Raw genomic sequence first — 54,877 nt, forward strand, 5'->3', positions numbered from 1 at the left:
GCTGGAAGACGCGCAGGACAACAGCACCCCGTGATCAGTGGACCGCCCAGCCTGCGCCGGCGCCTGCTCGCCTTCCTGGCGCTGCCGATGCTGGGCCTGCTCACCTTCAACACGATCCTGGCCTACTACGTTGCGCTGGACTATTCCAACCGCATCCACGACCGCAACCTGATCGACGACACGCATTCGTTCGCGCAGATGCTGAGCACCATGCCGGTGACCAGCGACCTGTCGCCGCAGGCGCGCTTCCTGATCGAGTACGACCCCGACGGCCATCGCTACTTCAACGTCGACAGCAGCCGCATGGGGACGCTCAGCGGCAATGCCGACTTCAGCCCGTATGCCCCTTCGCAGGACTGCACCGGCGTGCATCCGGCGCTGTACGACGGCAACCTCAATGGCCAGCAGGTGCGCATGGCCACGGTCTGCACGCAGGCGATGAACGATCCGCAGGACCAGCTGGCGGTGACCGTGGCCGAGAGCATGGCCGACCGCCGACAGCGCGCGCGCGAGATCCTGATGATCATCATCCCGCTGATGACCATGCTGGCGCTGGGCACCGCAGCGCTGGTCTGGTTCGGCGTGACCTACGGCCTGCGCATCCTCACGCCGCTGAGGACCCGCCTGGCGCAGCGCCGTGGCGAACTGGCACCGATCTCCGACGCCGACGTACCGGAGGAGATCCAGCCACTGATCAGCACCATCGACGATCTGTTTGCCCGCCAGGCGGAAATGATCACCCTGCAGAACCGCTTCATCGCCGATGCCGCGCACCAGCTGCGTTCGCCGCTGGCGGGCATGGCCCTGCACGTGGACCAGGCGCTGGCACACGGTGACCCCGATACGGTGCGCGAGGCGCTGCAGCACATCCGCCGGCTCAACCAGCGCACTGCCCGGGTCAGCACCCAGCTGCTGGCGCTGAGCCGGGCGCAGACCGTGCCCGATACCGTGGAAGCACTGGACCTGTGCGAGCTGGTGCCGCAGTGGGTTGGCATGCGCGTGCCGGAGGCGATCCGCGATGGCATCGACCTCGGCTACCGCGGCAGCCCCCATCCGCTGCGTGTGCTCGGCAACGGCGCCATGCTGCAGGAGGCGCTGGACAACCTGATCGACAACGCCCTGCGTTATGCCGGCCGCAATGCCACCGTCACGGTGGGCGTGCACGCGCTGGACGACAATGATGTCGAACTCTATGTGGAAGACAACGGCCCCGGCGTGCCCGACGACGTGATGCCACGGCTGGGCGAGCGCTTCTTCCGGGCGCCGGGCACCGCTGCCAGCGGCACCGGCCTCGGCCTGGCCATCGCGCACGAGGCGGTAGAGCACTTCGGCGGCCGCCTGAGCTTCCTCAACCGCCCGGGCGGGGGGCTCAAGGTCGCCATCACGCTGCCGCTGCTGAAGGCCCCCTGACCCGGCCCGGCGCGCTGAAAGGCTGGTGAAAATCGCGCTTGCGATCCTGCCATCCCCACTGCCGTCCCGGAGCCGCCAGGTGACCGAATCGCACGACTTCTTCCTCCCCGGTGGCCCCCAGGGCGTGCTGCTGGTCCATGGCCTGACCGGCACCCCGGCGGAAATGCGCATGCTGGGCAAGGGCTTGAACAATGCCGGCTTCACGGTGCACGGCGTGCAGCTGCCCGGCCATTGCGGCACCGTGGATGACCTGCTGGCGACCACCTGGGAACAGTGGTACCAGGGCGTGGAAGATGCGGCGGCCGCCCTGCGCGGCAAGGTCGACCAGCTGTTCGTGGGTGGACTGTCGATGGGCGCGGTACTTTCGCTGGCGTTGGCGGCACGTCGCCCGGAGTGGGTGTCCGGCGTGGGCGTGTACGGCGCCACTTTCCGTTACGACGGCTGGAACATTCCCGCCGTGGCCCGCTTCTCGTTCCTGCTGCCGTGGTTCAAGCGCTTCAACATCGGCCGCGACCGCATGTTCATGGAAGAACCGCCGTACGGCCTGCGCGACGAGCGCCTGCGCGCGCAGGTCAGCGCCGCCATGCTGTCCGGCGACAGCGCCGCCGCCGGCCTGCCGGGCAATCCCTGGCATGCGCTGGCCGAGATGCGTGCGCTGAGCAACTGGACCCGCCGCCACCTGCACCAGGTCACCGCACCGTGCCTGGTGATGCACGCCCGCGAAGACGATGTGGCCAGCATGGGCAACGCTGAGCTGGTGATGTCGCGGGTCAGCGGCCCGAAGGAACTGGTGGTGCTGGAAGACAGCTACCACATGATCACCATCGATCGCGAACGCCGCGATGTGATCCGTCGCAGCGCGCGCTTTTTCACCGAGATCGGTGAACGCACGGGCGTGCTCAAGGCGGTGGCCTGAGATGGGGGCACTCGCCACCCTGCTGTGGCTGGCCAATGTGGTACTCGATACCGGTGGCCAGCTCGCCTTCAAGGCCGCCGCCAGCGATCCGCAGGAAGGCGAAGGACTGCAACGCTGGAAACACATGCTCAGCCGCCCTTGGCTGTGGATCGGCATCGCCTGCTACGTGCTCGAGTTCGTGGCCTGGATTGCGTTCCTGTCGCTGGTGCCGCTGTCCAAGGGCGTGCTGCTGGGCTCGATCAACATCGTTGCGTTGATGATCGCCGGTCGTTTCCTGTTCCGCGAGAAGCTCACGCCGCTGCGGGTGACTGGCATGCTGCTGGTCACCGCAGGCGTGGCGATGGTGGGGGCCGGCTCATGAGGCGCCTGTATGTGATCGGTTTCCCGCTGCTGATGGCCTTCGACACGCTGGCCCAGCTGTGCTTCAAGTACGCCGGTGACGCCGCGCTGCCGGTCGAGGCCAACACCGCCTGGCTGCTGCGCGTGCTGTCGCAGCCGTGGGTGTATGGCGCCATCCTCGGCTACGTGGGCGCGTTCTTCACCTGGATGAGCCTGCTGCGCCATGCGCCGATCGGCCCGGCGTTCGCTGCCTCGCACCTGGAAGTGATCAGCGTGCTGCTGCTGTCGGCGTGGCTGTTGAACGAGCCACTGACCCTGCACCATCTGCTCGGTGCGGTACTGATCGTGGCCGGCATCGTCTGCCTCGGCCGCGCTGAAGCGGACGACCCGCACAGTCCCGCCGAAAGCGCGTCGTGAGCGGGCTGCGATGAGCCTGTTCGCGCGCGAACTGCCACCTACCGCTGGCCTGCCGATTCAGGCCAGCGATTTCCTGCCCGGAGGTGGCGACCTGCGCGAAGTCCTGGCCAGCCAGCTCGGCACACCGCCACTGCAGCTGACCTGTTCCGGCACGCATGCACTGCTGATCGCGCTGCGTACGCTGCGCAAGCGCGCGCCAAGGCGCGACACCGTGATCATGCCGGCCTATACCTGCCCGCTGGTGCCGATCGCGGTGCACAGCCTGGGCCTGCGCGTGCAACTGTGCGATACCCGTCGTGGCCACTTCGACTTTGATCCCGGCCAGCTCAGGCGTCTGGCCGATGCGCGCACGCTGGCGATCCTGCCGACCCACCTGGGCGGGCGCATCGCCGATGTCGAACTGGCCTGCGAAGTCGCCCGCAACGCCGGCGCCTGGGTGATCGAGGACGCCGCACAGGCACTCGGCGCACGGGTCGGCAACAGCAGTGTCGGCCTGCGTGGCGATATCGGATTCTTCAGCCTGGCTGCTGGCAAGGGCCTGAGCCTGCATGAAGGCGGCCTGCTGGTCAGCCGTGACGACGAACTGCGTGCCGCGCTGGCCGGACATGCCGTCCAGCACGTTCGCTCCAGCCTGCGCTGGGAGCTGCTGCGCAGCGTGCAGTTGATCGGCCTTGCTGCCTGCTATCGCCCTTCGCTGCTGTCGCTGGTGTATGGCAATCCATTGCGCAGTGCGCTTCAACGCGACGATCTGGAAGAAGCGGTCGGTGACATTTTCCCGCTTGACATACCGCAGCACCGGGTCAGCCACTGGCGGCAGAACATCGGTGCACATGCCGCGCGGCGCCTGCCTGCCTTCCTGCAGGCCGGTCGCCTGCGCGCATTGCAGCTGCGCGTGCAGCTGGCACAGCTGCCAGCCGTTGAGGTGGTCGATGGGCTGGCCGGTACCGGCGGCACCTGGCCACTGCTGATGCTGCTGCTGCCCAGCCAGCGCGCCCGCGATGCCGTGCTGAAAGACCTGTGGCCACGTGGTCTCGGCGCCAGCCGCATGTTCATCCATGCCCTGCCCGGCTACGCGTACCTGCGCGGCATCGTGCCGCAGGACGACATGCCCAATGCACGCGACTTCGCCGCACGCATGCTGACCCTTGGCAACAGCGCCTGGCAGACCCGCGAAGAGACTGCCGAAATACTGCAGGTCCTGGCCCGCGCCTGACCCGAACGTGCACGCGTGGCCTGCCCTCCGCGCATTCATCCGTGCACCTTCCTGAACGTTTTCCCAGTCTGTCAGAAGAGCCTTTCAACAGGAAAGGAACGAGAAAGGCGGCCTGCCTACATTGAGCCTGCCCCGGCATCGGGCCGGGCGTTTCTTTCATCGACGGACCTGCCCATGCACTGGAGCATCCTGTGTGACTTCGACGGCACCATCAGCCTCGAAGATGTCATCGACTCGCTGCTGGAAAAGTACGGCCAGCCGGGCTGGCAGGAACTGGAAGACCAGTGGAAAGCGGGAAAGATCGGCTCGCGTGAATGCATGCAGGGCCAGGTGCGGCTGCTGAAACTGGACCCGGCCACGCTCGACGCCCATCTGGACCAGGTACAGATCGATCCGGGCTTCGCCGCCTTTGTCAGCCGTGCCGAACAGCTGGGCCTGCCGCTGCGCATCGTTAGTGACGGCCTGGACTATGCGATCCACCGCATCCTGGCCAACCACGGCCTGTCGCAGCTGCCGGTGGTGGCCAACCACCTGCGCTGGTGCGAAGACCATTGGGAACTGGAGTCGCCCTACCAGGCCGAAGGCTGCCGCAGTGGCACCTGCAAGTGCACCTGCGCCGCGCAGGCGCGCGCCAACGAAGCACCGCGCGTGCTGATGATCGGTGACGGCAGCTCGGATTTCTGCGTGTCCGAAGACGCCGACTTCGTGTTCGCCAAGCGCCGCCTGATTACCCATTGCACGAATGCCGGCATCGAGCATGCCGCCATCGACACCTTCCACGATGCAGTCGCACTGTTGCCGCGCCTGCTCGATGGCAGCCTGCTGCAGCCACGTCGCATCGACGCCCGCCCGCAGCCCGCCGCACTGCCCCCGCTGCTGGCCACCGCCTGAGCACTCCCTCCAAGCACGCTCCCCCGTCGCCCCTTTCGAACGTCCTTCACGGAACCGAACTGCATGAACATTTTTGACAAGAACGCCGACGCCGCTGCCTCCGACGCGCAGCTGCTGGCCGACGAAGCCCGCTACAGCTCCTTCGGCGATACCGTCCACTACGTCGACCCGCCGAAGATCTTCCAGCGCGGCGAAGGCAGCTACATGTTCGACGGTGCGGGCGTGCCCTACCTCGATCTGCAGATGTGGTACTCGGCCTGCAACTTCGGCTACAGCAACAAGCGCCTGAATGACGCGCTGAAGGACCAGATCGACACCCTGCCGCAGGTCGCCAGCCAATACCTGCATCCGACCCGCGTGCAGCTGGCCAAGACCATTGCCGTGGACATGCACGAAAAGTTCGGCCTCGACGGTCGCGTGCATTTCAATGTCGGTGGCGCGCAGGCCATTGAAGACTCGTTGAAGATCGTGCGCAACGCGCGCGGCGGCAAGAGCCTGATGTTCGCCTTCGAAGGCGGCTACCACGGCCGCACCCTGGGTGCCTCGTCGATCACCTCCAGCTACCGCTACCGCCGCCGCTACGGCCACTTCGGCGAGCGCGCGATGTTCATCCCGTTCCCGTACCCCTTCCGTCGCCCGAAGGGCATGACCCCGGACGAGTATTCCGACCACTGCGTGTGGCAGTTCGAGCGCCTGTTCGAAAGCGAGTACAACGGCGTGTGGGATCCCAAGGTCGGCCAGGCCGAGTACGCCGCGTTCTACGTCGAGCCGATCCAGGGCACCGGCGGCTACGTCATTCCGCCGCGCAACTTCTTCACCGGCCTCAAGCGCGTGTTGGACAAGTACGGCATCCTGATGGTGGTCGATGAAATCCAGATGGGCTTCTGGCGTACCGGCAAGCTGTGGTCGATCGAGCATTTCGGCGTGACCCCGGACGTGCTGGTGTTCGGCAAGGCGCTGACCAACGGCCTGAACCCGCTGTCGGGCCTGTGGGCACGGGAAGAGCTGATCAACCCGACCGTGTTCCCGCCGGGTTCCACCCACTCCACCTTCAACTCCAACCCGCTGGGCACCCGCCTGGGCCTGGAAGTGTTGAAGCTGGGCAAGGAAATGGACTACGAGCGCACCGTGCCGGAAAAGGGCGCATACTTCCTCGAAGGCCTGCGTGGCCTGCAGAAGCGCCACCCGGAAATCGGCGACGTCGACGGCCTGGGCCTGGCCCTGCGCGCCGAAATCTGTCAGGCCGACGGCTACACCCCGAACAAGGAACTGCTGGACCGCATGGTCGACATCGGCCTGGCCGGTGACCTCCTGCACGACGGCAAGCGCATGGGCCTCGTGCTCGACGTGGGTGGCTGGTACAAGAACGTGATCACCTTCGCGCCGTCGCTGGACATCAGCTACGAAGAGATCGACCTGGCGATCACCCTGCTCGACCAGGCGCTGACCAAGGCCAAGGGCTGAGGCTGGATGCGCTGCCGGTTCCCGTGCCGATGGAGATGACGTCACGCGCATCCAGCACCGCGCTGGAACCGGCCGCGCTGCTGGAGGGCTTCCTGGCCCACCCGCCGCTCGGATTCGAGGCAGGCCGCCTTCCCAGCGGCCTGCCGACCTTCCGTGCGCCGCTGGACCTGACCACCACGATGGACGACGCGCTGCGCAGCAAGCTGCTCGGCCTGCCGCTGTCGCGCCTGTGGCGGCCTTGGATCACCTGGAAGACCCGCTTCGTCGGTGCCACCAGCACCGAGTACACCCCGCTGCCGGCGCACGTGGCGCCGGAGGCGCTGGCCGAGGACGTGACGCGTCACGCGATCGGCGATACCCGGCTGCTGGTGGTCAAGGACCTGGCCATCGATTCACCGCTGCTGGACGACGCGGCCAATGCGCACAGCGCGGCGTTCCTGCAGGCCTTGCTGGCGCGCGGCTTCGTTGAACTGGAAGGCATGCCGCTTGCCTGGGTGGCGATCGATTTCGATTCGCTCGATGGCTACCTCGGCCGCCTGTCGCCCTCGCGCCGCAAGAACATCCGGCGCAAGCTCCGTTCGCGTGATGACCTGCAGATCGACTGCATCGCCACAGGTGATCCGGTCCTCGCCGACCCGCAGCTGCAGGCCGAACTGTATGCGCTGTACCTGGGCGTGTATGCGCAGAGCGCGGTGCATTTCGACCAGCTCGACCTGCCCTACTTCCAGCATCTGCTGGCCGACAACCAGGGCCAGGGACGGATGTTCCTGTATCGCCACCAAGGGCAGCTGATCGGCTGGAACCTGTGCTACATCCACACCGGAAAGCTGGTGGACAAGTACATCGGGCTGGCCTATCCGCAGTCGCGCGAGCACAACCTGTACGCGGTCAGCTGGATGCACAACCTTGAGTACGCGCTGCAGCACGGCCTGAGCCACTATGTGGCCGGCTGGACCGACTCGCGGATCAAAGCCGAGCTGGGCGCCCGCTTCACCTCCACCCGGCACGCGATCCACGCCCGTTCCCCGCTGCTGCGCGCTGCCCTGCGCAAGCTGGCGCCGCATCTGCAGGGCGAACCTGATGGAGGCGGCTGAGCGATGCCGTTGCGTTCTCCGTTGATCCTCGACCTGGACGGTGGCGTGCTGCCGCTGCCCCAGGCGCAGACCCTGGCCCTGCCGCAGTGGCACGACCCTCTGCGCTTCGCCTGCAGCAATGCCACCCTGCACCGTTTCGCCGCCGAAGTGCTGGCGCCGCTGCCCGCGCAGCTCGGCACCGTGATGCTGGGCAGTGGCGACTTCCATCATCTCAGCCTGCCGCTGTTGCGCCGCATGCGCACACAGGCGCCGTTCCAATTGGTAGTGCTGGACAACCATCCGGACAACATGCGTTTTCCGTTCGGCATGCATTGCGGCTCATGGGTGAATGCCGCCAGCAAGCTGCCGCAGATCTCGCACACCCATGTGCTCGGCATCACCTCCAGCGACATCGGCCTCGGCCATGCCTGGGAGAACCACTGGCGCCCGCTGCTGGGCGGTCGCTTGACGTACTGGTGCATGGACGTGGATGTCAGCTGGGGCCATCGCCTCGGCATGGGCCACGCGTTCCGCCGCTTCGAGCACCCCGAAGCGCTGGTGGCCGCGTTCGCTGCCGAACAGGCCAAGTCGCCGCAGCCGGCCTACCTGTCGATCGACAAGGACGTGTTCGCCGAGGACGTCGCGCGCAGCAACTGGGACCAGGGCCGATTCCAGCTGGAAGACGCACTGGTGGTGATCGAGGCGCTGCGTGCCGGCGGCCTGGTCGGCAGTGACATCACCGGGGAAGTGTCGCTGGCCAACTACCAGAGTCGCTTCAAGCGCTGGTTGTCGTCGCTGGATGGCCAACCGGACATCAGCGCCGAAGATCTTCCTGCCTGGCAGGCGCGTCACCAGCAGGTGAACCGCGAACTGCTGGCGGCAATCGCCGCCGTACCAACGGCCTGCTGATCGCGCCGGTCGTGCCAGCCGCTGGCCGGCATGGCTTCGGTAGTGCCAGCCGTTGGCCGGCATGGCTTCGGTAGTGCCGGCCGCTGGCCGGCAATGCCAACCAAGGTTGGCATCTACCGGACCAATGCCGGCCAGCGGCCGGCACTACACTGGACTCCCGTCCCGGAGCCCTCGTCATGCCCCAGACCGTCATTCCGCAGCTGCGCATGCGCCACGCCGACACCACCCTGCCGTTCTACGTGCAGGGGCTGGGCTTCGTGGTCGACTGGGAACACCGCTTCGAACCCGGCTTCCCGCTGTTCGCCCAGCTCACCCGCGACGGCCAGACGATCTTCCTTACCGAACACAGCGGCGACTGCGAGGTCGGCGGCGCGGTGTACTTCATCGTTGACGACGTCGACAGCCTGCACCGCGCCTTCGGTGCCGCCAACGTCCCAATCGAGCAGCCCCCGCATGACACCGAATGGGGCAGCCGGGAAATGCTGCTGCGCGACCCGGATGGCAACCGGCTGCGCTTCGCCACCCACACCGACTGAATGACGTTGGCTTGAGATGGATATACGAAACATATACGCTTCGTATATTCATACTTCGAGGCCATCCATGGGCATCGTCAACATCGATGACACCCTGCACGACCAGCTGCGCCGTGCCTGCACCGTCTCCAGCCGCTCGATCAATGCCCAGGCCAACTTCTGGATCCGGGTCGGCATGCTCTGCGAGCTGAACCCCACGCTGAGCTTCCAGGACATCGTCGCCAGCGAGCTGCGCGCGGCCGGTGTGCAGCCGCCGCTGCTGCCCCCGGGCCAGGTCTGAGCCGATGGGCATCATCAAGCGCCCCGACGAGATCGCGCTGATGGCCGAATCGGGTCGCCTGCTGGCGCAGGTGTTCGCCGCACTCGACCAGCTGCCGCTGCAGGGCCGCAGCACGATGGAGGTCAACGATTTCGTCGAACGCATGATCGTCGATGAACTGCAGGCGCGGCCGGCCAGCAAGGGCCAGTACGGCTTTCCCTACGTGCTCAATACCTCGATCGACAACGTGATCTGCCACGGCGTTCCCAGCACCACCGACGTGCTGCGCAACGGCCAGATCGTCAACCTCGACATCACCCTGGAGAAGAACGGCTACATCGCCGACTCCAGCACCACCTACCTGGTCGGTGAGGTCGACTACGCCGCGCGCAGGCTGGTGCAGGCCGCCTACCAGGCGATGTGGAAAGGCATCGCCGCGGTGCGCCCGGGCGCACGCCTGGGTGACATCGGCCACGCCATCGCCCGCCACGCGCGCAGCCACGGCTACAGCGTGGTGAAGGAATACTGCGGCCACGGCATCGGCCAGGAAATGCACGAGGAACCGCAGATCCTGCACTACGGCCACCCCAACACCGGCATGGTGCTGGAAGAAGGCATGGTGTTCACCATCGAGCCGATGCTCAACCAGGGCAAGCCGGCCATCCGCCAGCAGCCGGACGAATGGCCTGTCTACACCCGCGACGGCAAGCTGTCGGCGCAGTTCGAACACACCGTGGCGGTCACCGGCAGCGGCGTGCGCGTGCTGACCCTGCGCCCGGGCGAAACACCGTTGTGCGCGGTGGATGCCGCCTAGAGCGGGCGCAACAGCAACAGCATGGCAAGGCAGAGCATGAACATCGCCACGCCTGCATCCAGCACCCGCCACGCAGACGGCCTGCGGAATACCGGCTGCAGCAGCCGCGCGCCATAGCCCAGTGCACAGAACCAGATCACGCTGGCTGCGCAGGCGCCGGCTGCAAACGCCCAGCGCAGATCGCCCGGGTAGCGCGTGGACAGGCTGCCCAGCAGCACCACCGTATCCAGGTAAACGTGCGGATTGAGCAGAGTGAAGGCCAGACAGGTCAGCAGCACCTGCCGTCGATCGCCACCGTCCACGTCACCCGCCGCCAGTGCACTGCCACCGCGCCACGCACGCATCCCGGCCTGCAGGCCATACCAGAGCAGGAAGACCGCACCACCGATGCGCAGCACCTGCAGCAGCAACGGCCACTGCAGCACCAGCGCGCCCATGCCGCCCACGCCGGCCAGGATCAACGCGATATCCGCGCCGGCGCAGGCCAGCACCACCCTGCCCACATGACGTTGTTGCAGGCCCTGGCGCAGCACGAAGGCATTCTGTGCGCCGATGGCGATGATCAGGCCGGCGCCCGCGAAGAGGCCGGCGACGGTAGCGGCAATCCACATCGGGACAGGCCAGGCAGCGAGGGGACGCGCAGGGTGCGGCCAACAGCCTTGTTTAGACAAACTGATTTTTCTTTATCCTGTGCAGGAAAACTGAAGAGGCACCGGCATGGACCTGGTACACCCGCAACTGGCCGCGTTTGCCGCGGTGCTGGAGGAAGGCAGCTTCGAGGCTGCGGCACGCCGCCTGTCGATCAGCCCATCAGCACTGTCGCAGCGGATCAAGGCTCTGGAAGACCGGCTCGGGCAGGTGCTGGTGGTGCGCCAGGCGCCATGCCGCCCCACCGCCGCCGGTGAGGCGCTGCTGCGCCGGGTGCGACCGATGCAGGCGCTGGAGGCCGAGGCATTGGCCGAGCTGCTACCCGAGCGTGGCAGCAGCGACGCTGCGCGCACCCCGATCCCGCTGGCGGTCAATGATGATTCGCTCGATACGTGGTTCGTGCCGGCCATCGCCGACCTGCACCAGCGCCATGGTTACCTGTTCGACCTGCGCATGGACGACCAGGACCACACCCTGCGGTTGCTGCGCGACGGCAGCGTGCTGGGTGCGGTCACCGCCGAAAGCCAGCCGGTGAAGGGCTGCAACGTGCACCCGCTCGGCGCCATGCGCTACCAAGCGATTGCTTCGCCCGGCTTCGCCCGCCAGTACTTCAGCGATGGCATGGACGCCACGGCACTGGCACGCGCGCCGATGCTGGTGTTCAACCGCAAAGATGAACTGCAGTGGCGCTTCGTGCGTCGCCTGACCCGCGCGCGGCTGCAGCCGCCGCTACACTACCTGCCCTCCTCCACCGGTTTCGTCGAAGCCGCCGCGTGCGGACTCGGCTGGGGCCTGGCCCCGGAAACCCTGGCCGCGCCCGCTGTGCGCGCCGGCCGCGTGGTGGTACTGGAACCCCGCCGCTGGCTCGATGTGCCGTTGTACTGGCAGCATGCCGCCGTGCGCTCAAGCACGCTGCAGCACATCACCCAGGCGCTGCGTACTGCGGCCAGCGGCACCCTTCGTTGAGGAAAGACCGATGACCGCAGACCCGGGCTTCACACCATGCGCACTACCGTTTGCGCACTTCTTTACCACTGGGACGGCATGGGCGTGATCGGCCGACGTACAAGGATGCACAGCGCGAAAGTCGCGTTGACCCTGGCAGCCTGCCTGCCGCTTGCGGCGGCAGCGCAGAGCAGTGCCGATGCACCCGCACTGGACTGGGAACAGGCGCGGCAACGCCTGGAGCAGGTCTCCGATGCGCTGGCCGCTGCCGATGCAGCCGTTCGCAACAAGCAGGACCTGCAGGACGCCACCCGGCTGCTGCGCCTGCCGGAGATCACCGGCGAAGTGCGCCGCCTGCAGTTCCAGAAGACGCTCACTCTGCCGCTGGGCTCACTGGCGCCGGTGGCTGAAGCCTTCGGCATCGATTCGCCGCTGTCGTTCACCGAGCGCGACTGGCGCACCCGTCCAGTGGTCACCGCGGTGCTGCCGCTGTACACCGGCGGCGTGATTCCGGCCGCGCAGCGTGCGGCCAGTGCCGCCCACGAACAGGCCAGCGCCGAGCGCGAAGCACAACGTCAATCGCTGATCGTGCAGCTGGCCCAGGCCTACTTCGGGCAGCGCCTGGCCGAGCAGGCGGTGGACGTGCGCCGTGACGTGCGCGATGGCCTCAACCGCCACCTGTCCGATGCAGAGAAGCTGGAACGCGAGGGTTTCGCCACCCGCGCGCAGCGCCTTCAGGCCACCGTGGCCCGCGACAAGGCCGAGCGCGAATACCAGAAGACAGTGAACGACCTGGCCACGCTGAAGGCCGCGCTGGCAACGCTGCTGCGCAGTGGGGGCGAGGTGCAGCCGGTTTCGCCGCTGTTCGTGCAGCGCGTGCCGCTGGAACCGGTAGCCAGCTTCGAGCGTACTGCGCAGGCGCGCCAGCCGCAGATCGCACGCCTGCGGGCCATGGTGGCGCAGGCCGAACAGGGCGTGCGCGTGCAGCAGGCCAAGCTGAAACCGCAGATCTTTGCCTTCGGCCAGTACGACTTCCGCCGCCGCGACGAAATGCTGACCGATCCGGACTGGGCGTTCGGTATCGGCCTGAAGTACACCTTCCTGTCGCCGAACTCGCGGCCGGCACAGATCAGCGCCGCGCGCGCGCAGCTGGACCAGGCCGAAGCGGGCCTGCGCGAGGCCGAGAACCAGGTCGCGCTGGGCGTGCGCAAGGCCTGGAACGAACTGGAGACCGCGCGCCAGCAGTACGTGCTGCTCGACAGCAGCATCACCCAGGCACAGGAAAACCTGCGCCTGCAGGAGCTGGCGTTCCGCGAGGGCCAGGCCACCTCGCTGGATGTGATCGACGCGCGGCTCGGCCTGGGCGGTGCCCGTGTAGAGCGCGCACAGGCCGCCTACCAATACGATATTGCGCTGGCGCAGTTGCTGGAGGTCAGTGGACAGATGGACCGTTTTGAAGAATTCCGGCGCCGTGCGGACGAGGTGATCGACCATGAGTGATGTGCTGCACGACGATGCGACAACACCCCCGGCCAAGCGCCGCCTGGGCCCGATCCTGGTAGTGGTGCTGCTGGTCGCGGTGGTGCTCGGCCTGTGGCTGGCCTGGCGCAGCCCGGCCGACCAGATCCAGGGCATGGCCGACGCGGACACCATCAACGTGGCCGCCAAGATCACCGCGCGCGTGGCGGAGTTGAAGGTGCGCGAGGGCGACCGCGTGCAGCCCGGGCAGGTGCTGTTCCTGCTCGACAGCCCCGAAGTGGCCGCCAAGGAACAGCAGGCCCACGGCGCGTTGGCCGCCGCACAGGCGGTGGCCGACAAGGCCGACGAAGGCGCGCGCAGCGAAGACATCCGCGCCGCCGAAGCGAACTGGAAGCGCGCCGAAGCCGGTGCAACGCTGGCCGAAGCCACCTACCAGCGCGTGCAGAACCTGTTCAACGAAGGGGTGATGACCCGGCAGAAGCGCGATGAAGCGCATGCCCAGGCCACCAGTTCGCGCGAACTGGCCCGTGCCGCGCGCGCGCAGTACGACATGGCGTTGGCCGGCGCACGCGAGCAGGACAAGCGTGCCGCTCAGGGCCAGGTGCAGCAGGCGCAGGGCGCGGTGGCCGAAGTCAACGCCGCCCGTGCCGAAGTCGAAGGACGCGCGCCTGTGGCGGGCGAGATCAACAAGCGCATGGCCGACCCGGGCGAACTGGTGCCGGCCGGCTACCCGGTATTCACCCTGGTCGACATCGATCGCATGTGGGTGGCGATGAACCTGCGCGAATCACAGATGCAGGGCCTGAAGATCGGCAGCAAGCTGCAGGGCAACGTGCCGGCACTCGGCCTGGACGGCGAGTTCGAGGTCTACTTCATCAACCCTGCCGGCGACTATGCGACCTGGCGTACCACCCGCCAGTCGTCCGGCTACGACGTCCGCAGTTTCGAGGTGCGGGTGCGCCCGGTACGCCGCATCGAGGGCTTCCGCCCCGGCATGAGCGTGCTGTTTGCATGGCCCCAGCACTGAGCCCGGACCGCAACGGCTTCGCTGCTTCGTGGCGGCGCGAGCTGCAGTCGCTGCGCGGCAACCGTGCCGACCTGCTGCTGGTCACCGTGCTGCCCCTGCTGATGCTGGCGGTGATGGCGTGGATGTTCTCGCCGTCGGTGATGCGCGACATCCCCATTGCCGTGGTCGACCTCGACCACAGCAGTGACAGCCGCCTGCTGCTGCGCATGCTCGATGCCAGCCCCGGCGTACGCATCGCCAGCCAGCCGGCGGACCTGGAGGACGCGCGTTCGCAGCTGCGCAGGCTGGACGTGTTTGCCATCGTACTGGTGCCGCGCGATGTCACCCGGCAGGCGCTGCGTGGACGCCAGGGCACGGTGTTCGCCTATTACAACGCCACCTACATGACCACCGGCCAATCTGCGTCGCGCGATATCGGCGACGCAGTCTCGGCCTGGAACGCACGCCTGCTGCGCGAACGCATCGGCCTGCAGGTCGGCCCCGGCAAGCTGCGTGCGGCACCGATCGCGGTGCAGTCGGACATCCTGTACAACCCTGCGCGCAGCTACGAGTTGTTCCTGCTACCGCTGATCTTCCCAGCCGTGCTGTCGCTGGTACTGGCACTTGCGGTGGCCGGCAGCCTCGGCCGCGAGATCCGCGACGGCACCCTGCCCGCCTGGCTGGGTCGAACGCCGTGGTCGGCGATTGCCGGCAAGGTCGCGCCGTACATCCTGCTGTTTTCGCTGTATGGCGCGCTCGGCATCGGTTACCTCGCCTGGCTGCGCGGCGATGGTGTGGCCGGCAGCGTGCTCCTGCTGCTGCTCGCACAGCCACTGTTCTACCTGGCCACGGCCGCCTACGCGTTGTTCTTCGTCGGCGTCACCCGCGACATGGGTACCGCGCTGTCCGCGGTCGGCCTCAGCATCGGCACCGCACTGGCGTTCTCCAGCGCTACCTTCCCAGTGCTGGATGGCCCCCTGTTCACCCGCATCTGGCATCAGCTGCTGCCACTCAGCGCCTACATCAAGCTGCAGACCCAGCAGCAGTTCATCGGTTCGCCGCTGCAGGTTTCGGTGTGGCCGTTGGCCACATTGCTGCTGATGGCGGTGGTGGCAGGAGGCATTGGCGGCCTGCGCCTGATCGCCTTTGCGCGCACGCCGAAAGCCGCGCAGCCTGCGGGAGCTGACGCATGAGCGTGCTCTGGCGCAGCCTGCGGCAGACCCTGATGGCGGTGCTGTGCGACCGCTACGCGATCGTGGTGATGGTCGGTGCGGTGATCCTGTATTCGTTCTTCTATCCAGCCGCCTACCGGCACCAGGTGGCCGGCAACCTGCCGGTGCTGGTGGTGGACGAAGACCATAGCGCGACCAGCCGCGAACTGCTGCGCAAGCTCGATGCGCTCCGCGTCGCACACGTGGTCGGGCAACCGGCGGACATCGACAGTGCGCGTCAGCAGCTGGAAGCCGGCCATGCCGAAGGCATCGTGCTGATCCCGGCCAACCTGGAGCGCGACATCCTGCGCGGCCACCCGGCCAAGCTGGTGCTGCTCGGCAACGGCGCCTACCTGGGCCGTGCCAGCTGGGTGCTGGGCAGCGTGGCCGATGCACTGGGCGCGTTCGGGCGTGACGCCGTGGTCGGCCAGGCCGCCTTCATGGGCGCGCCACAGGCGCCGCCGGTCACCCTGGTGCAGCGCCCGCTGTACAACACCCAGGAAGGCTATGGCAGCGCCATCGTGCCCGGTGTGGCTGAGCTGATCGTACACCAGACCCTGCTGATGGGCATCGGCGTGCTGCTCGGTGGTCGTCGTCTTGCACTCGGCCGGCGCCTGCGCTTCGACCTCCCGACCCTGGCCGGCATGGCGATGGGCTTCGGCCTGATCGGCCTGTTCGGCCTGTTCTGGTACGCCGGGTTCACCGCCTGGGTGCAGGACTATCCGCGCGGCGGGAACCCACTGGGCCAGCTGCTGGGCGGCACCCTGTTCATCGCCGCTACCGTGGTTTTCGGTCTGTTCGTCGGCAGCTTCTTCCGCACCCGCGAACGCGCCTTCCAGTACATCATCGCCACCTCGATCCCTCTGTTCTTCCTGGCCAACCTGTCGTGGCCGGCAGTGATGACGCCGCAACCGCTGGTCTGGCTGGCGCAGCTGCTGCCTACCACCTCCGGCATCAACCTGATGGTGCGGCTGAACCAGATGGACGCCAGCCTGGCCGACGTCAGCCACGAACTGATCACCCTCACCGTCCTGCTGCTGCTCTACGGCAGCCTCGCCACCTGGCGCCTCCTCGCAAAAAAGGGGACGGAGGGGATTAAGTCGTAAACGGCAAGGTTGGGGGATTGCGACTTAATTCCCTCCGTCCCCTTTTTTCTGCAACGAAGAACGCCGGCGTGGGGCCGGCGTTCGGGTACTGCGGTGTGGAAGGGGAAACGGGGGCCTTCGGCGATCGATCAGCGGTAGACGCGTTCGCAGCGACGTTCAACCACGCGGTCACCGTTCTTCTGCTGCTGGTTGCCTTGGATCTGGCGGCCGGCCGCACCACCGGCCACAGCGCCGGCCACCGTTGCAAGCTTCTTGCCGTTACCGCCGCCCACCTGGTTGCCCAGCAGGCCGCCGATCACTGCGCCGGTAGCGGTACCCGTGATGCGGTTCGGATCGCGCGAGTTGCGCTGCACTTCCACGTTCTTGCAGACCACGCGACTACCGTCGTTGAACTTGCGTCCCTCATCGCGCGGCCCATACGTCTGCGCACCGGCCACCGACGAAGCCGCCAGCAGCGTGCCCAGCACAAGCAATCGGGTCGAGGTCTTCATGGCCATCTCCTGAGTTCCGGTATGGCGCAAGTGTCCTCCTGCGGTTGGCAACCGGAAGTGAAATGCGCGTGTCCGCCGCCTCATCGGCCATCGCGCGTTCAGGAAGAAATCCGAGCCCATCACGATCAGCCAGCGTGATAGGCGCTGTCTTCTTACCGGCATGGCCCTCTGCTAGAACTCTTCCCAACCGCCCGCATTGGCGGCCAGCGTCGGTTCCATCCGCGGCGGCAGCACCGCCGGCCGGCGTACCGGTGCAACCGATGCCGCCACGGCTGCCAGCGCCGGGCGGACCGCTGCGGCGGCGGTCACCGCCCCCGTGCGGAACACCGAAACTGCTTCGGCCAGCAGGTTGGCCTGCTCCTCCATGGAGCGTGCCGCCGCGCTGGCTTCTTCCACCAGCGCCGCATTCTGCTGCGTGGTCTCGTCCATCTGCACCACCGCCTGGTTCACCTGTTCGATACCAGAGCTCTGCTCCTGCGAGGCGGCAGAGATATCTGCCATGATGTCGGTCACGCGCTGCACCGAGGCCACGATCTCGCCCATCGTGGTGCCGGCCTGACGAACCAGCGCCGATCCATCGGCGACCTTGCCGACCGAATCCTCGATCAGGCCCTTGATCTCCTTGGCCGCACCGGCCGAGCGCTGCGCCAGCGTGCGCACCTCACTGGCCACCACCGCAAAGCCCCTCCCCTGCTCGCCGGCACGCGCAGCTTCCACCGCCGCGTTCAAGGCCAGGATGTTGGTCTGGAACGCGATGCCGTCGATGACACTGATGATCTCGGCGATCTTCTTCGACGAGGCTTCGATGGCCGACATGGTGGTGACCACCTGGCCGACCACCTCGCCGCCCTGTGAGGCGACGCCATGCGCACCGATGGCAAGCTGGTTGGCCTGGCGTGCGTGCTCGGCGTTCTGTTTCACGGTGGAGGTCAGTTCCTCCATCGACGCAGCCGTCTCTTCCAGGTTCGCCGCCTGCTGCTCGGTGCGCCGCGACAGATCGGTGTTGCCCGAAGCGATCTCGCCTGCCGCCAGGTTGATGCTGGACGCGCTGGACTGGATACGGCCGACAATCTGCTTGAGCTGATCGACGGTGGCGTTGCAGTCATCACGCATGCGGGCGAACACGCCGTGGAAGTCGCCCTGCATGCGTACAGTGAGGTCACCGCGCGAGATCGCCTGCAGCAGGGTCGACACCTGCACCAGGTTCTCGTCGGTGGTCTGCATCAGGCGATTGAGCCCGGCCACCATGTCGCGGAAATCATAGGCGAAGCGATCTTCATCGCCGCGCAGGCTGAAGTCGCCGGCGGCTGCGGCCGTCGCCAGCCGGCGGATCTCACCGTTGATCGCCGACAGGCTGGTCTTGGTTTCGTCCATGGCCTGGGTGATTGCGGCCTTCTCGCCCGGCAACGGATCCATGTCCACTGACAGATCACCGCGGGCGTAATGCTTCATTACTTCGATCAGCCGGTTCTGCACCTGCACATGCGAGCCGACCAGCGCATTGGTCTCGTGCACCATGCGCCCGTAGTCGCCAGGAAAAGCACTCTCGTCCATGCGATAGCTGAGGCTGCCCGCGTCGTGCTGGCGGGCCAGTTCACCCTGCGCCGCCATCACCGACTGCAACTGCGCCTGCATGCGCTGCATCGACCTGAGCAGCTGCGTCACCTCATCGTTGCCGGACGCGTCGATGCTGTTGTCCAGCCGCCCGTTGGCGATGCCGTCGGCCAGCTTCACCGCACCTTCCAGCGGGCGGGTCAGGCTGCGGGTGATGGCCCACGCGGCCAGCGAGCCCAGTACCAGGCTCAACGCGCCGAACACGATCGACAACGTGCCGGTCCAGGATTCGGTTGAACGGTATTCCTCGCGACTGCGCTCGGTCAGTGTCTCCTGATGCCGCAGCAGGGTCGAGATCGCCTCATTCCATGCGGTGGCCAAGCCGTGCTCGGCGAGCAGTTCCTTGGCCGCGCCGTCGAAATCACCGGCCTTCATGCGCTCGTGCAGATGCTGGGTGGAGGCGTCGGTGGCCTTGCGTGCCGCGTCGATTTTCGCCACCAGGGCATCACCAGTGGCGTCGCGTGGAATCTTGATGTACTTGGCCCAGATACCGTCGTAGGTCTGCGACAGCTCCTGCGCCTTCTGATAATCCTTGTCGAAATCCTCACCGCGCTTGATCACCATCAGCCGGCGATGCATCAGCACCGCGTTGTTGGTATCCAGCATGTCGTTCAACAGCCGCATCTTCACCATGTTGACGTCCACCACTTTCTCGAACTGGGCGGACTTCAGGTGGTTTCCGTACAGCACGAGGCCAACGATGGCCACGATGAACAGCAGCAGCAAACCGAACCCGGCACCCAGCCGGGATCCCACTCGAAGGTTGCGTAAGGCGAGCATCTCAATTCCCTTGATCATGGCCGTATGAAGGGTGACGGCGCAGCGGAGGGAAACTTTACGGGACTTTATATATGGACCGATCCAAATATATGGAACTGTGCAGGCAGTCAGAAAATGCAGCGACCAATAATGGCGCCACATCATTACCGAATGCCACTGACACGCCAGCGCCCGATGAAAATTACACAAATTGACACCATAATCACGCCTACCCCATCCAAGGCGGCCCGGATTATCTGCGCCGGACACAACCGTCGCCCGGGCGGGCTACAGTCTGCAGATGACACGGATCCCACACATCGAAGGCGCGTCCATCAACGACATCATGGCCAACGAAGACTGGCAGCTGGGCGCAAGCCTGGACGCGCTTGATGACCCGCTGCACGGCAGCTACGGCGCGCTCGCCGGTCATGCCGCCACCACGATGGTGTGGCGTGACATCGCCCACGGCCGCGAGGCACTGGGCCGCGAGACCACGCGCGCCTGGCTGCGGTCCAAACTCGATCAGGACGGCAGGTTCAACGGTCCGGTCATCCAGCCTCAGTTGACGGCACTGTCGATTGGCCAGGGACAGGCCTACTTCGAGATCGTCATGGAGATCTTCGGCAGCCATCCGCAGATCACCCTGGTGCCAGGCTGAGCACTCTGCAGCAACCAGCCCCCATCAGCTCAAAGCTTGGCCAGGGCCTCGCCCAGACGGCGTGGGAACGCCACTTCGCTGGCCAAGTGCCATGCGCGTGCATTGGCGCCCAGCCGGGTCCACTCGGCCTCATCCATCGCCAGCGCACGCTCGACGGCCTGTTCCAGCGCCTTCTCATCCACATGCCAGGTTCTGGACAGATGGCAGGGCTCGCCCTCGTGCGCGGCGACCAGGATACCGCGGCTGTCGTCGATCATCTGGTTCATCGGCGCGCCGTCGCAGGTGATCACCACCGCGCCGCAGCTCATCGCTTCCACCAGGTAATGGCCCCAGCCTTCGGTCTGCGACAGGCACAGGTGAAACGCATGTTCGTTCTGCAGGCGCTGCACCTCCTGGTCGGGCAGCCGCTCGCGGACGATCCGCAGGTTCGCGGCCCCGCCCTCATCTTCGTCCGAAGGGCCGCCGCGCAGGATGGTCAGCAAGGGCCACTCAGGGTGCCGCTTCCAGACATTGACGAGTGCAGCCGTCCCCTTCATGCGACTGGTACCGGCCGCATGCAGGAAGCTGCGCGGTCTGCGCGGCACCGCTGGGTCGTAGCGGTCACGGCTGCAGAAACCGACTTCCAGCGCGCGCATGCCCAGTGCGTTGAAGATGCGCGTGGCTTCTTCGGTCTTGGTCAACAACGCATCGAACCGCGGCAGGATCCGCAGGCTGCGTGCGGACACCCATTCCGGATTCGGAATCAACAGATTGACCTCGGCCAGTCCAAAGCTTGCCGGCCGGACATGCTCCAGCGAGATGTTGATGTCGAACCGGGCCGGCGTGCGCCCCAAGCTGAGCCACGAGGCCAGCAGCCTGCGCAGGCGCATCCCGCGCAGTTTCCAGGCACCACCATTGCGCACCGCGTCCAGACGGCTGACCGTCACCGTGTGCCCGAGCTGCTGCAATGAGCGCTCGATCACCTGGATGTCATGGGACAGGCCACGCTGGTTGTCGGCGGCCAGTAGATGGATATGCGCCATCAGGACGGACTCCCTGGCCGATGCAGGTTACGCGCCGGCAAGGCGGTCGCCATCATGAAGCCCAGCACCAGGTAGAAATAGAACGAATGCGGCATCGCCCGGTAGAACACGTTGTCCGTGAACGCCGAAAGCGCATAGACGATGACCACGGCAAGTCCGGCGATGGCGATCGTCGCGGTGATGTCGTCGGCGTGGCCGAGGCGCCGCACGAAATGAATGCCGGGCAGGATGAAGACCAGCAGCATGATCAGCAGCAACGGCACGCCACCGGTCACCGCCGCTTCCAGGTACTCGTTATGCGGGTGGTTGTAGCGGAAGATCGACTCGGATACCTCGCCGCGGGCGATGCCCTCACGTGCATAGGTACCGAACTGGTTCAGGCCCACCCCCGCCACGGGATGCTCGGCGAAGGCGTCGACCGCCACGCCCCACATGGCGATGCGCTCGCGGACCGAGCCGACCTCCTTTTCCTGGTTGAAGCCGGAGATCTCGCCACTGACCTCACCGAAGCGCTGGATCACCTCGTGGTTCAGCACCGAGGTGGCGCCGACCACACCGATGGCCAAGGCACCGACGAAGACCAGTGCCCCCCGCCAGCGCCGGGTTCGCCGGACGTGCACCACAATCACCATCAGCATGGCGGGAATGAACGCCAGGATCGGCCCGCGACTCTGCGCCAGGATCGAACCGTAGACGCCGACGGCGATGGCCACGCCGTGCAGCCAGCGTTCGGCCGGATGCACATTGGGCTGGATCAACCGGATGACCGAGAACAACGCCATGCACAGCGTCACCATGGTGAACTCGATGGCCGTCCATTCGCCGCCACTGAAACCGTGCGCGCGTTCAAGACCCATCACGTGGTGCTGCACGATGCACGACCCGCCGAAGACCAGGGTGGAAACGGCGAAGATCTTCCAGATCAGGCGCCAGTCCAGCGCAGTGGCGAACACAGCAGCGGTACCCAGGTAGAGCAGTGTCTGCGCCGGCAGATCCAGCTCGTTCCAGCGCAGCCCGTGCCAGAGGATGCTGTAGAAGGCATAGGCCAGGCGCAGGAAGCAGACGATCACGATTAACCGGGCGATGCGGTAGCGCAGGCGGACATCGGGCTGGCGGCGAATCAGAACCACGCCGGTGACCAGCAGGGCCAGCAGCAGCACCGCCTTCAACAAGGTGTAGGGTGCGGAGCCGGCAAACGGAACGATGGCGACCAGGATGCTCAGCAGGACGGTACGCCAAGTGTAACGAGGTTCGGCGGCCATGCAGGCTGCAGTCATGCTTGTTCTTTCCATCAACGCCCGCCCGGGGACAAGTCGCCCCGTTTTCCATGGAGGCCGCTTGGCGGAGATCGCCGGGGCTGACACTACCGTGGGACCCTGGGGAAATCAACCAAAGTGCCGGGGCAGGGGCGCAGGCGTTGGCACACGGACAGCCTCCAGGCCCAGCGCGGGTGCCGCGGATCATCGACCGCCCCAGGTCGCTACACTAATGACCTCTCCGGCCATGCCTGCGCGTGGTCACGCCCCGACGCCCTGCCCAAGACGCGAAACGCCCCAAGTGACTGATACAAAAGACAACACCAGCAACGCCAAGGCGTCCAAGGATCACACCCCGCTGATGAAGCATCACGGGCGCATGCTTTGCATCCGTATGTTTCTGAAAGATATTTTCCGGGACCGCGCCCACTGAGGGCTGGCATTGCTACACTGTCGCTACACGACTCTTGAACCGCGGCGCGGCTCATCGCCTCTTCCTTAGGGTCAAGTCCCGACCTCGCAAGGACTCCCAAGCGGCAATCGCTGGACGCGTTAGGGAACGAACCATTTCCACACTGAGCAGCCGCGTGGGCTGACCGAGATTCTGACAACGGCGCCGCCGCCGTTCGGCCCCTGAGCAGCCCATCTCGACTTCCATCATCGCCCGCCCCTCGCTCTTCATGGCCGAGAAGCGCTGCACGCGCTTTTTCCAGTGACCGAACTGCCGATCTCTTTCAATGCGACTCCAATGACCGAGACTACGGCGGCTTTGGTTAGAATCCGATTCGAAGGGCCGATTGTAGATCGAGCCCTAACGCCAAGAGACAGACGGGCTAGGCAGCCCATACAGGGGAAAACATGGATTTCAGCGTTCCACGAAACCGGCCATTGGCCGAGCTTCTTTCTCAAGCCGGCAGTGAAGATCTGGATGTCCTTGCTGACTTGATCACCGACAACGGCAAGGGACGGCTCGCGCTCGATTCTGGCATCAAGGCGCTCATCGTTAAGCGAAAGGCCGAAGGGGCCCTTCAGTCGATTGCTGATGTCCTGGAAAAGGAGATCTGCGACTTCGGCGGCAACACCCTGATGAACACCTACAGGTCCTCCGGGGTCGAATACCCGGAGCTAGCTAAAGACGTTGCTAAAAAGCTGGGTAGCAAGATCCCAGAGGGCGCCGACGTCTATGCCCTCGAAGAGTTGGCCCTTGCGGGAGCCATCGGGAAATACTCGCCCGACGATGCAACTGCAGAGGGCGCTGGCGAGACCACGCTGAACTCGGTCATCGACAAGGTGGTGCAACAACTAGTTCAAAACGCAGGGACGGCAACAGGCTTGGCCTCCGCTGGTGGGGTCGCAGGCTTTGCATCCGCTTTGGGCGCTCGTGCAGCATCGTTTGTCGCGGGGCCTGTCGCTGTTGGGGCCGCGGGATACTCACTCTATGAAGCCACAGGCCCAGCATTCCGCATCACAATCCCGGCTGTTCTCCAGATCGCCAAGATTCGTCGCAAGCGGATCGACGCCGATTTCCAACACTATTGTGAGAGGCTGAAAGCATGTCTCTGATCAATGCAGAGCTGGCGCGTGATCTGCCCAAGCTCCAAGACATCCTTGCGCGTGTCGCTTCTGGGGAGCTGAACGTTTTTGGCGGCGTGGTGCGATACGCCGCGGGAACTGGAAAGGGGGGCCAGATTGCCGCGCACCTTGTATTCCCAAGCGACCCGCAGCAGGCCCAGCAGAGCATTTCCCAACTGCAGGCCGCCATGCAACAAAGTATGGGCAATCTTCAGGGCGGCATTGATGTCCTCCAACAGAGCATGGGCTCACTTCAGGCCCTGCAGATGGCAAACCTCGCCATGGCTGGCTTGAACCTGGCGGTCACAACCGCAGGCTTCGTCATTGTTTGTAGAAAGCTCAACAAGATCAGCGGCCAAATCGAGTCCCAGTCCGCTGGCATAGCCCAGACACTTCAGCTGGTGAGCGAGGCCCACGAGCGTAGCTTGCTGATGGATGAGGCGAGGTTCCGCGGCCTGGTCCTGGCTTGCCAACAGCACTTTGAGGAAGGCGACACGGAGCTCCTCAAGCACAAGATCCAAGATTTCCACGAGCAATACCAGTTCACCAAGCTGGTGTTGCAGCGCCACGCAGTTAATGCAGCAAGCAACAACGAAGCTCGCTTGATTGATATCCAGGTTCTCCAAGACCGCCTAGTGAACCTTGGCCTGTTCCTCTCCCATATCCAGACCAAGGTGGGAGCCCGCGAGCGCGGGCAAGAAACCCTTCGGAACCTTGCGCAGGATCTGGAGGAACTCAACGGGAGCCGCGTGCAGGCCTTGACCTCGGATCGCCAGTTCGCTTTCAGCATCACCGAAGATCAGCTGAGCAAGGTGACTTCTTTCATCCAACAGGGGCAGCAAGCCATCCCTGCCCTTACCTACCAGGCCGACCTTCTCGCCCTCGAACACTTCGATGTCGACGCTGTGAACGAAGCGGCGACGACAGGAGAGATCGTGGTGATTGCGGCGTAGTCACCTGGATTGACTTTTATTTGATGCGTGCTATTAACTAAATGAGGCATGCTTTCTTACCTCCCCATGCCTCATTAAGCCCCCGCCCCCGGATGACTCGGGGGCTTTTTATTTTTTTCGCCTTGCGCTTTCCATACAATCCACTATCCCTGAAAGCATCCAACGATCTTTCTGGGAGGAAAGCATGCAGTCCCGATTTACCATCACCGCCATCCTGGCTTGCCTGGCCTTGGCCGGGTGTTCGACCGTTCAACCCAAACCCAAGCCCAGCACCCCTTGGATCTACCAAACCCCTAAGCCGCACGGCGCCATTTACCGGTTCTTCCATCCGAAAAGTGAAAGGATGTGGAAAGGGGTTTCCCCAGCGCTGCGGGAAAAGGTTGAAGCCGTCCAAGCTCAACTCGCAGCAGAGGGCTACGACGTCCGCCCGGTCGAGGGCTACCGTTCGCCAGAGCGGCAAGCTGCGCTACTCGCTTCAGCTTCTAATGTCACGACGGTTGGTGCCTACAGTAGTTGCCACAACTTCGGCCTCGCATTGGATGCCGCCGTTTTCGTCAATGGCGAGCCGAGCTGGAACCTGGACGATGCCCATGTAATGGCCGGCTATCAACGCTTTGGGGAGCTGGCGGAGATCGTGGGGCTGAACTGGGGCGGCCGGTGGACCAACCCGAAAGACTATCCCCACGTCGAACTGAAAGCCGAGTGCGGCCAGGCCAAGTGGGCCTACCGGCAGGGACGCAAGCCGGGCGCGTTTCCTCCAGTGACCGGGACACCCTCTTCTGAAGTGCTGGCCCGGGCGCTGGCTCCGGCCTGGTGTCCTGCTGGCATGGAAACGGAGTGTCTGGCGTGGGGCAATGAAAACCGGATGGCCTGGAACTGGACGCTCCCGCGTCGGGTTTGTTTTGCGACCTTTCCTAACACATTGAAAAAGATCGGATGATCGCCTTGCGGAAATGAAATCGCCTGCTATGGATGAAGTATCAATCCATACTCGGAGGGTTTTCATGGCTTCGCTTCGCATTTCGATTTTGACGGCTTTGATGGGGGCCGCGTTGTTTTCCTCACCATCGTTTGCTCAAACCGCCACGGGGACCGGGGCCACGGCTTCGGACCCCAACTCGACGGCGACCGGGGAATACGCCCAAGCCTCGGCCCCCAATGCCACTGCAACGGGCGCCTATGCCAATGCCTCCGGGAACGGGGCCGTCGCCACGGGCGTTCAAGCCAACGCCTCCGCAGACAACGCGGTGGCGTCGGGCACGAATGCCCAAGCGTCCGGTGCGAACTCCATTGCGACGGGCCAAGCCGCGAATGCCGCGGCAGCGAGGACTGTTGCCATCGGCACTTTGAGTTTTGCTGGTGGCGAAGATGCGGTAGCCGTTGGACAACAAGCCGTCGCGACCGGTGTTAAATCGTTGGCTCAAGGGGTGCAGGCGCAAGCCAGTGGGGATCTTTCCATGTCCTTTGGCTATTCCAGCCGTTCGCGGGGCAATGCATCGATTGCTCAAGGCCACTTGGCAGAGGCAAACGCTGACCATGCCGTCGCCATAGGCACCTCTGCCGTTGCCGATGCATTTCAGTCACTTGCGTTAGGCGTTGGGGCTGAAGCACGCGGGCAAGACTGCGTTGCCCTGGGCTCACATAGCCGCTGCTGGGCCAGTGACGAAGTCAGCGTGGGATCCACGTATGAGGACGGGGGCCAGAGCACCCGCCGAATCACGAACGTTCGAGCCGGCACCTCAGACACCGACGTCGCAAACCTCGGACAGGTCCGTCAGGCGGCCCAAGCGCTGGGCGGCGGTGCCACGTTCGTCAACGGCAACTTTATCGCGCCCATCTATCAGTTCCGCAGCGGTGCCACGCATCAAACCGTGGGAGCCGCATTGGACGATCTGGACGGACGCGTGACTTCGCTCGAGCAAAACCCAGGCAGCGGCTCTGGCACGCCAGGCCCGCGCGGCGCGGATGGGTTGAGCGCTTACGAGGTGGCCTTGGCCAACGGCTTCCAAGGGAATGAACAAGATTGGCTGGCAAGCCTGAAAGGGGAGCCAGGGGTCCAAGGGCCTGCCGGCACCGATGGGGTGGATGGAACCGCCGGGACCGGCGCGGGCTGGACTGTAAGGGCGGGCAAGAACGTCGAGGTGACCGACAACACGGACGGCACCCAAACCGTGGCGGTCAGCGACAACGTGCAGTTGTCCGAGCAGGGCTCTGTCCAGGTCGGCCAGACCACGGTCAACGCCCAAGGCGTGACGATTCAAGGCGGCCCTTCGGTGACGACTGCGGGCGTCAACGCGGGCAATCAGCGCGTGACCAGCGTGGCTCCGGGGCGCATCGAACGCGGGTCCACGGATGCTGTGAACGGTGGGCAGGTCTACGAAATGCAGCAGGTGTGGGATGACCGCTGGGTCGATACGGACCGCCGCCTTCGGCACCAGGATCGCCGCATCAACGGCTTGGGCGCGCAACTCGGCGCGATGAGCCAGATGGCCACCGCTGCGGCGCAGAACGGGGGCACGGCCGTTGGCCAGGTGAACCTGAACGTGGGCGTGGGATTCTCGGGGGGCAGTGCTGCAATGGCCGTGGGCTGGGGTGCTCGGGTGTCTGAAAAGGTCAGCGTCTCGGCGGGCCTGTCCTTCGGCTCTGGCAACAAGCCGGTAGCCGGCTTCGGGTTGAGCATCAACTTGGGGCGCTAAACGATTGCGTGGTGGAAAAGGAGGTGATCGTATCTCGGCAAGGGCCCTTCGGGGCCCTTGTTCGTGCCATGGCTTGACGAATCGGTTCTTTCTTTTATGGGTATGTAGGTATACCCATCGATGGAGGACCCTTGAACTGGAAACGCAATCAGAAATACCTGCCCCGCCCACGCCATCTCTACGGGTTGTTCTTTGACAACGGGTGCTGCTACGTGGGGCAGACCGTCGATTTAAAGCAACGCGAGCAGCAGCACCGCAGTGCTCGTGGGGGCTGGCAGGGACGCCGATTCTCGTTCGTCCCGCTGTCGAGCATGACGGGCACCCAGGCCGATGCCGAGGCTCACGAATACGCGTGGCGCTACAAGGCCTTTCAGAAAGGCTGGCGGATCTACAGCAAGCCACCGGGCATTCTTATTCGCGATCCCAGCAGGCGCACCACGGGTTACATGAAGTCCTTGGCGGCGGGGTATGCGTGGCCCGAGGCGGTTCCGCGCCGCTCGGCGGGGGCTCCGTCGTCCCTGGCTTGGGGGTTCTTCAAATGGCTGTTCCTCTACCCCTTCCTTTTCGGCGTGGCGGTGATGGTGCTGCAGGCTGTGGTCATGGCCGCCCTGTAAAGCAAGGGCCCCGGCGGAAGCCGCGGGCTGCCCTGCCGCACCCTCCATGCGCTTTTGACGTTGCTTTGGTGTCAAAAAGAACGCGGCCAGTGGCCGCGCCTCAAAGCAAAAGCGGTGTGGAGAGAAAAGCACATGGGCGGCATGGCCGCCCAGCCTGCTGCTCACAACGAGAAGCCCTGCCTGTGTTTCGGGGACTGCGCTGGCAGCTTGGGAGAGGCCTTTCGCGCCCGCCGCAACGGCTCCAGCACTTCCAGCAGCCAACGGGCCTTGCGCTCGCCCTCGCTCATCTGCGGTTTTGGGCGTTCCGCGTGCTCCTTCAGCAGTGCGTCGAGCTTGCCCTGGATGCGCGTTCGCTGAGCGGCTGGGCGTTGAGTGTTGGGGCGTGCAACCGCCCCAAGGCCCTGGACAACCGGCCGTTGCGGATCGTCTTTCAGTCCCGCGTCGAGCACGGTCTCTTTGAGGCGTTCCAGCCCCAGGCGTTCGCTCAACCGCTCCACGTCATCGGACGTCGCATACATGCGGTAGGAACCCTTCGTGAGTCGGGTGTAGGCCACCAGGGCGCTGTGGGCGTCGAGCATGCCCAGGTTCGCCAGGTGGTAGACCTCCCGCTTGCCTTGGCCCTGGCTCTTGTGAACCGTCCCGGCATAGGAATGCGTCAGTGCTTTCATTTCAAAGCTGTTGAACGTCAATCGCCGGCCATCGGCCTTGGTCTCCGAGCGAATGGAAACGCTGATGTCGTAGCCGCCCGCCCTTGAGGGCTTGATGTTCTCCACCACCGCCTGCGTGCCATTGATGACCCCCAGGTCCTTGTTCTTCGCGGTGAAGACGATCTGATCGCCTTTGGACAACGCCAAGTCGAACTTGCGCCCCTTGTCCCGGGCCTCGATCACCACTTCGTCCTGGCCCAGCTCTCCCCGTTCTTTCAACCCAGCCCGGATGCCCGCATTGAGCGCGGCCACGTCTGCACGGGTGTGGGCGATGACCAACTTCTCCTGCATCGGGGTTGGGTCTTCGAAGTATTCGTGCAGCAAGCGCTCGCGGGAGTCCTTCTCCGTGGCCGTTTCGCGGATGGTGCCGAGCAACCGGGCCTTGATTTCGTTGCCCTTGTCGAGGGTCTGCGCCCGGGAACGGCTGGCCTTTTTCAGATCGATGATCTGGCCGCTTTCGTCCGTGGCGTAGAACGACAACGCGGTTTCTCGGTCTTCCTGTTTGCCCTGGCGTCGGATCTCCGTGAGTTTGGCATCACCCACCGCGCTCTTGGTCAACTGAAAGCCGGACCCAGCTCCGATGGGCTGAAGCTGTTCCACGTCGCCCTGCATGATGACCTTCGCCCCCGCCTTGGCGGCGTAGCTGAAAAGCTTGTGGGTGTTGCGCGCATCGACCATGCCTGCCTCATCCACCACAATGACGTCCGTCTTGCGGAACTGCATCTTTCCTTTGTCCAGGTCATGGAGCATCTGCGCCATGCTCACGCTGGACATGCCGCTTTCCGCCTCCAGCTTCTCGGCCGCGGCGTTGGAAACGCAGACGCCCAGCAACTCGAATCCTTGGGTTTGGAAAGCGGCCTTAAAACACTCACTGATCGTCGTTTTACCGGTTCCGGCGAGCCCAGAAAGATTGACCACGCCCCCGCTGCCCTGGGTGATGTGGTCCAACGCGTGGCGCTGCTCCTGGGAGAGTTGAAAGCCCTTGGCCTTCTCGTAGTCTTTCACCACCCGGTCCACGTCGGCCTGGGGCACGTGGTGATGGGTTTCCTTGGCTCGGTCAATCGCGAAGGCCACCACCTCCTGCTCGATCTGGAGCATCCACGGGGCGCAGAAGCGCTCCTGGGTATGCCGCCTTGCCAGCGAGTCGCCCTTGTCGTCGTCGTGCAGGCGCATGGGGTTGACCAGCACCAGGCCGTGCTCCTTCTTGAACGCTTCAACCAAGCCGTAGAGCTCTGGCACGGTCACGCTGCCGGCGTATTCCTGGCCCAAGACCTCCAAGAGGTTGTGGTCGCAGAAGATGGCGTCGGTCTCATGGAGCCGCTCCAGCAGTTCTGCCGGGGATTTTTGCTGCATTTCGTGCGCGTTGCCCTTGGCCTGCTTCAGGCTTTCCGTGGATACGTCGAAGCCTTTCAGCGTGTCCTGCCAGTGTGCGATGAGCTCTTGGTAAGGCGGCTCGTCCTTGTCTTTGCGCGTGGCCAACGTGGCCTGCTGATTAGACACGTTGTGCTTGGCCGCGTAGGCCAGGATTTCCTTGCGGCGGTTGCCGTAGCGATCCGTCACCTCCTCGTCCAGGCCCGCGATCCGCGCGTAGACGCGCCCGGTTTCCTGCCCGTCGTCGTCCAGTTCACGGATGCGGTCTACCCCATAGCCCAGCGCTTTCATGCCTTGATAGAGCTCGGTCTTGTAGACCTCATCCATCGCTTTGCGGTAGCGGTAGATTTCTTCAGCAGAGAGGCTGGCCTCTTCGCCGTCATTGCCCAGCGAGAGGTTGTAGAGCAGGTTGTGGGTGTGGAGGTTCGGGCCCATCTCCCCGGTCGCTTCATCGGCTCGGGAGGCGTAGTGGTGATGGCTGCTCCAGATCAACCCATCCACCCCAATGACGTCTTTCCCGGCCTTGTTGCGCCGGGTTTCGGACATGGCTTCAAAGGCTTCCATCGCCCGCTGGACCGCATTGCGGTGCGCGGCATGGATGGCCTCTTGCTCTGCCGGATCGGACGCCAGTGCAAACGCCACGCTGATATCCAGCGGCGCGCTGATCGTCATGTCGTAGCCGATGCGATGCCCACCGGCCAGATACGTGACTACCTTGCCGTCTTTGTCGCGCAACGGGGCCTTGCCGGTCTTATCAAAGCGGACTTTGACCTGGCCGCGATCCCCGGCTCCGTGGCATAGCGCTCGCCCGGTCTTGGGGTCAAATCCATCCGTCAGCGGAATCATCAGCTCTTCCGTGGCGCGGACGCCTGCCAGACCCAGGTGCCGGGCCAAGCCGCCGTAGAACTTCGATTGCGCCTCTTTGCTCGGCGCGGAGCGGCTGTAGTAACCCACGGCCATGCTTGCCTGCTCGGCTTCTTCAGAGAGCTTTTCCTGGGCCAAGAGGTAGTAAATCGACGCGGAACCACCCTTGGTCCCCCCGGCGTTTCGCTTCAGCAGTGTGGCGTTGATCATGAGTCCTCCAGGTCCTGGTTATCCCTCCAGATCTACCAAAACCCAGCGACTCCACAACCCCACTATTTGCGGAAGATGGCTTCCAGCTCGTCGTCTGAAACGGCGCGGAGCTTCGGCGGCGTGGCACCACGTTTTTGCAGCTCTGCGGCGGCTTGGTCTGCGGTCATCTTGAGCACGCGCTGGACCTCTGCGGCGCTTTGCGCGTCGCTCTGCGGCATGGGTTTCTGCTCCACCGGGCGACCGCCCTGCTTCGTCCATTTAGCGCGTCGCTGCCCCTCTCGAACTTTCGGATAGCTCACGCCTGGCCAGTCCAGCAGAAGCGGATCCCCGGTGGTCTGGACGATGGCTCGGATGCCCCAGCGCTCGGGGCCGTAGGCCTTCCCTTTGCGGAAGCCCAGATCGTCGGTGAGGCGCCCTGGCAGAACAACGGATTTCGACTCCTCGTGGACGGTCGCCTTGTCGTCATGCGTGCGCCAAGCCACGGTGCGCTTGCCCAAGTTCCGAGAGATTTTTTCCCGGGTCTCGCCGATCTGGAGCTGGCAAACAATGTGTGTGCCAACCAACCCAGAAAACGCCTGCGCGGTCTTGTCGCCGTAGACCCTCTCGACCTGTGACCAATCCTGCAAGGCCATGCAAGCCACCACGCCTTTTGAGCGTCCCAGGGCCAGCAACGGCTCGATGTTGAGCTTGCCGGCGGAGGTGAGCTCATCGAAGAAGAACCCCAGGAATCGCCCGGCCTCGTCATCCGGCAGGCTGGGCGAGATGATCTCCGGCACCGCGATGTTGATCATGGCCGAGATGTAACTGCGCGCCAGCACCTCGTCCGGGCCCGATTGAACGATGACCTGCTTCCGGCCCTCATAGGAATCTTTGATCCAGTCGAGCATCGAGAACATGCGGTCTGACTTACGCTCCGGCCACGCCAAGGCCAGGCGCTCGATGACCGCGGTGCCGTTGGCGAGCACGGCCATGCAGCTCGATGTGGTGTTGCTGTCGGGATTGGAGATGAGCGCGGCGGCGCGGGGGTAGTGGATCGAAAGCGCTTGGGACATGGGTCCGGCTGGGCGGGCAACCAACGCGGCCAAGTCTGCCCACCCCCAGTCCTTGCCCTTCGTGGCCTGGAGTTCGCGCACGCACCCTTCCAGCAAGGCTTGCGCCGCAGACGCCCAGAATGCGCCGCTGCCCTCCTCCGGGGGGATGATGGATTGGGAGAACGCGGCGGCCTGGGTTTGCGTCGCCACGTCCCGGCCAACGTCCCAGATCCAGCTTCGTTTATCGAAGGGGCAGACGATGGCCGGGTGCTTAAAAATGGCCGTAAAGTCACCTTTGATGTCATAAACGAACGCCTTCTTTTTTTCGATCACCACTTGCTGGAGCAGGTGCTTCAGGATGACCGACTTACCCGAGCCCACGCTTCCATAGATGAACATGTGACGGGCCAGCAGCTTCTTGCTGACGGTCCAGTCGGGATGCAGCGACAAGGCATGCAGCTCGTCTTCCTGCTCTTTCTTCGTGAGCGAACGGCGACGGGCCTCAGTCAAGGCTTCTTTCCCCTGTAGCAGTTGAGCGCCGGACACATGCCAAGTATTTGAGCGCGGGATGAGCCCCCGTCGTGTCACCCAAGCCGACGCCCACCCGGCCAAGCAAGCGGCGACGCCGACCCGTGCCAACGTGCCAAACGTGGCCTGCTCCTTGGCCACCTCCCAGAACGCGGCGGCCGGCTCTCGGAATGAGATCGTGCCGGTGGCAAGGTTGCCCAGCGCTGCCAGGCTGCCAGTCAGTGCCTGACCGAAGTTCATCAGCGAGTGCGAGGATGGGATTTGCCAGCCCAGCCAGAGCGCCGTGGGATAGGTCAGCGCCGCAACGCAAGCGCCTGACAGCAGGGCCTGGGGCCAATAGCGGACTTCGCGGCTCGGCTCGATGTTCGACGGGACCGTCCAGCTCCAGCAGTCATAAACCGTGGACTTGCTCACGTGCCTTCTCCCGGTGAGCGTCGCCCGGCTTGCGCCCCTCACGATCCAACTGCCCAGGGTCCGCGCCTGCAGCCATGAGCTCCAGGCAGCACTGCGCGCGTTTGTGCTGGGCCGCCACATGTAGGGGAGTTTCGCCGCGGGGGTTCCCCAACGCTGGATCCGCGCCGGCCTCAATCAACCGACGAACGATGCCGGGGTGGCCGTGGCGCGCGGCGAGGTGTAGCGGCGTCTCGCCGTTGGCGTCGGGCACATTGGGCTCGGCCTGCATGCGCAAACAGGCCTCCACCCCCTTCAGGTTCCCGGTCGTGGCGTTCTCGCAAAGCCACGTCTGCCAAGGGGCTCCGTATAGCCCCAAGTGCGGGGCATGCGCATGGGCTGCTGCCAGCACCTGGCTACCATGCATCGTGGTTAGCGCTTCTCGATAGGTCGCCTTGACGTGGTCCGCCGCCAACCGGGCTTGGGCATCGGGGACCTCAAACCGCCGGAGCAGTTGGGCGATGTCCAGAGGCGGCTGAGACGGCACCGGCAGTTCAGGCAGGGCTCGGAGGGCCTGGAGCTGCTTCGCTGCGGAACGGTTCGACTGGACCTGGTCGATGGATTCCCTCAGTTCTCTCAACAGCCCATCCCGCTGCTCGGCCTGGAGCAAGGCGTAAGCGGCGGCCAGGGGCTTGTGGCCCAGCACGCCGGCATGGATGGCTGCGTCGAGCGGGTGAGCGGACAGGTCTGGATCGACCTGAAGCAATGCGGCGTGGCCGCCCTGCCCCAGCTCCACGGAAATGCGGTTGGAGAAACGGCTGGGGGTCAGCACCCAGTCAAAGCCCGCGTCGGTGTGGGTGTCCAACCCGAAAACCTGGGCCTCTCGGCAAAACCGCGTGGCCAGGTCCAGCACTTCCCGCGCATCGGCGGCAGCGGCGGCCTCGTTATGCTTCCCGTAGAACTGGGCCAGCGTCAGGGGGTGGAGAACGGGATGAAGCAACGGCTCGTGGGGACGATTCAAGAAATCGCCCCCACCTGGGTTGCCTGCTGGGTTGTCGTGTTGGGGTTCCATCCCCTTTGCATACCGTCTTTTTCGGTTTTGGCAATCAGCAAGCGATCTTGAGGATGAAAGCCGCGCCAACCAAAACCCCGGTCTGTAGGAAAAGCGAGACGGTGTGCAGATCCATCTGCTCCAAATCCTCCCTCAACCAGGCCATCATGCCAGCAACCCTGCCACGTTGGCGGCCACGTAGCTCACCACCGAAAACGAAAGCAAGGTGATCAGCAGGTTCCCCACGTTGTCCACGGCGAACTCGTAAGCATCGGCAAAAATATACATAAGGGCCTCCCCCGGTTGTGTTTGACTGATTACAGTCAACCACATCCCATAAAACTGGCAACCCTAAAAATCTCGATTGATCGACACTTTTGATGTTTAGTCAAACCTTTTTTTCTCTCTTCCCCAGATGATCAACCCCCACCCCGCTTCTTGCTTTGAGCCGCTTTTTCCGCTTGCTTTTATGGGTAGATCGATCCACTCACAAACAAGGGAACGTGCCCAACAAAAAGGGCCCCGAAGGGCCCTGGATGCGACACGGGGAATGGACCGTCATTGACGGTAGATGTTCTTCTGGACTTGGGCCTCGTGCTTGTCCCAGTCGAAGCCCGCCTCATAGCGCTTCATGAAGTCCGCTTCCTTCTTCGCGCTGGCGGCGTAGTGCGCGTAGCCCAACTTACCAGGCCCCATGGTTTGCTGCCGCTGGGCCGCAGTCAGCATGGGGATGTTTTCCCCCAAGGATTGCCCTCCGTCCTTCTGCTGGCGCTTCTGTCGCCATTCGTCCACGGTGCTGAACACCACTTGGGCGTGCTTGTCTTTGGGCGCGTCTTCAGCGCGCTGCTGCACCTGTGCGTGCAACCGCTCACGCGCGTCGGTGATCTCGTCGGGCTTGGCTTGCTTGGCCCAGTCCAACACGGCTTGTTGCTTCTCCTGGATATCGGCCTGGTCCTTCGCCAGCGACTGGTCGAAGACGGCTTTCTTCTGCGGTTGGTGGTCGTTTGGACGCTCTCCGGCCAGCTTGGCTCGCCGTTTATCGCGAGCGCCCAGCAGGTCGTTGAAGACGTCGAAGTGGGCATTGCTCATAAAGTCCTCCTTCAAAGAAATGGATGGTTAGGTCAGCATTGATCGATTTTGGAAAAGGGCAAGGGTTGCCTTGCCCTTTTTGGGCTCAGTCGTTGGGCATCATCTCGGCCAAGTCCGTGCGGCTCACGCCTGCCCGGCAGAGCGAGACAATCGCATTGCCGCGTGCAGCGGTCAGGGCCGGGTATTCCTCTTCCAGGAAGAGCGGCAGGACCTCCCGCTTGCCCCCTGTGGGCATGTCGATGTCCCGCGCCAGCTCCTCTTGGCCCACCGTGTCTTCAGCCCCGACGCGCCATTTGCGCCCCGTCGCCGGATCCACGCGAAGCGCGCTCAAGCGGCCTGCGCCCTGCATCAGCATTTGCTCGTAGGCCGCTGCGTAGGGGTGGTTCGGGTCGTTGAGAACGCTGTGGCGGAAGTTGGTCAAGCCACCCGAGAAATCGATGCCACGCGTCGGCTCCTTGAAGGTGGTCAACTGAGCCTTGCCCAGCCGCTTCATCAAGTAGTTGCGTGTGACAAACGAGTGGTTGAGCGCGACGACCGATTGCATGGTGTTGGCCAGCAAATCGGCTTCGTTCTCCGACCCGTAGGTGTTGATAAGGCTGTCGTGGCCCTGCACCGCGATCACCGGCATCAACCCCAGGCTTCGGGAGGTGCTGAAGAGCAGCACATCGTCCGAAGTCAGCAGCAAATGCGCCTCGTCCATCATCAACAGCACGTCGGTTTGGCCCGGCAGCATTTCGCGCCACTTGTCGCCGTGCGCCCCGCGTGCCCGAATGCCGTTCATGACACGCTGCTTGAGCAACCGCTGCATCATGTCGCCCGCTTCGCCGAACTGGGTGGGGGGCAGGAACAAGCCCACGAACTTCCCGCAAAGCGCCTGAGAGACGTCCACTTCCCCACGTTCGACGGAATGCCACGGGATGTCATCCGCCGTCCGGAGCTTTTCACCCCGAAGCAGTTTTTCGATGAGCCCCCGCGAGTTCAACGTGAAGGACTGGCGCTGCTCTTTATGCATCGCAGGAACGCCCAGCAATGCCCATTCCAGCGAGCTTTGCAGCTGGGACATGGGACGCAGCAAGTCGGGATGGACGGTCTCGGACCGGGTGGCCAAGCGGTTGTGGTAGTCCCGGGAGTAGGCGGCATAGGCCTCCCGCTCTTCGTCCGTGCTAGACGTATCCGGGCGCTCCAACCCCAACCAGTTCACCAACTCCAGCACGCGAGCGCTGGCGATCTCCCCGCCACGCGGCGTCGGCACCACCTGCTCAACCATCGCCAACAGCTTGGCATGGTGGAATGGGGTGTAGAACCAGTTCCGGGAAGCCTCCGCCACAATCGCGTAAGTGCCCATTTGCTCTTCCACGCGAGCCAGCGCCGCTTCCAGGTCTTCCAACCCCAAGCCACGCTTCTCCAGCTCCTCCCGCTCCAGCAGCATCATCAACCGGGCGTGCTCCAACCCTTCCAGCTTGGCGATGCAGAAGTCTCGGTAGGCCTGCTCGTGCTCGCATGCGGCCTTCAGGACGATGCCGGTGTGGAAGAGGAAAGCGTCGCCGCCATCGCTCCAGAGCTTGGACTTCTCATCGACCTTGCCACCGGTCGCGCCGCGAAGGGCCTTGGTGATTTGATCCGGCTCCAGGCCCTCGTAGGGGGCCACCGACATGCCTGCGCGCACGACGATATCAAACGCGTCCTTGCCCAAATCGGAGATGATCGCGCCGTCCTTCGCGTCGAGGATGAGTGCTCCACCCCCGCTGCGCTTCGCATCAAGAACGGTCTCGCCCGCGGCGCTCCCCTTCAGTTCATTCCGCAGTCCTACGGCCAATGCGGACTCGCGATAGCGACGGGCCAACGGCCGCAGCACGCTGAAGGACTTGCCCGAACCGATACGCCCGTAGACGATCAGGCCTTGGGTCAGGTCGCGCCAGGACAGCATCATCACCGTGCCCTTGTCCGGCGCAAAGCCATGGCCGCGGTCGTTCAGGTGACCAGACGCTCGACCCACCTTCAAAAGCGGGGTCTTGTCGCGCAACGCTTCGGCAGCCTGCTGCTCGCGGGCCTTCACGTGGGACTTGGACAGGGCACCCTGGGTCGCCAGGTTGTTATCCATGTTCTGCAGGTAGAGGCGAGCGGCCGTTTGAACGAAGTTGCCTTCCGTGAACTGCAAGGCATACATGGCCGCAATCACAAACGCCACGGCCACGCCCATTCCGTCCGGGAGAAGGGAGCCAACCCCAACAAGGGCCAAGATCACCACCATCCACTTCATCATCTGAATGAAGCGCTCGGCGGTCCCCCCCAGCACGCCCCGGTGGGGATGCGAGGCCGCACTCAGGAAGGCCGCAAACAACAGCAGGCCAGGAATGGTCAAGATCAGAAGAACGATGCCCGCCATTTTGGCAAAGCCCGCAGCGACCGCCATCATCCCCGCTCCCGTGTTCATCGGGTCAACCGCTGCTTGCCCCATGCTGGCCGCGTCCACGTGGAGCGCGGACGACAACGCCGCCGAAGCGGTTGCAATCAGCACGGGCAGCACCATCAGGGCCAGGCCCTTGAAGGCTTCCTTCATCCCTTCCGCTTGCTTCAACGCAACAAAGTAAGGAATGGCAGCCAGCAGCACCACGTAACTAAAAACGCCAATGAGCGAGCCCAAGAAGTATTGAACCGCACCAATCAGCGGGAAGGCCAGATACATCAGCGAGGTTGCAGTGCTGTCGCCGCCCAGCGCCATGTCGTCCCCCAGCACGAAGCCTTCGGCACGACGTCCTTCCTTGGTGATGATCATGCGGGCCTGGGTGTTGCGCAGATCCTCCGGAACCTTCGGCCACCACGGATGGAACTGGTCCAGATCCAGTTCTTCGGGCACAACCAGTGCCATCTCTTTCTCGTCGAAAACCGCGCCCGCTTGGACCGCCATATCTACATCCTCTGGGGGAACGTCCAGCACGCGGCTCTTCACGCGGTCGCTCACGTCAAAGCGCCCGACCAAGTTTTCGTAGCGGTCATTGCCGTCCAGAATGATTTGCTCCAGCGTGCTCGACGCTTGATCGTCCTTCTTGAACAGCTTGCGGCCAATACCGACCGTCCAATCCATCAGCGATAGCAACATGCTCAGTGCCTCCCGTTGTTGTTGTTGTTGGTTTGAGATAGCGCCTGACACGCCACGATTTCCTGAGGCGTGATGGTGCCGCTCGTCCATTTCTTTTTGCACTCGTTCAACGACAACGAGGGCGCGAGTTGGATCGCCGCCGGCGAAGGGCGTGTTCCTTTCACTTTGTTGACGACCAATGCCCCAAAGCAAAGGGCCACGCACGCGGCCGAGGTGACAAGAAAGCCGGCTTTGGACACATGTTTTTCGCTGGCGTGCCGAACCTGGCTGGCGCGCAGGGCGTCCATCCTCCAGGCATCAAAGTCCTCATCGTTTGCCACCGGCATCTTCCGGTCCGCCCGCAGGTAGTAATACGAGGTCAGGACGTTCTCTCGGCAATCGGAGAGCCCAAATCTTTCTGGGTTACCAATGAAAAATCGCCCATGCAGGTTGAGCCACTTCGATCCGAAGTGGAGCTTTCCGGGCTTTCGATACTGCGTAAACAACCACCCAAACATTTTTCCTCCCATCTTTCATGGATACACATTCTTTCTAGCAAGGCTTTCGATAAGCGCAAGCACCTCACCTGATCTTTTCTGCCCACGCGTCGATATCGCTGTTGGCTTGGTCCTGCCAATCGTTTTTCGGCTCGGGTTTAGCAACAGGCTTGGGGGCCGGCTTGGGCTTTGCAGCTGGTTTCGAAACCGGCACCGGCTTTGACGCCGGGGCAGTTGCCGGGGTCTGGGCCTTAGGTGGCTCTGCCAGCACCGGGGCTTCCACAACCGGGGCAGCGACCGCGGCCTTCTCTTCCACCGGGGCAGTCACGGGCTTGGGCTCCTCGACCTGGGGCGGCGCGGATACAACCGGAGCAACTGGCACGGCGACGGGGGCCGGGGCAGTCACTGCTGCAGCCGGTTTGTCTTGGAGCGGAACGGTTTCGCTGGAGCGGTGAGTGGTCCACCACGCCAACGCCCCACCCAGCACAAGGACGGCCACGCCCGACCCAGCCAGAAGTTGCCAGCCCTTCTTGTTGCTGGCCTTCGCCGACGCCTCACCGGCCGGATTGGCCTTGAGGGCTTCCGGTTTCACCGGGGCCCGGGTCGACGTCGCCTTGGGGGCCGGTGCCGGGGCTTGAGCTGACTTGCTCGGTTCGGGGTTCGGAACAGACGGGGCCACCAGCTCGGCCGGCACTGGAGCGGCAGGCGTTGCGTCCACGGCTTCACTGACGGCAGGCGCAGGAGCGCTGACCGGCTCTTTGATGACAGGCGCGGGGCCTGCTTCTGGTTCTGGTGTCGGCTCGGGAACCACCTCCTCAACAACCGGCTCGGGCGCTTCGGGAGCGGAATCGGTTTGAACGGGCTCGGGCTCAACCACCCGCGGCTCGGGCTGGGCAGTCGCTTCTTGCTCGGCCAACGCCTGGGCGCGCTCGACTTCCAGGCGCGCGTTCTCTGCGGCTTCGGCTTCCTTGCGCGCCTTGGCCTCTTCCGCACGCCGGGCCAACGCTTCTTGCGCCTCTCGCCCCTTCTCAGCGGCGACCGAGGCCGCTTGCTTGGTTTTGTCTGCCAAGGCTTTGCCAAAACTTGCAGCTAGCCGGCCTGCGGTTTTCAAGTTTTCTTTTGTCGCATCGCTGACGAGCTTCTCCGCGTCCGTGGTCGCGGTGGTCTTGGCTTGTGCTGCTTTGGCGAGCAGCTCGCGCTGCTTGCGTTGTTTGATGAGTTCTTCGGGTGTCATGGTTCCTCCCAGGCGCTTGAAAAAGATTTGAGCCAGGGGGCTCTCGCCCCCCAGCTCTCGGTTGGCTTAGCGAACGTCGGGGATCGGCGAAACCGTGATGGCGTAATCGCCCCGGCCGCACTGGTCATCGACCGTGGCGTTCTGAAGCGCGCCGCGCTTTGCCAGCTCAACGACCGGCACCTGGCACACGGCGGCATCGGCACCACTGAAGCCAACCGTCAGCTTTTCTTTGCTCGCCTTGAGCAACGCGGCCAGCTTGTCCAGCGTGGCAGCGGTCTTGGCACTCACCTGCTGCATGTCAGCGGCCGGGTAACGGATGACCAGCTTGTCCAGGGCCTCAACCGGGCCATCGTTGTCGTTGGCCTGGACGATCTTGGTATGCACCTGGGCGTCCAGCCCCGCAGCGCGGGCGGCGTCTGCCACTTCCTGGGCTTCCTGGACCTGCGCGCGATACGACGCAAAACCGCCAACGACCGCGCCTGCAGCGCACGCCGTCAGGGCCTTGTCTTTCTTGCCGGTCAGCAGAGCGATGCCTGCACCGGCAGCGCAGCCAATCCCGCCCGCCTTGAACAGGCGCAGCTTGTCGGTCTTCTTCTGGGGTTCGGGCTGGGGGGTGTCCTGGGCAAACGAAAGCCCCGGAGCCAGCAACGCGGCGATGGTGAGAGTGAGGATGAAACGCTTCATGGGTATGCCTCCTTATGAGGTAGTGGGGAAAGGGTCAGAGTTTTGGAGGCAGGAACGCCGAGGTAGCAGCAGAAGCTCGACTGGGTTCGGCAGCCGGTTGCTTGGAGAGGGTTTCGGCGTCGGGTTCTTGCTGCGCCAGGAACTGGGAAAACGCTTGAAGGGTTTTCACCACCAGTTCTTCATTGGCCTGGAGCGCCGCGCTCTGCTCTGCTCGCAAGTCCGCCAGCGCGCTTTCTAGGGCAAGGGCATTCCGCGTTTCGGATTCGCGGACCGTGGCTCGGATGTCGCCCAACGCATCGGACGCTTCAAGCCCCTGAACCACGCCCCGGTTTTTCTCCAGGACCGCCAGGCGCAAATACTTGTTCAAGGAAACGCCTTGTTCTTTCGCGCAATACCGCGCGCTCTCCAACTCATCGGGAGCGATGCTGAAAGATTTGGTTAGAAGCGACGGACGACCCACTTAACCCCCTGCAATGAAAATCCACACCCATGGATTAGCAAAGGATTTAAGAAGCGCAAGTGGGCTAAGCCGTTTTTCTTCTGTTTTTCTGGGGTTCCGGCCATTTTTCAGCCGAACGGTTGGCCAAGTTGTTAGCCAAGACTGAAAACAAGGCGCAGCAAGGCCTGGGCGGGTGGAAAGGCGCAGCGTTTCTAGCCAAGCCGGAAAAACACTTCAGTGCGACTTGTGTATGGCCTACTCCCTTCACCCTTCGGAAAACCGTGAACGGTGAATGGGCAGCCAACCTCTTTCCCCGCAGTCCTTCCCCAGTTTTCGCTCCACCGATCTTGCGCTTCCGCTTTTCCCCGGTAGTTGTATGAGAAAGCCCTTCACTCGCCACAACCCGGAGACCCCCATGCCCCTCACCCCCGCCACGCTCAGCCGCTCGAAAAAGTTTTCGCCAGCCCCCGCAGCCTTCCTCCCCACCCAGCCAGCTCCCCACCCCCCCACCGACTCCGCACCCCCTGTATCAGAAATCGGGGACCGCCGTTTTCCTCACTCCCGCCCCCCGCCCCAGTTCGTTTTAGTCAAGCGGAGGCGAGCATGGGATCGCGTGAGTGGTTGGTTTCAGTCACGCTGCTCGGGTGTTCGGAAAGCCCTGTCTCCATCCGTTTTAGTCAACTCTGCTTGGGGGTTTGGATGGTCGAGTGCGGGGGTTCTCGCGCTCGGTTCGCATGCCCTGGAAACACTGACCCCATCCGTTTTAGTCAAGCGGGCTGACCTTGCTCTCGTTCGCTGTCCCCGGGCCTTCGATCAGCGATTGGCGGTCCAGTGCTGGGCTGGGAATGGATCGGGCAAGCAGATCCAGGGTTTTGGATCGGCGGTTGCTGGGGTGGTTCGACAGGCTCGGCAAGGCGCTTTAGTCAAATCTTTTTCAGGCTTCTGCAACGCCCCACTGCCCCCGTTCCGCGATCCGGTTGCTGGGCCCGCGTTGAACGGCTGGGGGGTGTTCCGTGCTTGAGCTGACCCCCTTCTTGGACGCCATCGCCCGAGCCGATGCCCCGCTGGAAGGCAAGGCCAACGGGTGGCAACGCAAAGCAGGGCTGGCAGAGTTCGGCAACGCCTGCGCCTTCTGCTCCGCTCCACTGGACCTGTCCTCTCCCAAGTCCTGGACGGCTACGTCACTGGTCCCCGCGCAACTGGGTGGCCCCGCTGGCGTGGTGGAGAACTGGGTGCCTGCCTGCCGTTCCTGCGCGTCGAGGAAAGGCCTGCGCGATGTGGTGAGCTGGTCGGACTGGCAAGCGTCGGCGGACCCTGACCGGGTGGCTTTGCTGCTGGAGCGTCGGCGCTCTGCGTTGCTCTACGCGGAGAACCATTTCACCCCGTTGAGCCGTCACTCGAAGCGTGAGCGGCTGCTAGCACACCTGTCCGCCCGTTTCGACAAGCCCCGCTTCAGGGTCTATGCCTGGTCGGGTGAGGTAGATGGGGAGCGCGTGTGCTTGGTGGGCTGGAGCACCCGGTCAGGCGATGCCTTGGCACTGAGCGAGGCCCTGCTGGCGTTACGAATGAGGGACGGGGGCGAGGTGGTGGCAGAGGGCCAGGTGACCCTTCTGCGGCTTCCGGCAAACGGGTTCCTGGGGGCCGTGTGGACGCTCATTGAGGCCCATGGGATCGTCGTGCCGCTTGAGGTGCCGGGCGGTGGCCAGGTGGACGATGACGACTGGCGGGAGTGCTGGCGCCACCGTGTGATGGACCCGGTGAGCAACCACAAGCGGATTCCGATGACCGGCGGTCCTGCCCTGCCTCATGCCCCCCGCGTGCTGTCCAGCAACCCGGATTCGGTTCGGCGGCTGGCCCAACTGCAGGCCGCCAAGCGGGCTGACAAGTTGGAGTCAGCGGAACTTTTGTATCGAGAAGCGATGGCGAGGAAGTCGAAACACCTAGGACGTGTGAAACGCGGATTGGAAGAGCCTATGCCGCTGGACGATTACCGGGCGTGGGCCGATGAGGTGCGGCAGCTGGGGGTGGCTTGGGCTCGGTTGGTGAACGAGAGCCGGGGCTAACGCTGGACGTTGACCTGGGAGGCATGCCAGGCCGCATAGGGGGTGTTCTTCACCAAGCACCGGTTCCAATCCCTCTCCCCATCTGTCCACCACACCGGGCCTCGTTCGCCCAGGCCCCTCTTCGCGCTGTCCACGGCGCACCGGGCGGCGGCGAGTGCGTCCTCGTCCCTGTTGGCCTTCGCTGCTTTGACGGCACGCCGGGCGTCCATCAGCTCGTGGACCAGGCGTTGCCTCTCCTGCTCACTGAGGCCTGGGTTGGTGGTGCGCCAGAGGCGCCCTCGGACGATGAGGTAGCGGCCGTCTGGGGTGGTGAGGGGTTCCATGGGGAGGAGCGTATGGGGTGGGCGGTGACGGGGGAGCAGACAAGAGAAGGACGGCCATTGATCCGCCCTTACTTTCAAGACACCTCTTCCTCTTCCACCTTTTTCAGCACCAGGTCCGGGTTGGCGCTGATGTAGCACTGGCCGTTTTCATCATCGATGGCGGCCCCCACCAAGCCCAACTTGTGCGCCACCAGGGCCCGAACGCTTTGCAGGCCCCAGCCGTCGATCTGCTCATCCCAGGGGTCGCAACAGTCGTTATCGTCACCGCCGATGCTCTCATCGCAATCGTCGAACTCAATGGCGCGGCAAAAAACAAACTCAACGGTTTCATCGTCCAGGTCATAGCCCATCTCTGCCATGGCTTCCTTGCAGGCTTGCTCGGCCATGGTGAGGGTCAACTGGAGCTGTTCGCCATTCCTGCCCACCGCCCGGGTTCCTTCTTCCACGGCCAGCTTCATGTTCCACACCAAGTTGGCGGTGAGAAAATCGCAGTCGTCTGGGAGGCTGATCTGGTAACTGTGGGGCCCGAAATGCTGCTCTTCGCCATCCGAAAAGCAGAGGCCACGGATTTCAGAGGTTTGCCCGTCAAAGGGATTTAGGGGCTGGTCGGCCAGGTTGGCATCACGGGAGCAGTGGTAAAAATGACGCATGAGCATGGCGGTTATCTTTTCTTTTTTTCAGGTCGGCGTTATGCCCCCCTACAAATCCAGGTTACAACAGGGCCGAAAAATGTAAACCAGAAAACAACACATTAATTTGACTAAAGATAAAATATGACGGGCAAAAAGCAGATTTGAACAACCTTTGCAACGGCTCACACTTCTACGCTTCAGCGGATCCAAGGCCTGGCGGAAGCCACGGCCCATCCCCGCCTTTTCTTCCAAAACTCGGCGGCAGCGCCGTCGGCTTTGGCCGCTTTTGCTCTTGAAACAACGCGGCCCCGGGCCGCGTCTGAAAAGCCCCCTCCGGGGAGATTAGGACATAGGCCGGGGCTTCCGCCCCAGCCACCGCCCAACTCTCCCACGCCCCAGTAGCCCAACAACTCAGCAAAGGGGCAGGCGCCCCTTTTTCAGCAGCATTGCCAAACCCTAGGCATAAAAAAGGCGACCCTTGAGCCGCCGTTTTTCCTTTCCATTTCTTCACCGGCTCTGCTCCAGGCACCGGTCCACCAGTTGCCGCATCGCCTCGCCCAGCGAGATCCCCGCCGTTCGTGCGTCCTGGATCAGGCCCTTGGCCACCTCTTCAGACACCTTCGGGTCCGGCAAAATCGCGCCGTAACGCTTCCCATCCGGCCCATGCTTGGCACGGACTCGGGGCCCGAACGGCTGCCGGATGTCGGCATGGGTGGCCACCAGGGCAGCCAATGCACTGCTGGCCGTGAGCCCCTGCTGGCGAGCGAGAGCCCGGAATGCGGCCGCCTTGGCCGGGGCAATGCGAACCGTGGGCAGCCGGCGGGGAACCGGCTGCTTGGGGGCGATGGCGTATCCCTTAGCCATTGATGAGCTCATCCCGGACGTGGGCGCGATACCAGCGGCGGCAGACCTTCTCAAACCCTTCTTGATCTTCGCCCTCGTAGGAATGGGTGTAGCCATTGCTATCGCAGATCTGCTCACCGAGGGTGCCTGGTTGACCATTCAAATCAGCGTAGATGTAGGAACGGCCAGGGCGAGAGAAAGTGATGGTGCGGTTGATTTTACGGCTATTGATGATGAGTTCCATGATGATTACCTTTTTGGCTTTTTCGGTCAGCAGTATTGCCTTCCTATGAATCCAGGTTACGACAGACCCAAAAAATGTAAACCCTAAAGCAACACATTTATTTGACTAAAGTATAGAACTGACGGGCAACCGCAAAAGACACAAAAACCCTGAAACACCTCACATTTCCAGCCAAGCGCCGGGCCCGGCGGAAGCCGAAGCCCCACCCGCCTTTTCTCCACCACGCTTTTGCTTTCAGCCGCTTTTGACGTTGCTTTTTCCACTCACCGCCAGCCATAAAAAAGGCGGCCCATGGCCGCCTCTCGCTCGTCAAACCGCATCCGCCTTACCTCTCTTTTCGTTGCCGGCCCACAATCGCCTTCCTCACCTGCCGGCGCACCGGATCCAGGTCGTCGGTTGCCGTGGTGACCACCAAGCGCCTCTTCGACTTCTTGAGCTCTTGGCAGGCCCAGGACGCCAGCGCGATGAGCGCGGTGGTCACCACGGGATCCTGCTCCCCAGTTGCGCCTTGGATTTGCTCCCGCAGCTTGGGCGGCAGGGTGACCATCGTTCGCTCGATCCGGCGGCCCTTGGCGTCCCGGTAGTCGAACATTTGCGAACCCCGGCCCACCTCCAAGTGAACCTTTTTCCCGGCCCGGGTATACGGCGCCTCTTCGCTGAAGTCGAAGTAAGTCTTGCGGTTAGGCGCGTCCCCTGCAGCCACCATCAGCTCTGCCAGCTGCTCCTCGGAAAACTGGTCCAAGTCGACGAGCGGCGCATACTCCCGCTGCGGCTTGGCATGAACCACTTTCGCAGCCGTGGACAGGTCTTTGCGGGCCGGTGCCTTCTTGGCAACTGCGTTCTTGGCGGGGGTCTTCTTGGCAGCCATGAGGTCCGGCAGGGGCAGCATTGGGAGCTCCATCATGCCTGCCCCCGGCCCGGGTTGGCCAACCTTTTTTGGATAGCCTGACCTACCCGCAAAATGTCTTCTCGGGCCTTGTCCACCCCAGCTCCTCGCATGGAGAACACGGTTTCCCCCAGTTCGTAATAGCTGGCCAGTGCTGCGCGTTCGGGAATGACGATGGCGCCTGCCAGGCTGGGATCTTCCAGCCGGCGGCGGTGCTCCGCCCGCTTGAGGTTGACCCGATTGGCGACCGGCAGGAAGGGCTTGCCCTGACGTCGCAGCGTGTCGATGGTCCGCAGGTAGACGACGTAACTGCCCCCGTCGAGCAGCGTTGGGACGATGTAGAGGTCCGCGTCCGGCAGCTGGTCTTTCACTGGGGCGCTGGGCGGCAGGTCTTGAATCTCCAGGTCGAAGCCTGGGGATGAGGCACGGCTCACGGTGAACGGCGTTTCCCCGTCGCTCATCGCTGACCACGCCACGGAACCGCATTGCGGGTCGCGGTCGTTGACGAGCACGCGGGATTGGCCGGCAAACGCGGCGGCGAGGTTGAGCGAGAGCGTGGTGCGCCCCACACCCCCTTTGAAGCAACAGACAACGAGACGCATGAGATGGGCTCCTTTTATGGGTAGGTCGTGCAACACACTACGATGCAAACCTATTCCCGCAAGAGCCATGCAGCGAGGGGGTTTCAGCGGTGCAGACGTCTTACGTTCAGCGACCCTGGGGCCCGGCGGAAGCCGTGGCCCACCCTGCCGTTGTCTCCACCCCGCCTTTCGGCGGCGAGTAGCCGCCGGCACGTGCTTCAAACCTCTTCAGCGACCGGTTGCTGAGTCTTGATGAACGCTGGGTGGTAGCGGTGAAGGTGGGTGTTCATCAAATCCGCGGTATGGCGTGCGAACCATGCCTGCATTGCCGGGCACAGAACGCCTCCACAGACCTCTGCGACGCTCCGACCTTCTGAGATCTGACGACGTTCTAGCTTTCCACTGTGTCCCCGTCGCACCACGAACCGCTCCCCGATCTGAACCAGCGGATTGGCCCCGGCGTCCATAAGCGCCTCAATCATTGCCGCATAACGCGTAGCCAGGACCGGGTCCGACTGGATGGCGTTGGAATACATGAGGGAGGCGACGGCCAACGCGGTGATACCAGGATCGCCGGCCACTCCAGCGTCCAGGTCGGGCGTCCCCTTGAGTGTGTGGAGCCACCCATAGAAGGCCAGCGGGTCGTTGGTTTGGATGGCCCTGATGAGGCTTTCGGTCCCGGCACTCATTGCCCACCTCCCAGAACCCCGATGAGCACCAGGGCCACCAGCACGTAGAACGGCACCAGCACGATGCTCCACCACGCCTTCGAAACCTCTTGCAGAACGCTTCCTTGGCGATGCTCCGCCGGCAGTTGATAGAAGCGCACCAGGGCGCGCCCGGCGGAGATGGGGTTGGCGACCAGGTCCCGGTAGAACACCGCGGTGCCCAGGAGACCGACAAACAGCAGGGCCATGTTCAAGAGGCTCATACGAAGCGCTCCTCTTCCTTCTTCCAACGCCGCTCATGGCGGGCGCGGGTGGCCAAGCGCTGGATCCTGCGGTGCTTGTCGGCCAGCTGATTGAGGCCATTGGTGCGGTCCAGGAACCGCGCGGCGGTGTGGAGTTGGAAATGCGCCAGGTCGGTGCTGGCGGGCTCGACGGGATGAATCTTCATGTCTTCACTCCCTTTTATGGGTAGGTCGGCTTACCCATTAAACCGCTCCTACACCACGATCCAACCACATCGCCAACCGATGTCAACCCATTGATTCAAAACATTTTTGACTAAAATAAGGAACTGCTCTCAGGGCTTGTCAAAATGCATTTGTGTCGCATGCTCAAATGCATGACACTGCATGCTCGCCCTCCCCGTTGTTTGCCCGCCCCTGGCTTTGGCCTGGTCGAGTTGCTGCTCGCATTGGGGGTTGCCACGGCAATGGGGGCTGCCGCGTTTTGGGTCTACCCCCGCGTCACCACCCGGGTGAACGTGGCATCGGACGTCGAGAACGTTCGGGACCTGGCCAACCGCGTTGATCGGTCCCATGGCGTCGTTGGCTCGTTCCGCGGCGTCAGCACGTTGAACGTGCTTGAAGATGGGCTGGCCCCCGCCGACTTCCGCCAAGCCAGCGCAGCGACCATGAGCAACGCGTGGGGTGGTGCAGTGACTGTGTCCCCGGCCACGGTGCGCTTGGCGGGGGATGCCTTTTCCGTGGGGCTGTCCGGGCTTCCTGCGCGGGCCTGCGTGCCGTTCGTCTCCGCCCTTGCGGGCGACGCGAACGTGCGGGACGTGATCGTGGGCAACACCAGTGTTTTGTTGGGCAACGGCGGAACCCTGGACGTCCCCGGGCTGGGATTGGCGTGCGGGGCCGATGGGGCCGTGGTCGACGTCGTCTATTACTCAGGCCTGGTCGCCGGGTCGTCGGTGGCCGTGGTGCCCACGCTTCCCACTCCCTCCACGCCCGCGTTCCCGGCCCCTTCAACGCCAACCCCGGCTGGGCCCGTATCCACCGCTCCCAGCGTGCCCGATGCAGTGCCGGGCGTTCCTGGGAGCGTGTCGCCAAGCCCTGGGGTTGCTCCTTCCCCGGCGGTTCCGCCGCTTCCTGTTGCGCCCAGCGTTCCGGTGCCTCAGCCGCTCCCAACGCCGGTCCCCACCCCGGCTCCGCCGGCCTTGGTGCCGTGCCGGCAATCGGAAAGCTCGGCGGCCCGGGCGAGCTGTCCGGCGGGCACGTGGGGCACAGAGACGGTGCGCACGCGCCAGGTCTGCGCTCCCGGCGACGTGGATCCAAACTCAGACGCCGCGTGGGAGCATCCCGAGGCGTGGGTTCAAGCCCAGACGGTGGCGGCCGTGACGGCGAGGGATTGCCAGGCCTGCCCGGGGACCACCCGTGAGGAACGCGATCAATGGCTCCCCACGTCGCAAGCCTGCCCGTCGGGTCAAACCGGCACGCACACCTGGGAACGGCAGCAGGTGCGGTCGAGGGACGTGTTTACCCATTGCCCGTTAGGCACCACCGCTCTGCCCGGCCCCACTTATGGCGGCTGGTCCAACTGGGTGGATACAGGGGCGCGTCGCAACGAGGTCAACACCTGCAAGCCCACGGCTGCTCGCTGCAGCGACGGGAGCTTGCAGGTCGTGGCGTGGCACTCCGCCGATGGGCAGGACGTTCCGCCCCCCTCGGGTTCGAGTGGCATTTCTTACTGGTATCCCGATGCGGTGGTGCGCCTGACGCCAGCGGAGAAAGCAAAGCTGGACTGGGCCATCGCCAACGTGCCCATCCACCGGGTGGAGACGCCCGCACCGATGCCCGGCAACTGGCCCGCCAACGTGAGCGAGTCGGCGTTCTACGAAGAGCAATGCAACGCGCTTTCGGACGCCGGGAACATCCGTTATGCCTACTCCTACGATTTTGAGTGTGTCTCTAACATGGGCATGCATTACTGCGACTACAACTGGACCAGCGGAGGCACCTCTTTGGCCGTGTGCCGGCAAGCGTGCGCGTCCGACCTGGTGGGCAAGAGCAACAATCCCTATCGCTGGGAGTGGCCCGAGTCGTCCGTGGTGGCTTCGACGCCCTACACGACCTGCACGGGCCAGCCCGGATGCACGCCCAACGGTGGGTTTGGCACCCAGCAAGGCCTGCCGGCGTGCAACGAGCACAACGTGGGCCAGACCTTGGCGTTCAACTGGTATCGCCAGTTCTACAACCCGGTGCGGGTGGACTATCAAGAGATTACGTTGACGTGCCGGGGGCCAACCTGACATCGAGCTAGAGCCCGAGAACAGGTGACGCGCCCTTAGAAGGGATTCACCACTGGTTTCTCGGGCTTGGCAATACCAATCGTCAAACTCTTAACCTTGATCGCACCAATCGCATAGCGCAGGTTGGAAGGACACATGTCCATCACCACATCCGACAGCGAAGCTGTGACCGCTTCTGCATTTGGGCGATCCTGCTTCCACTCGTAGCGAATCGCTCCCGAAGAAACCTTGAAGTTCTGCCCGCCCTTGTAGACGCACTGCTCTTCTTTCATGGAGTTGTCCACCTTGGGCTCACCATACTTCCTGGTGATCAACGACTTGACGCTATCCACGATCCGATTGGAATCACCCAGATCAATATTTATCGATTGCAACTGCCCTGCGACGAACGTAAGAACCGCCTCTTGAGGCTGGTCACTCAAAGGACTGACGATCTTCGTATTAAACTTATCCTCGCCCGACACTGGACTTGAATGTTTGTATTCGTAAGGCTCCAGAGGAGCGGCAAGGTAAACCCCGTCAGTGGGCGAAAGGCCCTCAACGGCGCTGCGCGACACTCCAACCTCAAGCTTTCCAATACCTATAGGCCCCTTGGCAAAACATGCAATAGGCACTAGAGCCAATGCTGAGACTACGATTCGGATAACCTTCATGACTCCCCCTGATTGAGTTTCCGCACGCTTACCTAAGCGCGTTGCAAATGACATTAGGCGGCACCAGCTGGTCTTCCTGACCCAATGAACGGCGCGGTCGTAAGTCCGGCGTGGTGCTGCTTAGGTAGGCGAATATATCATTCAGACTAGGCGGCCAGTTGCAGAGAGCATCATCTGGGGAGGGCCGTTCTATCCCACGCCCGCTTGACCCACCCGAACACTACGGCCAGCACGCCGATCAACAGCACGCCCCAGAGCCAAACCAAGTAAAACGCTGCGGTAGCGATCTCCCCAAACTGGGGATGCTCCGCATACTTGAACCCCAGAACGGCGGCCGCCACCACCGTCACCACGCCCAATCCGCCCCCGAGCAGCGCCCCTTTCAGGAAGCCGTGCTTCCGAAAATACGGCATCCGCCCCGTGCGGACGTGCCAGTCCCAGAGCTGCTGAGCCCGGATGTGGAGCGCCAGGCAAAACGCCAAGAACGCGAAGACGAGCGCACCGGGCACACAACAGACCAGGCCAATGAAGAAGTCGCGCTTCATCACCTCCAGGCCGGCCGCCAGCCCAACCAGGCCCAACGGGCCCAAGATGACGCTCGGGAGGATCAGCGCGGATGGGCCCGGCGGCGCATACACAACTTGCTGCGGCGGATAGCGGTTCATATGGTCCTCCCCTGTTGGATGGCTGCACGCTTGATCGGGACCGGCGTGCAGTCAAGCGGCGGACTGCGGCCCGTTTAGCCCGCAGACGTCCCTTCGTCGGTCACTTCGACCACTTGCCAACCTTCTCCTTGCGGGCGGAACAGGGCCCGCAGCTTCGGCTTGAGGGTGCTCGGCTCGGGCTTAGTGGGCTGGCCACCGATGGACCCCTGCGCTTTTACCGACCCGCCCACCATGCATTCTTGATCCCCATTGGGCTTCTTCTCGCAGTCGAGATCCAAGCCGCCCGCGTCGGTCACTTCAAACCGCCAAGAGCGCTGGAGGGTTGCCTGCCTCCCCTGCTCGGTGAAAAAGCCTTCCACGACCTTCACCCCGTCCTCCTTCGTGGGGCCCTTGTCGCCAGAGCAGGCCGTCAGGGTCAAGAGTGCCGCTGCTGCGGCCACGATCAGTGCGTGCTTCATGTCATGCGTCCTTGTCTTTGGAGGGGGTGATGCCGATGTTCTGGGTCTTGTAGCCGATCTCCAGCCGGTCGATTTGGAGAACGATGTCGGGCAGGCCGTTGGGCTTCAACCTGCCCTCCACGACCTTGAAAAAGATTCGGTCTCCCGCGGCGTCGCGCCCCACCCGTCGCAGCTCGGCCGCGTCTTCCGGCTTCAATCGCAGCGCGGCGTGGTAGCGCCCGCCATGCTCGACCCCGACCACCGCACTGCCCTTGCCCAACGGCGAAGGGCCGATAACGGCCGTCGGAAGAAAGTCAGGCGAGCGGGGATACCAGTCGTGGTTCATGACCAGCACGTAGGCGTGGAGAATGTTGGTCTTGGGGTCGATCTCCACGTCGATGTAGGGCCGCAGGTAGAACGCATCGGTAGAGGCGATCTGCCGCGCCTTGGCCTCAAACGCAGACGCCGGGTCGCCCTGCAGGCCTATGCGTTTGAACTGGTGCCCCCATGAGCCGATGCAGTGGGCCCGCATGGCCGGTGTCAGCGCCGCGCCGGCCTTGGCTTGGGCAAAGAGGTCTTCTTCGCACATCTTGTGACCACCCGACGCGGTGGCCGCCAAGCCCCACCGGATCCGGGTGTAGCCGTCGAGCATCGGAGGGTCGCCGTCGTCCCAATAAGTGCCGGCGGGTTCCAAGTAACGCTTGGTCGCAGGCGCGGAGGCTGCATCTTTCCCCGCCTGCATCAACCCCTTGCCAATCTTTCCCAGAATGCCGTGCTGAGCGGTGGCGGTGCCGCTGGCCAACGCTAGGCACACGGCCACGGCTGCAATCGCTTGCTTCATGCATCCCCCTGATCCCGGCCACCATGGCCTTGTTTGCCATTTTGGCAAATGCGGTGCAGCATGGGAAGCGGCAGACTGAGGGATTGTTCCCGGTTCGTGATCGCCCATGCCTGCCCCTCTCGCCCCAGCTCACACGTTTGGCCGCCGCTTACGCGAGGCCCGGCTGGCCAAGGGCCTGACGCAAGCAGAGTTGGGAGCCGTGCTTGGGTTGGACGAGGAGAACTCCGCCGCTCCCAGGATTTCTCGTTACGAGAGAGGAGATCGGGTGCCGGATCCAGCCACGATGGAAAAGCTGGCCCAAGCGCTGGGCTTGCCGGTCGCCTATTTCCATGCCACCAACGATCTCATGGCGGAGACGTTGTTGGTGATGTCGCGGCTTGACCCAGAGCAGCAGCGAGAGCTGCTGAAGAAGGTGAGGGATTACGCCCAGAGCCGCGGCGTGGACATCGATCCTCCCGAGTAACGTCAACGATCTCAGGGAAGAGGAGACATGCTGAAACGACTTCGACGCTGGTGGCTGCGGCGGGATGCGCCAAGCCCGATGGCACCGGAGCAGTTGCAGGCGCTGATGGACATCAACCTTCTGGAAATCCAGTTGGCAGCGTTGGACGCCCTCAGGCCCTCGACGCCAGCCGCGGAGGCGACCAGGCTGCGATCCCATGCTTGGCTCGCGTCGGTCCGTGGCCAAGGCCCGGTCGGGACACCGAACTGGAGCGAACTGCGGGCAGAAGCGCGAGCACTGAACCGTGATCTGGCGGCCGCCCTGGCTGCCGCGCACGTCGCTGCGCCTTCAGAGACGTGAGACGAGCCTATCGCTCCATGCGAGGCGAACGAGCTCCGACGATGGCCAGGGTGCGGGGGTCATCAGAACTCGTAACCGTCTGGCACGCCCGAGGGGATGCCCTGCATGGGGCCCGAGTAGCCCACCTGCTGAACCAGGTTCTGGGCGGTTTGCGACATGCGATCCAGGCGTTCCGGGACTTGGTCCAGGGCGAACAGAACCATGCCAAAAAGGGCGATGTTGAGCAGTTTGTTGAAAAGTTTGCGCACGAGCGGGGTCCTCCGTGGTTGTCAGGGGTTCGGGTTTCAAAAAAGTTGGTGGTGTTGGGCGATGCCGAACAAGCAAAGCGCCCAGGTGGCCGCAATCGTTGGAGGAGCCAGGCAAAGCGGCACGCCGAGGGCGATGTCCGACAGCTTGGCCTTGGGGTCGGTGACCATCTCCCATCCCAGCTTGGCCGCCCCCATCCCCGACATGGCGTCGAACAGGAATCGCAGGAGCGCTGAGGTGGTGGCGACGGAGGACCGGGCGGGCGCTTGGGTTTGGCTGCGGGTATTCATCAGAGCGCATCCAGTCGGTCAGCAATGGCCAGTCCGGCGACCAATCCAGCCAAGAGGCAAAAAGCAAAGAACGTCAACATGGGGTTTCCTTTGGTTAAAGAGCATCGGCGCCCTTCTCTGATCTCAAGGTAAAAGAAAACCAACTTTTCGCAATAGATTAACCCTACATTTTTCTGACTAAAAAACAAAAATGATGAGCAGACGCAGAAAATACAAAAACCTTGAAACACCTCACATTCCCAGCCCCGCGTCGGGCCCGGCGGAAGCCGAGGCCCCACCTGCCCTTTCCCCAATGCGCTTTTGCTTTGAGCCACTTTTGCCGTTGCCTTCTCTCTCCTAGATCTCAAAAGAACGCGGCCCGGGGCCGCGCCTGAAAAGCCCCCTTCGGGGAGGAAAGGCCCAGGGCCGGGGCTTCCGCCCCAGCGTCCGCGTGGCTGTCCTTGGCCCCATGCCCGCAAAAAGCAGTCCGATTCGTCAGGCGCTGGATTGGATGCATCGCCAGACCAACTGGCGAACGGCTTCTGGCTGACGAATGCCGATTCGGTTGGCGTCGATGAGCAGGGCCATGGCGACCTGGGGAGCCACCTGCACACTGGGGAGCGCGGTTTTGTAGCGCTCTCGCCCCTTCGCCGCCTCTCCGGTCCAAGGCGTGGGGCGTCGAGGGGAAAACGGTTCTCGAATCTGGGCGTGTTGCTCGATGAGCTGGGCCAGTGCAGCGCGCA

General features: G+C 63.8%; 59 protein-coding genes (2 of these 59 only partly in view). 28 read left to right on the plus strand and 31 right to left on the minus strand.

The features are described from left to right. The 13 genes from AC5P60_RS02265 to map all read left to right on the plus strand — a co-directional run. Positions 1–34 carry the 3' portion of a response regulator gene (locus tag AC5P60_RS02265; RefSeq protein WP_049404780.1) on the plus strand. 650 nt of this gene lie to the left of the window's left edge, so only the last 34 of its 684 coding nucleotides appear in the window; its start codon lies beyond the left edge, outside the window; the stop codon is at positions 32–34. Further along, a complete protein-coding gene (locus tag AC5P60_RS02270) occupies positions 31–1,410 on the plus strand; it encodes a sensor histidine kinase (protein WP_005412674.1) in 1,380 nt (459 codons plus the stop codon). Before AC5P60_RS02265 ends, AC5P60_RS02270 begins: the two co-directional genes overlap by 4 nt. 79 nt (positions 1,411–1,489) lie before the next feature. After that, complete coding sequence (locus tag AC5P60_RS02275) at positions 1,490–2,326, plus strand: alpha/beta hydrolase (RefSeq protein ID WP_005412675.1); 837 nt, start codon at positions 1,490–1,492, stop codon at positions 2,324–2,326. Between the two features lies 1 nt (position 2,327). Beyond that, positions 2,328–2,687 (plus strand): EamA family transporter, encoded by a 360-nt coding sequence (locus AC5P60_RS02280; protein WP_038645740.1) that lies wholly within the window; start codon positions 2,328–2,330, stop codon positions 2,685–2,687. Continuing rightward, positions 2,684–3,082: a DMT family transporter gene (locus tag AC5P60_RS02285; RefSeq protein WP_005408666.1), complete on the plus strand. Its 399-nt coding sequence runs from the start codon at positions 2,684–2,686 to the stop codon at positions 3,080–3,082. The genes AC5P60_RS02280 and AC5P60_RS02285 overlap by 4 nt, the downstream gene beginning before the upstream one ends. A 10-nt stretch (positions 3,083–3,092) precedes the next feature. Beyond that, positions 3,093–4,295, plus strand: a complete 1,203-nt coding sequence (locus AC5P60_RS02290) for a DegT/DnrJ/EryC1/StrS family aminotransferase (protein WP_150359581.1) — start codon at positions 3,093–3,095, stop codon at positions 4,293–4,295. A gap of 174 nt (positions 4,296–4,469) precedes the next feature. Then, a complete protein-coding gene (locus AC5P60_RS02295) occupies positions 4,470–5,186 on the plus strand; it encodes an MtnX-like HAD-IB family phosphatase (RefSeq protein ID WP_005408664.1) in 717 nt (238 codons plus the stop codon). Positions 5,187–5,249: 63 nt separating this feature from the next. Next, complete coding sequence (locus tag AC5P60_RS02300; RefSeq protein WP_483692919.1) at positions 5,250–6,650, plus strand: aspartate aminotransferase family protein; 1,401 nt, start codon at positions 5,250–5,252, stop codon at positions 6,648–6,650. Between the two features lie 29 nt (positions 6,651–6,679). Beyond that, positions 6,680–7,744, plus strand: a complete 1,065-nt coding sequence (locus tag AC5P60_RS02305; RefSeq protein ID WP_483692921.1) for a GNAT family N-acetyltransferase — start codon at positions 6,680–6,682, stop codon at positions 7,742–7,744. A gap of 3 nt (positions 7,745–7,747) precedes the next feature. Further along, on the plus strand, positions 7,748–8,632 hold the full coding sequence (locus AC5P60_RS02310) for an arginase family protein (protein ID WP_049404767.1): 885 nt from the start codon (positions 7,748–7,750) through the stop codon (positions 8,630–8,632). Between the two features lie 176 nt (positions 8,633–8,808). Further along, the gene (locus AC5P60_RS02315) at positions 8,809–9,168 is read left to right on the plus strand and encodes a bleomycin resistance protein (RefSeq protein ID WP_024958234.1); all 360 of its coding nucleotides are present in this window, start codon (positions 8,809–8,811) and stop codon (positions 9,166–9,168) included. 67 nt (positions 9,169–9,235) lie between these two features. Continuing rightward, positions 9,236–9,448 carry a ParD-like family protein gene (locus tag AC5P60_RS02320; RefSeq protein WP_005412680.1) on the plus strand — a complete coding sequence of 71 codons (213 nt, stop codon included), beginning with the start codon at positions 9,236–9,238 and terminating at the stop codon, positions 9,446–9,448. 10 nt (positions 9,449–9,458) lie between these two features. Further along, a complete protein-coding gene (gene map, locus AC5P60_RS02325; RefSeq protein ID WP_181453457.1) occupies positions 9,459–10,241 on the plus strand; it encodes a type I methionyl aminopeptidase in 783 nt (260 codons plus the stop codon). On the opposite strand, the gene AC5P60_RS02330 is transcribed toward map, so the two are convergent. Further along, complete coding sequence (locus AC5P60_RS02330) at positions 10,238–10,852, minus strand: LysE/ArgO family amino acid transporter (protein ID WP_033834501.1); 615 nt, start codon at positions 10,850–10,852, stop codon at positions 10,238–10,240. The two genes, map and AC5P60_RS02330, sit on opposite strands and share 4 nt — an antisense overlap. 106 nt (positions 10,853–10,958) lie before the next feature. Here AC5P60_RS02330 and AC5P60_RS02335 point away from each other — a divergent pair, with 106 nt between their 5' ends. From AC5P60_RS02335 to AC5P60_RS02355, 5 genes are all read left to right on the plus strand, one after another. Beyond that, positions 10,959–11,855: a LysR family transcriptional regulator ArgP gene (locus tag AC5P60_RS02335; RefSeq protein WP_012479551.1), complete on the plus strand. Its 897-nt coding sequence runs from the start codon at positions 10,959–10,961 to the stop codon at positions 11,853–11,855. A 78-nt stretch (positions 11,856–11,933) separates the two neighbouring features. Next, on the plus strand, positions 11,934–13,334 hold the full coding sequence (locus AC5P60_RS02340) for a TolC family protein (RefSeq protein ID WP_049404762.1): 1,401 nt from the start codon (positions 11,934–11,936) through the stop codon (positions 13,332–13,334). Beyond that, positions 13,327–14,340: an HlyD family secretion protein gene (locus AC5P60_RS02345; RefSeq protein WP_033834499.1), complete on the plus strand. Its 1,014-nt coding sequence runs from the start codon at positions 13,327–13,329 to the stop codon at positions 14,338–14,340. The genes AC5P60_RS02340 and AC5P60_RS02345 overlap by 8 nt, the downstream gene beginning before the upstream one ends. Further along, positions 14,325–15,512, plus strand: coding sequence for an ABC transporter permease (locus tag AC5P60_RS02350; protein WP_033834498.1), 1,188 nt, complete (start codon positions 14,325–14,327; stop codon positions 15,510–15,512). The genes AC5P60_RS02345 and AC5P60_RS02350 overlap by 16 nt, the downstream gene beginning before the upstream one ends. Then, positions 15,509–16,636, plus strand: a complete 1,128-nt coding sequence (locus AC5P60_RS02355; RefSeq protein ID WP_033834497.1) for an ABC transporter permease — start codon at positions 15,509–15,511, stop codon at positions 16,634–16,636. The genes AC5P60_RS02350 and AC5P60_RS02355 overlap by 4 nt, the downstream gene beginning before the upstream one ends. Before the next feature lie 128 nt (positions 16,637–16,764). On the opposite strand, the gene AC5P60_RS02360 is transcribed toward AC5P60_RS02355, so the two are convergent. Together AC5P60_RS02360 and AC5P60_RS02365 are read right to left on the minus strand one after the other, a co-directional pair. Beyond that, positions 16,765–17,133: a glycine zipper 2TM domain-containing protein gene (locus AC5P60_RS02360; RefSeq protein ID WP_032965667.1), complete on the minus strand. Its 369-nt coding sequence runs from the start codon at positions 17,131–17,133 to the stop codon at positions 16,765–16,767. A gap of 165 nt (positions 17,134–17,298) precedes the next feature. Beyond that, positions 17,299–19,521, minus strand: a complete 2,223-nt coding sequence (locus tag AC5P60_RS02365) for a methyl-accepting chemotaxis protein (RefSeq protein ID WP_483692922.1) — start codon at positions 19,519–19,521, stop codon at positions 17,299–17,301. 280 nt (positions 19,522–19,801) lie between these two features. On the opposite strand from AC5P60_RS02365, the gene AC5P60_RS02370 reads away from it, so the two are divergent. Beyond that, on the plus strand, positions 19,802–20,161 hold the full coding sequence (locus AC5P60_RS02370) for a barstar family protein (protein WP_033834496.1): 360 nt from the start codon (positions 19,802–19,804) through the stop codon (positions 20,159–20,161). A gap of 29 nt (positions 20,162–20,190) precedes the next feature. On the opposite strand, the gene AC5P60_RS02375 is transcribed toward AC5P60_RS02370, so the two are convergent. Further along, a complete protein-coding gene (locus AC5P60_RS02375; RefSeq protein ID WP_049404756.1) occupies positions 20,191–21,183 on the minus strand; it encodes a glycosyltransferase in 993 nt (330 codons plus the stop codon). Next, positions 21,183–22,460 carry an O-antigen ligase family protein gene (locus AC5P60_RS02380; RefSeq protein WP_483692924.1) on the minus strand — a complete coding sequence of 426 codons (1,278 nt, stop codon included), beginning with the start codon at positions 22,458–22,460 and terminating at the stop codon, positions 21,183–21,185. Before AC5P60_RS02380 ends, AC5P60_RS02375 begins: the two co-directional genes overlap by 1 nt. 837 nt (positions 22,461–23,297) lie before the next feature. Between AC5P60_RS02380 and AC5P60_RS02385 the strand changes: the two genes are divergently transcribed. The 5 genes from AC5P60_RS02385 to AC5P60_RS02405 all read left to right on the plus strand — a co-directional run bounded on the left by AC5P60_RS02385 (position 23,298) and on the right by AC5P60_RS02405 (position 28,274). Further along, complete coding sequence (locus AC5P60_RS02385; protein WP_224119395.1) at positions 23,298–24,002, plus strand: YaaW family protein; 705 nt, start codon at positions 23,298–23,300, stop codon at positions 24,000–24,002. Then, positions 23,993–24,964, plus strand: a complete 972-nt coding sequence (locus AC5P60_RS02390; RefSeq protein WP_224119394.1) for a hypothetical protein — start codon at positions 23,993–23,995, stop codon at positions 24,962–24,964. The genes AC5P60_RS02385 and AC5P60_RS02390 overlap by 10 nt, the downstream gene beginning before the upstream one ends. A gap of 184 nt (positions 24,965–25,148) precedes the next feature. Next, positions 25,149–25,904, plus strand: coding sequence for a M15 family metallopeptidase (locus AC5P60_RS02395; protein WP_224119393.1), 756 nt, complete (start codon positions 25,149–25,151; stop codon positions 25,902–25,904). A gap of 64 nt (positions 25,905–25,968) precedes the next feature. Continuing rightward, on the plus strand, positions 25,969–27,660 hold the full coding sequence (locus AC5P60_RS02400) for a YadA-like family protein (protein ID WP_224119392.1): 1,692 nt from the start codon (positions 25,969–25,971) through the stop codon (positions 27,658–27,660). A 131-nt stretch (positions 27,661–27,791) separates the two neighbouring features. Further along, a complete protein-coding gene (locus AC5P60_RS02405; protein WP_053090785.1) occupies positions 27,792–28,274 on the plus strand; it encodes a GIY-YIG nuclease family protein in 483 nt (160 codons plus the stop codon). Between the two features lie 161 nt (positions 28,275–28,435). Here the strand turns inward: AC5P60_RS02405 and mobF are convergent, their stop codons facing one another. The 10 genes from mobF to AC5P60_RS02455 form a co-directional block, all read right to left on the minus strand. Then, a complete protein-coding gene (gene mobF, locus AC5P60_RS02410; RefSeq protein WP_224119391.1) occupies positions 28,436–31,426 on the minus strand; it encodes a MobF family relaxase in 2,991 nt (996 codons plus the stop codon). A 62-nt stretch (positions 31,427–31,488) separates the two neighbouring features. Beyond that, positions 31,489–33,399, minus strand: coding sequence for a type IV secretion system DNA-binding domain-containing protein (locus tag AC5P60_RS02415; protein ID WP_224119390.1), 1,911 nt, complete (start codon positions 33,397–33,399; stop codon positions 31,489–31,491). Beyond that, positions 33,377–34,396, minus strand: coding sequence for an ankyrin repeat domain-containing protein (locus AC5P60_RS02420; protein WP_495201669.1), 1,020 nt, complete (start codon positions 34,394–34,396; stop codon positions 33,377–33,379). The genes AC5P60_RS02415 and AC5P60_RS02420 overlap by 23 nt, the downstream gene beginning before the upstream one ends. A gap of 195 nt (positions 34,397–34,591) precedes the next feature. Next, positions 34,592–34,714 carry a hypothetical protein gene (locus AC5P60_RS02425; RefSeq protein ID WP_255313069.1) on the minus strand — a complete coding sequence of 41 codons (123 nt, stop codon included), beginning with the start codon at positions 34,712–34,714 and terminating at the stop codon, positions 34,592–34,594. Positions 34,715–34,984: 270 nt separating this feature from the next. Beyond that, complete coding sequence (locus AC5P60_RS02430; protein ID WP_149500863.1) at positions 34,985–35,515, minus strand: hypothetical protein; 531 nt, start codon at positions 35,513–35,515, stop codon at positions 34,985–34,987. 85 nt (positions 35,516–35,600) lie between these two features. Further along, positions 35,601–38,615: a TraM recognition domain-containing protein gene (locus tag AC5P60_RS02435; RefSeq protein ID WP_224119388.1), complete on the minus strand. Its 3,015-nt coding sequence runs from the start codon at positions 38,613–38,615 to the stop codon at positions 35,601–35,603. A 2-nt stretch (positions 38,616–38,617) separates the two neighbouring features. Further along, the gene (locus AC5P60_RS02440) at positions 38,618–39,112 is read right to left on the minus strand and encodes a hypothetical protein (protein WP_064968313.1); all 495 of its coding nucleotides are present in this window, start codon (positions 39,110–39,112) and stop codon (positions 38,618–38,620) included. 64 nt (positions 39,113–39,176) lie between these two features. Next, entirely contained in the window at positions 39,177–40,325 is a 1,149-nt protein-coding gene (locus AC5P60_RS02445) for a hypothetical protein (RefSeq protein ID WP_024957449.1), read from the minus strand. Between the two features lie 66 nt (positions 40,326–40,391). Next, positions 40,392–41,009 (minus strand): hypothetical protein, encoded by a 618-nt coding sequence (locus AC5P60_RS02450; RefSeq protein ID WP_024957448.1) that lies wholly within the window; start codon positions 41,007–41,009, stop codon positions 40,392–40,394. A gap of 34 nt (positions 41,010–41,043) precedes the next feature. Next, a complete protein-coding gene (locus AC5P60_RS02455; protein ID WP_130519073.1) occupies positions 41,044–41,376 on the minus strand; it encodes a hypothetical protein in 333 nt (110 codons plus the stop codon). A gap of 1,085 nt (positions 41,377–42,461) precedes the next feature. Here AC5P60_RS02455 and AC5P60_RS02460 point away from each other — a divergent pair. Next, complete coding sequence (locus AC5P60_RS02460; RefSeq protein WP_224119387.1) at positions 42,462–43,511, plus strand: hypothetical protein; 1,050 nt, start codon at positions 42,462–42,464, stop codon at positions 43,509–43,511. On the opposite strand, the gene AC5P60_RS02465 is transcribed toward AC5P60_RS02460, so the two are convergent. The 9 genes from AC5P60_RS02465 to AC5P60_RS02505 all read right to left on the minus strand — a co-directional run bounded on the left by AC5P60_RS02465 (position 43,508) and on the right by AC5P60_RS02505 (position 48,136). Then, a complete protein-coding gene (locus AC5P60_RS02465; protein WP_049441882.1) occupies positions 43,508–43,834 on the minus strand; it encodes a hypothetical protein in 327 nt (108 codons plus the stop codon). The genes AC5P60_RS02460 and AC5P60_RS02465 overlap by 4 nt on opposite strands. A 74-nt stretch (positions 43,835–43,908) precedes the next feature. After that, entirely contained in the window at positions 43,909–44,490 is a 582-nt protein-coding gene (locus AC5P60_RS02470) for a hypothetical protein (protein WP_049441880.1), read from the minus strand. A 483-nt stretch (positions 44,491–44,973) separates the two neighbouring features. Beyond that, the gene (locus tag AC5P60_RS02475; RefSeq protein WP_224119386.1) at positions 44,974–45,330 is read right to left on the minus strand and encodes a hypothetical protein; all 357 of its coding nucleotides are present in this window, start codon (positions 45,328–45,330) and stop codon (positions 44,974–44,976) included. Then, entirely contained in the window at positions 45,323–45,553 is a 231-nt protein-coding gene (locus AC5P60_RS02480; RefSeq protein WP_224119385.1) for a hypothetical protein, read from the minus strand. The genes AC5P60_RS02475 and AC5P60_RS02480 overlap by 8 nt, the downstream gene beginning before the upstream one ends. A gap of 325 nt (positions 45,554–45,878) precedes the next feature. After that, positions 45,879–46,442, minus strand: coding sequence for a hypothetical protein (locus AC5P60_RS02485; RefSeq protein WP_224119384.1), 564 nt, complete (start codon positions 46,440–46,442; stop codon positions 45,879–45,881). An 11-nt stretch (positions 46,443–46,453) separates the two neighbouring features. Then, complete coding sequence (locus AC5P60_RS02490) at positions 46,454–47,041, minus strand: ParA family protein (RefSeq protein WP_139726875.1); 588 nt, start codon at positions 47,039–47,041, stop codon at positions 46,454–46,456. A gap of 197 nt (positions 47,042–47,238) precedes the next feature. Beyond that, positions 47,239–47,709 (minus strand): hypothetical protein, encoded by a 471-nt coding sequence (locus tag AC5P60_RS02495; RefSeq protein ID WP_224119383.1) that lies wholly within the window; start codon positions 47,707–47,709, stop codon positions 47,239–47,241. After that, complete coding sequence (locus AC5P60_RS02500) at positions 47,706–47,951, minus strand: hypothetical protein (protein ID WP_100442713.1); 246 nt, start codon at positions 47,949–47,951, stop codon at positions 47,706–47,708. The genes AC5P60_RS02495 and AC5P60_RS02500 overlap by 4 nt, the downstream gene beginning before the upstream one ends. After that, positions 47,948–48,136, minus strand: a complete 189-nt coding sequence (locus tag AC5P60_RS02505; protein ID WP_031421735.1) for a hypothetical protein — start codon at positions 48,134–48,136, stop codon at positions 47,948–47,950. The genes AC5P60_RS02500 and AC5P60_RS02505 overlap by 4 nt, the downstream gene beginning before the upstream one ends. A 171-nt stretch (positions 48,137–48,307) precedes the next feature. Between AC5P60_RS02505 and AC5P60_RS02510 the strand changes: the two genes are divergently transcribed. After that, positions 48,308–50,221 (plus strand): type 4 pilus major pilin, encoded by a 1,914-nt coding sequence (locus AC5P60_RS02510; RefSeq protein WP_224119382.1) that lies wholly within the window; start codon positions 48,308–48,310, stop codon positions 50,219–50,221. Positions 50,222–50,256: 35 nt separating this feature from the next. Here AC5P60_RS02510 and AC5P60_RS02515 read toward each other — a convergent pair whose 3' ends face one another. From AC5P60_RS02515 to AC5P60_RS02530, 4 genes are all read right to left on the minus strand, one after another. After that, complete coding sequence (locus AC5P60_RS02515; protein WP_140222680.1) at positions 50,257–50,874, minus strand: hypothetical protein; 618 nt, start codon at positions 50,872–50,874, stop codon at positions 50,257–50,259. A gap of 170 nt (positions 50,875–51,044) precedes the next feature. After that, the gene (locus tag AC5P60_RS02520) at positions 51,045–51,539 is read right to left on the minus strand and encodes a hypothetical protein (protein ID WP_224119381.1); all 495 of its coding nucleotides are present in this window, start codon (positions 51,537–51,539) and stop codon (positions 51,045–51,047) included. Positions 51,540–51,613: 74 nt separating this feature from the next. Next, the gene (locus AC5P60_RS02525; protein WP_140222681.1) at positions 51,614–51,997 is read right to left on the minus strand and encodes a hypothetical protein; all 384 of its coding nucleotides are present in this window, start codon (positions 51,995–51,997) and stop codon (positions 51,614–51,616) included. A 1-nt stretch (position 51,998) separates the two neighbouring features. Next, positions 51,999–52,817: a hypothetical protein gene (locus AC5P60_RS02530; protein ID WP_049419311.1), complete on the minus strand. Its 819-nt coding sequence runs from the start codon at positions 52,815–52,817 to the stop codon at positions 51,999–52,001. A gap of 106 nt (positions 52,818–52,923) precedes the next feature. On the opposite strand from AC5P60_RS02530, the gene AC5P60_RS02535 reads away from it, so the two are divergent. Both AC5P60_RS02535 and AC5P60_RS02540 read left to right on the plus strand, forming a co-directional pair. Next, on the plus strand, positions 52,924–53,280 hold the full coding sequence (locus AC5P60_RS02535; protein ID WP_049419313.1) for a helix-turn-helix domain-containing protein: 357 nt from the start codon (positions 52,924–52,926) through the stop codon (positions 53,278–53,280). A gap of 27 nt (positions 53,281–53,307) precedes the next feature. Then, a complete protein-coding gene (locus AC5P60_RS02540; RefSeq protein ID WP_140222682.1) occupies positions 53,308–53,619 on the plus strand; it encodes a hypothetical protein in 312 nt (103 codons plus the stop codon). 62 nt (positions 53,620–53,681) lie between these two features. Here the strand turns inward: AC5P60_RS02540 and AC5P60_RS02545 are convergent, their stop codons facing one another. From AC5P60_RS02545 to AC5P60_RS02555, 3 genes are all read right to left on the minus strand, one after another. Further along, on the minus strand, positions 53,682–53,867 hold the full coding sequence (locus AC5P60_RS02545) for a hypothetical protein (protein ID WP_008268538.1): 186 nt from the start codon (positions 53,865–53,867) through the stop codon (positions 53,682–53,684). Between the two features lie 36 nt (positions 53,868–53,903). Then, positions 53,904–54,155 carry a hypothetical protein gene (locus AC5P60_RS02550; protein ID WP_049419319.1) on the minus strand — a complete coding sequence of 84 codons (252 nt, stop codon included), beginning with the start codon at positions 54,153–54,155 and terminating at the stop codon, positions 53,904–53,906. A gap of 474 nt (positions 54,156–54,629) precedes the next feature. Further along, a protein-coding gene (locus AC5P60_RS02555) for a hypothetical protein (RefSeq protein WP_224119380.1) crosses the window boundary here: on the minus strand, positions 54,630–54,877 show its 3' portion. It continues 121 nt past the right edge of the window; only the last 248 of its 369 coding nucleotides appear in the window; its start codon lies beyond the right edge, outside the window; it ends in the stop codon at positions 54,630–54,632.

The organism is Stenotrophomonas sp. YJH_SMC_120 (assembly GCF_059368675.1).

What these genes read in the sequence shown, in the direction of transcription:
- AC5P60_RS02385 (WP_224119395.1), top strand. Translation starts at nt 23,298, where the DNA reads ATGGATTTCAGCGTTCCACGAAACCGGCCATTGGCCGAGCTTCTTTCT.
- AC5P60_RS02465 (WP_049441882.1), bottom strand. Translation starts at nt 43,834, where the DNA reads ATGGAACCCCTCACCACCCCAGACGGCCGCTACCTCATCGTCCGAGGG.
- AC5P60_RS02335 (WP_012479551.1), top strand. Translation starts at nt 10,959, where the DNA reads ATGGACCTGGTACACCCGCAACTGGCCGCGTTTGCCGCGGTGCTGGAG.
- AC5P60_RS02540 (WP_140222682.1), top strand. Translation starts at nt 53,308, where the DNA reads ATGCTGAAACGACTTCGACGCTGGTGGCTGCGGCGGGATGCGCCAAGC.
- AC5P60_RS02480 (WP_224119385.1), bottom strand. Translation starts at nt 45,553, where the DNA reads ATGGAACTCATCATCAATAGCCGTAAAATCAACCGCACCATCACTTTC.
- AC5P60_RS02490 (WP_139726875.1), bottom strand. Translation starts at nt 47,041, where the DNA reads ATGCGTCTCGTTGTCTGTTGCTTCAAAGGGGGTGTGGGGCGCACCACG.
- AC5P60_RS02485 (WP_224119384.1), bottom strand. Translation starts at nt 46,442, where the DNA reads ATGCTGCCCCTGCCGGACCTCATGGCTGCCAAGAAGACCCCCGCCAAG.
- AC5P60_RS02550 (WP_049419319.1), bottom strand. Translation starts at nt 54,155, where the DNA reads ATGAATACCCGCAGCCAAACCCAAGCGCCCGCCCGGTCCTCCGTCGCC.
- AC5P60_RS02280 (WP_038645740.1), top strand. Translation starts at nt 2,328, where the DNA reads ATGGGGGCACTCGCCACCCTGCTGTGGCTGGCCAATGTGGTACTCGAT.
- AC5P60_RS02370 (WP_033834496.1), top strand. Translation starts at nt 19,802, where the DNA reads ATGACACGGATCCCACACATCGAAGGCGCGTCCATCAACGACATCATG.
- AC5P60_RS02470 (WP_049441880.1), bottom strand. Translation starts at nt 44,490, where the DNA reads ATGCTCATGCGTCATTTTTACCACTGCTCCCGTGATGCCAACCTGGCC.
- AC5P60_RS02290 (WP_150359581.1), top strand. Translation starts at nt 3,093, where the DNA reads ATGAGCCTGTTCGCGCGCGAACTGCCACCTACCGCTGGCCTGCCGATT.
- AC5P60_RS02390 (WP_224119394.1), top strand. Translation starts at nt 23,993, where the DNA reads ATGTCTCTGATCAATGCAGAGCTGGCGCGTGATCTGCCCAAGCTCCAA.
- AC5P60_RS02285 (WP_005408666.1), top strand. Translation starts at nt 2,684, where the DNA reads ATGAGGCGCCTGTATGTGATCGGTTTCCCGCTGCTGATGGCCTTCGAC.
- AC5P60_RS02430 (WP_149500863.1), bottom strand. Translation starts at nt 35,515, where the DNA reads ATGAGCAATGCCCACTTCGACGTCTTCAACGACCTGCTGGGCGCTCGC.
- AC5P60_RS02395 (WP_224119393.1), top strand. Translation starts at nt 25,149, where the DNA reads ATGCAGTCCCGATTTACCATCACCGCCATCCTGGCTTGCCTGGCCTTG.
- AC5P60_RS02340 (WP_049404762.1), top strand. Translation starts at nt 11,934, where the DNA reads ATGGGCGTGATCGGCCGACGTACAAGGATGCACAGCGCGAAAGTCGCG.
- AC5P60_RS02440 (WP_064968313.1), bottom strand. Translation starts at nt 39,112, where the DNA reads ATGTTTGGGTGGTTGTTTACGCAGTATCGAAAGCCCGGAAAGCTCCAC.
- AC5P60_RS02300 (WP_483692919.1), top strand. Translation starts at nt 5,250, where the DNA reads ATGAACATTTTTGACAAGAACGCCGACGCCGCTGCCTCCGACGCGCAG.
- AC5P60_RS02295 (WP_005408664.1), top strand. Translation starts at nt 4,470, where the DNA reads ATGCACTGGAGCATCCTGTGTGACTTCGACGGCACCATCAGCCTCGAA.
- AC5P60_RS02400 (WP_224119392.1), top strand. Translation starts at nt 25,969, where the DNA reads ATGGCTTCGCTTCGCATTTCGATTTTGACGGCTTTGATGGGGGCCGCG.
- AC5P60_RS02350 (WP_033834498.1), top strand. Translation starts at nt 14,325, where the DNA reads ATGGCCCCAGCACTGAGCCCGGACCGCAACGGCTTCGCTGCTTCGTGG.
- AC5P60_RS02435 (WP_224119388.1), bottom strand. Translation starts at nt 38,615, where the DNA reads ATGTTGCTATCGCTGATGGATTGGACGGTCGGTATTGGCCGCAAGCTG.
- AC5P60_RS02360 (WP_032965667.1), bottom strand. Translation starts at nt 17,133, where the DNA reads ATGGCCATGAAGACCTCGACCCGATTGCTTGTGCTGGGCACGCTGCTG.
- AC5P60_RS02305 (WP_483692921.1), top strand. Translation starts at nt 6,680, where the DNA reads ATGGAGATGACGTCACGCGCATCCAGCACCGCGCTGGAACCGGCCGCG.
- AC5P60_RS02450 (WP_024957448.1), bottom strand. Translation starts at nt 41,009, where the DNA reads ATGAAGCGTTTCATCCTCACTCTCACCATCGCCGCGTTGCTGGCTCCG.
- AC5P60_RS02520 (WP_224119381.1), bottom strand. Translation starts at nt 51,539, where the DNA reads ATGAACCGCTATCCGCCGCAGCAAGTTGTGTATGCGCCGCCGGGCCCA.
- mobF (WP_224119391.1), bottom strand. Translation starts at nt 31,426, where the DNA reads ATGATCAACGCCACACTGCTGAAGCGAAACGCCGGGGGGACCAAGGGT.
- AC5P60_RS02505 (WP_031421735.1), bottom strand. Translation starts at nt 48,136, where the DNA reads ATGAAGATTCATCCCGTCGAGCCCGCCAGCACCGACCTGGCGCATTTC.
- AC5P60_RS02500 (WP_100442713.1), bottom strand. Translation starts at nt 47,951, where the DNA reads ATGAGCCTCTTGAACATGGCCCTGCTGTTTGTCGGTCTCCTGGGCACC.
- AC5P60_RS02515 (WP_140222680.1), bottom strand. Translation starts at nt 50,874, where the DNA reads ATGAAGGTTATCCGAATCGTAGTCTCAGCATTGGCTCTAGTGCCTATT.
- AC5P60_RS02525 (WP_140222681.1), bottom strand. Translation starts at nt 51,997, where the DNA reads ATGAAGCACGCACTGATCGTGGCCGCAGCAGCGGCACTCTTGACCCTG.
- AC5P60_RS02315 (WP_024958234.1), top strand. Translation starts at nt 8,809, where the DNA reads ATGCCCCAGACCGTCATTCCGCAGCTGCGCATGCGCCACGCCGACACC.
- AC5P60_RS02330 (WP_033834501.1), bottom strand. Translation starts at nt 10,852, where the DNA reads ATGTGGATTGCCGCTACCGTCGCCGGCCTCTTCGCGGGCGCCGGCCTG.
- AC5P60_RS02425 (WP_255313069.1), bottom strand. Translation starts at nt 34,714, where the DNA reads ATGTATATTTTTGCCGATGCTTACGAGTTCGCCGTGGACAACGTGGGG.
- AC5P60_RS02475 (WP_224119386.1), bottom strand. Translation starts at nt 45,330, where the DNA reads ATGGCTAAGGGATACGCCATCGCCCCCAAGCAGCCGGTTCCCCGCCGG.
- AC5P60_RS02375 (WP_049404756.1), bottom strand. Translation starts at nt 21,183, where the DNA reads ATGGCGCATATCCATCTACTGGCCGCCGACAACCAGCGTGGCCTGTCC.
- AC5P60_RS02310 (WP_049404767.1), top strand. Translation starts at nt 7,748, where the DNA reads ATGCCGTTGCGTTCTCCGTTGATCCTCGACCTGGACGGTGGCGTGCTG.
- AC5P60_RS02535 (WP_049419313.1), top strand. Translation starts at nt 52,924, where the DNA reads ATGCCTGCCCCTCTCGCCCCAGCTCACACGTTTGGCCGCCGCTTACGC.
- AC5P60_RS02365 (WP_483692922.1), bottom strand. Translation starts at nt 19,521, where the DNA reads ATGCTCGCCTTACGCAACCTTCGAGTGGGATCCCGGCTGGGTGCCGGG.
- AC5P60_RS02445 (WP_024957449.1), bottom strand. Translation starts at nt 40,325, where the DNA reads ATGACACCCGAAGAACTCATCAAACAACGCAAGCAGCGCGAGCTGCTC.
- AC5P60_RS02320 (WP_005412680.1), top strand. Translation starts at nt 9,236, where the DNA reads ATGGGCATCGTCAACATCGATGACACCCTGCACGACCAGCTGCGCCGT.
- AC5P60_RS02495 (WP_224119383.1), bottom strand. Translation starts at nt 47,709, where the DNA reads ATGAGTGCCGGGACCGAAAGCCTCATCAGGGCCATCCAAACCAACGAC.
- AC5P60_RS02510 (WP_224119382.1), top strand. Translation starts at nt 48,308, where the DNA reads ATGACACTGCATGCTCGCCCTCCCCGTTGTTTGCCCGCCCCTGGCTTT.
- AC5P60_RS02380 (WP_483692924.1), bottom strand. Translation starts at nt 22,460, where the DNA reads ATGACTGCAGCCTGCATGGCCGCCGAACCTCGTTACACTTGGCGTACC.
- AC5P60_RS02345 (WP_033834499.1), top strand. Translation starts at nt 13,327, where the DNA reads ATGAGTGATGTGCTGCACGACGATGCGACAACACCCCCGGCCAAGCGC.
- AC5P60_RS02530 (WP_049419311.1), bottom strand. Translation starts at nt 52,817, where the DNA reads ATGAAGCAAGCGATTGCAGCCGTGGCCGTGTGCCTAGCGTTGGCCAGC.
- AC5P60_RS02355 (WP_033834497.1), top strand. Translation starts at nt 15,509, where the DNA reads ATGAGCGTGCTCTGGCGCAGCCTGCGGCAGACCCTGATGGCGGTGCTG.